This is a genomic window from Aeromonas sp. 96A, from assembly GCF_051919165.1.
Classification (GTDB): Bacteria; Pseudomonadota; Gammaproteobacteria; order Enterobacterales; family Aeromonadaceae; genus Aeromonas; species Aeromonas veronii.
In genome coordinates this window covers 514,762-572,432 of the sequence record NZ_JBQBFE010000001.1, presented here as the reverse complement: position 1 = coordinate 572,432, position 57,671 = coordinate 514,762, and the positions used below count along the sequence as shown (strand labels likewise).

General features: G+C 55.5%; 50 protein-coding genes (1 of these 50 running past the window's edge). 21 read left to right on the top strand and 29 right to left on the bottom strand.

All coding sequences use genetic code 11. The features are described 5' to 3' along the window. Window positions 1–42: 42 nt before the first annotated feature. The 13 genes from ACTG2W_RS02695 to potA all read right to left on the bottom strand — a co-directional run bounded on the left by ACTG2W_RS02695 (window position 43) and on the right by potA (window position 12,115). Window positions 43–1,047: a substrate-binding domain-containing protein gene (locus ACTG2W_RS02695; RefSeq protein ID WP_265760248.1), complete on the bottom strand. Its 1,005-nt coding sequence runs from the start codon at window positions 1,045–1,047 to the stop codon at window positions 43–45. Continuing rightward, window positions 1,047–1,979, bottom strand: coding sequence for a ribokinase (gene rbsK, locus ACTG2W_RS02690; RefSeq protein ID WP_421308088.1), 933 nt, complete (start codon window positions 1,977–1,979; stop codon window positions 1,047–1,049). Before rbsK ends, ACTG2W_RS02695 begins: the two co-directional genes overlap by 1 nt. Before the next feature lie 107 nt (window positions 1,980–2,086). Beyond that, on the bottom strand, window positions 2,087–2,962 hold the full coding sequence (gene rbsB, locus ACTG2W_RS02685; RefSeq protein WP_005360585.1) for a ribose ABC transporter substrate-binding protein RbsB: 876 nt from the start codon (window positions 2,960–2,962) through the stop codon (window positions 2,087–2,089). Window positions 2,963–2,992: 30 nt separating this feature from the next. Continuing rightward, window positions 2,993–3,961, bottom strand: a complete 969-nt coding sequence (gene rbsC, locus ACTG2W_RS02680) for a ribose ABC transporter permease (protein WP_005336670.1) — start codon at window positions 3,959–3,961, stop codon at window positions 2,993–2,995. After that, window positions 3,958–5,487 (bottom strand): ribose ABC transporter ATP-binding protein RbsA, encoded by a 1,530-nt coding sequence (gene rbsA / locus ACTG2W_RS02675; protein ID WP_245147728.1) that lies wholly within the window; start codon window positions 5,485–5,487, stop codon window positions 3,958–3,960. Before rbsA ends, rbsC begins: the two co-directional genes overlap by 4 nt. Before the next feature lie 36 nt (window positions 5,488–5,523). Next, window positions 5,524–5,943, bottom strand: a complete 420-nt coding sequence (gene rbsD, locus ACTG2W_RS02670) for a D-ribose pyranase (protein ID WP_058052594.1) — start codon at window positions 5,941–5,943, stop codon at window positions 5,524–5,526. A gap of 233 nt (window positions 5,944–6,176) precedes the next feature. Next, entirely contained in the window at window positions 6,177–6,794 is a 618-nt protein-coding gene (locus tag ACTG2W_RS02665; RefSeq protein WP_106843372.1) for a glutathione S-transferase family protein, read from the bottom strand. A 280-nt stretch (window positions 6,795–7,074) separates the two neighbouring features. Then, entirely contained in the window at window positions 7,075–7,536 is a 462-nt protein-coding gene (locus tag ACTG2W_RS02660) for a hypothetical protein (protein WP_106843373.1), read from the bottom strand. An 8-nt stretch (window positions 7,537–7,544) separates the two neighbouring features. Further along, window positions 7,545–7,820: an OapC/ArvC family zinc-ribbon domain-containing protein gene (locus tag ACTG2W_RS02655; protein WP_139747255.1), complete on the bottom strand. Its 276-nt coding sequence runs from the start codon at window positions 7,818–7,820 to the stop codon at window positions 7,545–7,547. Between the two features lie 401 nt (window positions 7,821–8,221). Then, window positions 8,222–9,289 (bottom strand): extracellular solute-binding protein, encoded by a 1,068-nt coding sequence (locus tag ACTG2W_RS02650; protein WP_106843374.1) that lies wholly within the window; start codon window positions 9,287–9,289, stop codon window positions 8,222–8,224. Between the two features lie 81 nt (window positions 9,290–9,370). After that, window positions 9,371–10,141, bottom strand: a complete 771-nt coding sequence (potC, locus tag ACTG2W_RS02645) for a spermidine/putrescine ABC transporter permease PotC (protein ID WP_058058161.1) — start codon at window positions 10,139–10,141, stop codon at window positions 9,371–9,373. After that, window positions 10,138–11,025, bottom strand: coding sequence for a spermidine/putrescine ABC transporter permease PotB (gene potB, locus ACTG2W_RS02640; protein ID WP_005351941.1), 888 nt, complete (start codon window positions 11,023–11,025; stop codon window positions 10,138–10,140). The genes potC and potB overlap by 4 nt, the downstream gene beginning before the upstream one ends. Next, window positions 11,012–12,115 (bottom strand): spermidine/putrescine ABC transporter ATP-binding protein PotA, encoded by a 1,104-nt coding sequence (potA, locus tag ACTG2W_RS02635; protein WP_005351940.1) that lies wholly within the window; start codon window positions 12,113–12,115, stop codon window positions 11,012–11,014. The genes potB and potA overlap by 14 nt, the downstream gene beginning before the upstream one ends. Before the next feature lie 201 nt (window positions 12,116–12,316). Between potA and ACTG2W_RS02630 the strand changes: the two genes are divergently transcribed. Together ACTG2W_RS02630 and ACTG2W_RS02625 are read left to right on the top strand one after the other, a co-directional pair. Continuing rightward, window positions 12,317–13,054: a hypothetical protein gene (locus ACTG2W_RS02630; protein ID WP_005351939.1), complete on the top strand. Its 738-nt coding sequence runs from the start codon at window positions 12,317–12,319 to the stop codon at window positions 13,052–13,054. 16 nt (window positions 13,055–13,070) lie between these two features. Next, window positions 13,071–13,757 carry a DUF2987 domain-containing protein gene (locus tag ACTG2W_RS02625; RefSeq protein WP_106843375.1) on the top strand — a complete coding sequence of 229 codons (687 nt, stop codon included), beginning with the start codon at window positions 13,071–13,073 and terminating at the stop codon, window positions 13,755–13,757. Window positions 13,758–13,859: 102 nt separating this feature from the next. Here the strand turns inward: ACTG2W_RS02625 and ttcA are convergent, their stop codons facing one another. The 11 genes from ttcA to ccoN all read right to left on the bottom strand — a co-directional run bounded on the left by ttcA (window position 13,860) and on the right by ccoN (window position 24,103). Then, window positions 13,860–14,768, bottom strand: coding sequence for a tRNA 2-thiocytidine(32) synthetase TtcA (ttcA, locus tag ACTG2W_RS02620; RefSeq protein WP_005336634.1), 909 nt, complete (start codon window positions 14,766–14,768; stop codon window positions 13,860–13,862). A 74-nt stretch (window positions 14,769–14,842) separates the two neighbouring features. Continuing rightward, complete coding sequence (gene uspE, locus ACTG2W_RS02615; RefSeq protein ID WP_005345417.1) at window positions 14,843–15,790, bottom strand: universal stress protein UspE; 948 nt, start codon at window positions 15,788–15,790, stop codon at window positions 14,843–14,845. A 151-nt stretch (window positions 15,791–15,941) separates the two neighbouring features. Continuing rightward, the gene (locus ACTG2W_RS02610) at window positions 15,942–16,697 is read right to left on the bottom strand and encodes an FNR family transcription factor (protein WP_005351934.1); all 756 of its coding nucleotides are present in this window, start codon (window positions 16,695–16,697) and stop codon (window positions 15,942–15,944) included. A gap of 68 nt (window positions 16,698–16,765) precedes the next feature. Further along, window positions 16,766–17,452, bottom strand: coding sequence for a sulfite exporter TauE/SafE family protein (locus tag ACTG2W_RS02605; RefSeq protein WP_106843376.1), 687 nt, complete (start codon window positions 17,450–17,452; stop codon window positions 16,766–16,768). Continuing rightward, window positions 17,436–17,624, bottom strand: a complete 189-nt coding sequence (gene ccoS, locus ACTG2W_RS02600; RefSeq protein WP_106843377.1) for a cbb3-type cytochrome oxidase assembly protein CcoS — start codon at window positions 17,622–17,624, stop codon at window positions 17,436–17,438. Before ccoS ends, ACTG2W_RS02605 begins: the two co-directional genes overlap by 17 nt. 138 nt (window positions 17,625–17,762) lie before the next feature. Beyond that, window positions 17,763–20,147: a heavy metal translocating P-type ATPase gene (locus ACTG2W_RS02595; protein WP_106843378.1), complete on the bottom strand. Its 2,385-nt coding sequence runs from the start codon at window positions 20,145–20,147 to the stop codon at window positions 17,763–17,765. 86 nt (window positions 20,148–20,233) lie between these two features. Next, window positions 20,234–20,734 (bottom strand): FixH family protein, encoded by a 501-nt coding sequence (locus tag ACTG2W_RS02590; RefSeq protein WP_043820362.1) that lies wholly within the window; start codon window positions 20,732–20,734, stop codon window positions 20,234–20,236. A gap of 140 nt (window positions 20,735–20,874) precedes the next feature. Further along, the gene (ccoP, locus tag ACTG2W_RS02585; RefSeq protein ID WP_021230094.1) at window positions 20,875–21,858 is read right to left on the bottom strand and encodes a cytochrome-c oxidase, cbb3-type subunit III; all 984 of its coding nucleotides are present in this window, start codon (window positions 21,856–21,858) and stop codon (window positions 20,875–20,877) included. Next, window positions 21,858–22,037: a CcoQ/FixQ family Cbb3-type cytochrome c oxidase assembly chaperone gene (locus ACTG2W_RS02580; protein ID WP_005336620.1), complete on the bottom strand. Its 180-nt coding sequence runs from the start codon at window positions 22,035–22,037 to the stop codon at window positions 21,858–21,860. Before ACTG2W_RS02580 ends, ccoP begins: the two co-directional genes overlap by 1 nt. A gap of 10 nt (window positions 22,038–22,047) precedes the next feature. Further along, complete coding sequence (gene ccoO / locus ACTG2W_RS02575) at window positions 22,048–22,662, bottom strand: cytochrome-c oxidase, cbb3-type subunit II (RefSeq protein ID WP_021230095.1); 615 nt, start codon at window positions 22,660–22,662, stop codon at window positions 22,048–22,050. A gap of 16 nt (window positions 22,663–22,678) precedes the next feature. Continuing rightward, entirely contained in the window at window positions 22,679–24,103 is a 1,425-nt protein-coding gene (gene ccoN / locus ACTG2W_RS02570; RefSeq protein WP_005336616.1) for a cytochrome-c oxidase, cbb3-type subunit I, read from the bottom strand. A 281-nt stretch (window positions 24,104–24,384) separates the two neighbouring features. On the opposite strand from ccoN, the gene ACTG2W_RS02565 reads away from it, so the two are divergent. From ACTG2W_RS02565 to rmf, 15 genes are all read left to right on the top strand, one after another. Continuing rightward, a complete protein-coding gene (locus ACTG2W_RS02565; protein WP_103252245.1) occupies window positions 24,385–24,846 on the top strand; it encodes a hypothetical protein in 462 nt (153 codons plus the stop codon). A gap of 93 nt (window positions 24,847–24,939) precedes the next feature. Next, complete coding sequence (locus ACTG2W_RS02560; RefSeq protein WP_005360536.1) at window positions 24,940–25,398, top strand: GAF domain-containing protein; 459 nt, start codon at window positions 24,940–24,942, stop codon at window positions 25,396–25,398. Window positions 25,399–25,500: 102 nt separating this feature from the next. Continuing rightward, complete coding sequence (gene proQ / locus ACTG2W_RS02555; protein WP_005351923.1) at window positions 25,501–26,139, top strand: RNA chaperone ProQ; 639 nt, start codon at window positions 25,501–25,503, stop codon at window positions 26,137–26,139. Window positions 26,140–26,147: 8 nt separating this feature from the next. Then, entirely contained in the window at window positions 26,148–28,163 is a 2,016-nt protein-coding gene (gene prc, locus ACTG2W_RS02550) for a carboxy terminal-processing peptidase (protein ID WP_005351922.1), read from the top strand. Window positions 28,164–28,307: 144 nt separating this feature from the next. Next, window positions 28,308–30,932, top strand: a complete 2,625-nt coding sequence (pepN, locus tag ACTG2W_RS02545) for an aminopeptidase N (RefSeq protein WP_106843379.1) — start codon at window positions 28,308–28,310, stop codon at window positions 30,930–30,932. 70 nt (window positions 30,933–31,002) lie between these two features. Further along, window positions 31,003–31,224 (top strand): DUF2835 family protein, encoded by a 222-nt coding sequence (locus ACTG2W_RS02540; protein ID WP_005351919.1) that lies wholly within the window; start codon window positions 31,003–31,005, stop codon window positions 31,222–31,224. A gap of 278 nt (window positions 31,225–31,502) precedes the next feature. Then, on the top strand, window positions 31,503–36,341 hold the full coding sequence (locus ACTG2W_RS02535; protein WP_106843380.1) for an NAD-glutamate dehydrogenase: 4,839 nt from the start codon (window positions 31,503–31,505) through the stop codon (window positions 36,339–36,341). 77 nt (window positions 36,342–36,418) lie between these two features. Next, window positions 36,419–37,429 carry a quinone-dependent dihydroorotate dehydrogenase gene (gene pyrD / locus ACTG2W_RS02530; protein ID WP_005336601.1) on the top strand — a complete coding sequence of 337 codons (1,011 nt, stop codon included), beginning with the start codon at window positions 36,419–36,421 and terminating at the stop codon, window positions 37,427–37,429. A 90-nt stretch (window positions 37,430–37,519) separates the two neighbouring features. Further along, window positions 37,520–38,056 (top strand): cell division protein ZapC, encoded by a 537-nt coding sequence (locus tag ACTG2W_RS02525; protein ID WP_005336600.1) that lies wholly within the window; start codon window positions 37,520–37,522, stop codon window positions 38,054–38,056. Window positions 38,057–38,436: 380 nt separating this feature from the next. Beyond that, a complete protein-coding gene (locus ACTG2W_RS02520; RefSeq protein WP_058058151.1) occupies window positions 38,437–38,700 on the top strand; it encodes a type B 50S ribosomal protein L31 in 264 nt (87 codons plus the stop codon). Next, entirely contained in the window at window positions 38,701–38,826 is a 126-nt protein-coding gene (ykgO, locus tag ACTG2W_RS02515; RefSeq protein ID WP_005336596.1) for a type B 50S ribosomal protein L36, read from the top strand. 139 nt (window positions 38,827–38,965) lie between these two features. Beyond that, the gene (rlmKL, locus tag ACTG2W_RS02510) at window positions 38,966–41,143 is read left to right on the top strand and encodes a bifunctional 23S rRNA (guanine(2069)-N(7))-methyltransferase RlmK/23S rRNA (guanine(2445)-N(2))-methyltransferase RlmL (protein WP_058057024.1); all 2,178 of its coding nucleotides are present in this window, start codon (window positions 38,966–38,968) and stop codon (window positions 41,141–41,143) included. After that, complete coding sequence (locus ACTG2W_RS02505; protein ID WP_106843381.1) at window positions 41,143–41,373, top strand: glutaredoxin family protein; 231 nt, start codon at window positions 41,143–41,145, stop codon at window positions 41,371–41,373. The genes rlmKL and ACTG2W_RS02505 overlap by 1 nt, the downstream gene beginning before the upstream one ends. A gap of 72 nt (window positions 41,374–41,445) precedes the next feature. Beyond that, entirely contained in the window at window positions 41,446–43,359 is a 1,914-nt protein-coding gene (gene uup, locus ACTG2W_RS02500) for an ATP-binding cassette ATPase Uup (protein WP_058057025.1), read from the top strand. Between the two features lie 158 nt (window positions 43,360–43,517). Further along, window positions 43,518–43,697: a ribosome modulation factor gene (gene rmf / locus ACTG2W_RS02495; protein ID WP_005315693.1), complete on the top strand. Its 180-nt coding sequence runs from the start codon at window positions 43,518–43,520 to the stop codon at window positions 43,695–43,697. An 84-nt stretch (window positions 43,698–43,781) separates the two neighbouring features. On the opposite strand, the gene fabA is transcribed toward rmf, so the two are convergent. The 5 genes from fabA to abiEi form a co-directional block, all read right to left on the bottom strand. Beyond that, window positions 43,782–44,342 (bottom strand): 3-hydroxyacyl-[acyl-carrier-protein] dehydratase FabA, encoded by a 561-nt coding sequence (gene fabA / locus ACTG2W_RS02490; RefSeq protein WP_005336586.1) that lies wholly within the window; start codon window positions 44,340–44,342, stop codon window positions 43,782–43,784. Between the two features lie 77 nt (window positions 44,343–44,419). Continuing rightward, the gene (locus ACTG2W_RS02485) at window positions 44,420–46,396 is read right to left on the bottom strand and encodes a Lon protease family protein (RefSeq protein ID WP_106843382.1); all 1,977 of its coding nucleotides are present in this window, start codon (window positions 46,394–46,396) and stop codon (window positions 44,420–44,422) included. 399 nt (window positions 46,397–46,795) lie between these two features. Next, window positions 46,796–47,890, bottom strand: coding sequence for a hypothetical protein (locus ACTG2W_RS02480; RefSeq protein ID WP_106843383.1), 1,095 nt, complete (start codon window positions 47,888–47,890; stop codon window positions 46,796–46,798). A gap of 138 nt (window positions 47,891–48,028) precedes the next feature. Then, window positions 48,029–48,358: a hypothetical protein gene (locus ACTG2W_RS02475; protein ID WP_236280391.1), complete on the bottom strand. Its 330-nt coding sequence runs from the start codon at window positions 48,356–48,358 to the stop codon at window positions 48,029–48,031. 93 nt (window positions 48,359–48,451) lie between these two features. Continuing rightward, on the bottom strand, window positions 48,452–49,012 hold the full coding sequence (abiEi, locus tag ACTG2W_RS02470; RefSeq protein ID WP_421308078.1) for a type IV toxin-antitoxin system AbiEi family antitoxin: 561 nt from the start codon (window positions 49,010–49,012) through the stop codon (window positions 48,452–48,454). Between the two features lie 325 nt (window positions 49,013–49,337). Between abiEi and ACTG2W_RS02465 the strand changes: the two genes are divergently transcribed. The 4 genes from ACTG2W_RS02465 to ACTG2W_RS02450 form a co-directional block, all read left to right on the top strand. Beyond that, window positions 49,338–51,401 carry an ATP-dependent nuclease gene (locus ACTG2W_RS02465; protein WP_106843406.1) on the top strand — a complete coding sequence of 688 codons (2,064 nt, stop codon included), beginning with the start codon at window positions 49,338–49,340 and terminating at the stop codon, window positions 51,399–51,401. Continuing rightward, window positions 51,364–53,151: a UvrD-helicase domain-containing protein gene (locus ACTG2W_RS02460; protein WP_235657006.1), complete on the top strand. Its 1,788-nt coding sequence runs from the start codon at window positions 51,364–51,366 to the stop codon at window positions 53,149–53,151. Before ACTG2W_RS02465 ends, ACTG2W_RS02460 begins: the two co-directional genes overlap by 38 nt. A gap of 87 nt (window positions 53,152–53,238) precedes the next feature. Continuing rightward, window positions 53,239–56,538, top strand: a complete 3,300-nt coding sequence (locus ACTG2W_RS02455) for a DEAD/DEAH box helicase (RefSeq protein WP_106843386.1) — start codon at window positions 53,239–53,241, stop codon at window positions 56,536–56,538. A 203-nt stretch (window positions 56,539–56,741) separates the two neighbouring features. After that, window positions 56,742–57,671, top strand: partial view of a hypothetical protein gene (locus ACTG2W_RS02450; RefSeq protein WP_440016031.1) — the 5' portion only. Its footprint extends 159 nt past the window's final position; the window shows 930 of its 1,089 coding nt (coding positions 1–930); it begins with the start codon at window positions 56,742–56,744; its stop codon lies beyond the right edge, outside the window.

The following is a 57,671-nucleotide window of genomic DNA, read 5'->3' as shown; positions in this document are numbered from 1 at the left end:
GCGACCTCGGGGTCGCCTTGTTTCATTTATTGCCCCTGAACGTCAGGTGCGAGGGGCGCAGGATTGCCTGATCACCAGGTCCGGGTCGACGGTGATCAGGTGGTTCTCCACCACTTCGCCGTTGATCCGCGCCAGCAGGCGGGTGACGGCGAGGCGTCCCAGCTCCTCTTTGGGCTGGTTGACGGTGGTGAGCGGCGGCGACATAAATTCTGCCAGTGCCACATTGTCATAGCCAACGATGGAGATATCCCGCGGGATCACCAGCCCCGCCTGATGGGCGGCACTGATGGCTCCCATCGCCATCATGTCGTTGCAGACAAAGAGGGCGGTGGGACGCTCGGGCAATGCCAGCAGACGGGTCATCGCCTGATGGCCGCTGGCGCAGTCAAAATCCCCCTCCTGAATCCAGTCAGGATTGATCGTGAGACCCGCCTCCTGCAACGCCTGTTCAAAGCCAGCTTGGCGCTGGTTGGCGGGGGCGCGGCTGTGGGGGCCTGTGATGCAACCGATGGCGGTATGGCCCAGCTCAATCAGATGGCAGGTTGCGAGATAACCACCGTGGAAGGAGTTGTCGGCGATAAGATCCACATCTTCGCTGACCAGCCCCCAATCCATCACCACCACCGGCAGGCTCTTGAGCCAGTCGAGCTGGTTGAACACCTCTTGCTGTCCTTCGCTACACATGATCAGCAGGCCATCGACCCGCTTGCGCAGCATCATCTTGAGGTAGGAGAGAGCCGTCTCGGCTTGCCCTTCGGTGTTGCCCAGCATCAGGTTGTAGCCCTGCTCGAAGCAGTAGCGCTCCACCCCGCGCACCACTTCGGCAAAGAAGGGGTTGCTGGAGGTAGTGACCAGCATGCCGATACTGTTGGTCTCCTTCACCTTGAGGCTGCGGGCCACCAGACTCGGGGCATAGTTGAGATCGCGCATGGCCGCAAAGACCCGTGTGCGGGTCTCCTCGGCCACAAAGCGGGTCTCGTTGATGACATGGGAGACGGTGGTGGTCGACACCCCCGCCAACGCCGCCACCTCCTTGATATTGGCCATCAGTGCCCCTGCGCAGTCTGCTCAAGCAGGAAGGTGTCGACCTCCTGCTTGCTCGGGATGGAGCTCTGGGCACCGAAGCGGGTGACGGAGAGCGCTGCCGCCCCGTGGGCAAAACGCACCGCGCTGTGGAAATCGGCACCCGCCAGTTCCGCCGCCAGCAGGGCGCCATTGAAGGTATCGCCCGCGGCAGTGGTGTCCACCGCCTTGACGCGAAAGCCCGGGATCAGCTGTTGCTGCTGTGCGTTGCTGCAATAGACCCCCTGCGACCCCAGGGTGATCATCACATCCGCAATACCCATCTGGTGGAAACGGGCAGCCGCCTCGCGGGCGCTCGCTTCATCGGTGACTTTCACGCCGGTCAACAGCTCCGCTTCGGTCTGGTTGGGGGTGATAAGGTCGACCAGTGCCAGCAGTTCGCTTGTGAGCGGACGGGCGGGGGCGGGATTGAGCACCACCCGAGTGCCGTGGGCGCGGGCCAGGCGGGCAGCTTCATGGACGCTCTCCAGCGGCACTTCCAGCTGCAACAGCAGGGTGTGGGCGTCGGCGATCATGGCTTCGTGGTTTTTCACCACAGCCGGAGTGATGGCACCGTTGGCTTCGGCGGAGATACCGATACTGTTCTCCCCCTCATCGCTCACATAGATGATGGCGATACCGGTCGGGAGCTTGGGATCGAGCTCGACGGCGCTGACGTCGATGCCATCTTTGGCAAAGCCGCTCTTCATCTGGTGGCCGATGGCGTCATCACCGATGCGGGCGATAAAGGAGACGGGGGCGCCAAGGCGGGCAGCTGCGACTGCCTGATTAGCCCCCTTGCCACCGGGCACTACCTGATAGCTGTGGCCGGTCAGGGTTTCACCCGGGCGAGGAAAGTGGGGAACGCGCAGCACATGGTCTGCATTGACACTGCCCAGAACGACGAGACGATTCATGTTGACTACTCCTGATGCATCTTGGCTTGAACACTGTGATGGAGTGAGCTCAAGCCGGGAGGCACCTGAACGAGAGGGAAAGGGGAGGCGAACCTCCCCTCGAGCACTTACTTGCTGACCACTTGCAGCGGTACCGGAATGGATTTCTCGACCGGCTGACCTTTCAGCACCTTGTCGGCAGTCTCGACGCCGATGGCACCGATCAGGGCTGGTTGCTGGGCCACGGTGGCGGCCAGTTTACCCTTGGCAACGGCGGCTTTGCCATCGTCAGTGCCGTCGAAGCCGACGATCATCACCTCTTTACCGGCAGCCTGCACCGCGCGGATGGCACCCAGCGCCATCTCGTCGTTCTGGGCAAAGACTGCTTGAACGGTCGGGTGGGCCGCCAGCAGGTTTTCCATGACGTTCAGACCCTTGGTGCGGTCAAAGTCGGCAGGCTGGGAAGCCAGCACTTGCAGCTTGTTGGCCGCCACGGCCAGGGCAAAGCCTTCGCCACGGTCGCGGGCGGCGGAGGTACCGGCAATCCCTTCCAGCTGGATCACCTTGGCACCGGTACCCAGTTTTTCGGTGATAAAGTCACCGGCCAGCTTGCCGCCTGCCACGTTGTCGGAGGCAATGTGGGCCTTGACCTCACCCTGCGCGGCGCCGCGGTCCAGAGTCAGTACCGGAATGCTGGCGCGGTTGGCCAGACGAATGGCGTTGCCGACCGCTTCTGAGTCGGTGGGGTTGATCAGGATGGCGCCGACCTTGCGTACGGTGAGATCTTCCATGTTGGAGAGCTCTTTGGCCGGGTCATTCTGGGAGTCCAGTACCACCAGCTCGTAGCCAAGCTCCTTGGCTTTGGCTTCGGCACCCTCTTTCATGGTGACGAAGAAGGGGTTGTTGAGGGTGGAGACCACCATGGCCAGGGTTTGATCGGCGGCCTGGGCGGTGCCCAGCACGGACATGATGGCGGCAGCGAGTAGGGTATTGAGCTTTTTCATCATTTCATTCCTTGTGTGTGGCTTGTCTTATCAACGATTGCTTTTGTTATCGATCATCACGGCAAGCAAGATCACGCTGGCCTTGGCGATCATCTGGTAATAGGAGGATACGTCGAGCAGGTTGAGGGCGTTATTCAGGAAGCCGATGATCAAGGCACCTATCAGGGTACCCATGATGCGGCCCTTGCCGCCCATCAGGCTGGTACCACCCAGCACCACGGCAGCGATGGCATCCAGCTCGTAACCCATGCCCGCTGTCGGCTGGGCAGAGGAGAGACGAGAGGTAACGATAAGCCCTGCCAGTGCCGAGAGCGCGCCGCACAGACCATACACCGCCAGCTTCACCCGATCCACATTGATACCGGAGAGGCGGGTGGCAGACTCGTTACCGCCCAGCGCGTAGATGTAGCGACCGAGGCGAGTGTGGTTGAGCATGAACCAGGCGAGCAGGAAGACGATAGCCATCAGCCAGATGGGCACCGGCAGACCGAACAGGTAACCGGTACCGAGCCAGGCGAAGTGATCGGCGCCGTCACTGAAACCGGTGGAGATGGGACGCCCCTCGGTATAGACCATGGTGATACCACGCAGGGCGGTCATGGTGACCAGAGTGGCGATAAATGCCTGCACCTTGCCCTTGGCAATGATGAGACCGCTGACGCCACCCAGCAGGGCACCGGCACCCAGAGTGAGGGGCACCACCAGCCAGATGGGCAGCTCCATGGCGACCATGGTGGCGGCCAGCGCGCCGCACAGGGCCAGTACCGAGCCGACCGACAGATCGATACCGGCGGTAAGGATAACCAGCGTCATACCGACCGCCATGATGGCGTTGACCGAGGTCTGGCGCAGGATGTTGAGCAGGTTGTCGGCGGTGAAGAAGTTGGGGCTCAGAAAGGAGACCACACCAATCAGGACCAGCAGCGCGACCAGGGATTTATTCTCGATCCACCACGCCTTGCTCATAACGCCACGGCGGGAAAGGGTTTGGGTTGTCATTGGGATGCCTCTTGCTCTGCTTGCCACTGTTTACCGACTGCCGCCGCCATCAGCTTCTCCTGATTGGCATCGCGGGTGTTGAACTCTGCGCTGATGCGCCCTTCGTGCATCACCATGATGCGATCACTCATGCCGAGCACTTCCGGCATTTCGGAGGAGACCAGAATGATGCTCATCCCCTCCTTCTTGAACTGGTTGATCAGCTGATAAATTTCCTTTTTCGCCCCCACGTCGACGCCGCGGGTCGGCTCGTCGAGGATCAGCACCTTGGGCCTTGTCAGCAGCCCTTTGGCGATGGCCACCTTCTGCTGGTTGCCGCCTGAGAGCAGCTTTATCAGCTGATCTTGACTCGGGGTCTTGATGTTGAACAGGCGCACATAGTCGCTCACCGCCTGCCGCTCGGCCTTGCCATCGATCTTGCCGTTGCTGATGAACTCATCGAGGGCGCACAGACTCATGTTTTCGCGCACCGACAGCTCCAGCACCAGCCCATCCCCCTTGCGATCCTCGGAGATATAGGCGATGCCTGCGGCCAACCCATCCGCCGGGCTTTTGGGCACCAGAGCATGGCCGTCAACTTGCACTTCACCGGCGCTGATGGGGCTGGCGCCATAGATAAGCTTCATCAGCTCGGTACGGCCGGATCCCATCAGGCCGCTAAAGCCAAGAATTTCCCCCTGACGCAGGGAGAAACTCACCCCGCGCACGCCGGGGCCGGCCAGATCTTTAACTTGCAGGCTGACGGGGCCAAGCTCGCGCTCAAGGCGCGGGTACTGCTCTTCCAGCCGACGGCCCACCATCATCTCGATGATCCTGTCTTCATCGAGATCGCTCACCGCCTTCTCGCCGATCCACTTGCCGTCCCGCAGCACGGTGACCCGATCGCAGATCTCGAAGATCTCCTTGAGGCGGTGGGAGATATAGACGATGCCGCAACCCTGCTCACGCAGCTCGCGGATAACCTTGAACAGCTGCTCGGTCTCGGTATCGGTCAGCGCATCGGTCGGCTCGTCCATGATGATGACGCTGGCATCGAACGACAGCGCCTTGGCGATCTCCACCATCTGCTGTTCGCCGATGGAGAGATCCCCGAGTCGGGTATCCGGCCCGTGTTTGACGCCAAGTCGCGCCAACAGGCCGCTTGCCCGTTCACGCAGCTGTTTGTGGTCGATGCTGCCAAAACGGGTACGGGGCTCGCGACCGAGGAAGATGTTGGCGGCAATCGACAACTCCGGCAGCAGGTTCAGCTCCTGGTGGATGATGCTGATCCCCTGATCCTGAGAGTCGCGCGGCCCCTTGAAGTGAACCGGTTGACCGCGGTAGCTGACGCTGCCCGCATCGGCCTGATAGATGCCGGTCAGCACCTTCATCAGGGTGGATTTGCCGGCGCCATTTTCACCGAGCAGGGCCATCACCTGGCCCGGATAGACCCACAGACCCGCTTCGTCGAGGGCGCGCACACCGGGGAAGGTCTTGACGATCCCGGTCAGCTCCAGAATGGGTGAGAGGGGGGAGGTTGTGCTCATTTGCAGCTTCCTTGAAGAGGCCTTCTTTGAAGAATGTCAGAACGCCACACCGGCGCAGAGGATCAGGTTGGCGTAGGGAGTCACCTCGCCGCTGCGCACGATCGCCTTGCTCTGGCGGGAGCGGGTTTTGAACTCCTCATGCAGGCAGTATTCGATGGCGATGGGCTTGCCCTGGGCGGCTGCGTGGGCCTCAAGCTGATCGACCAGCGCCTGATGGGCGGCGGGGCTGATCTGCTTGATCTCGCTCGCCATGATCACCTTCTCCACCACCAGATCGGTGAGCAGGGCGGTCAGCACGGTTTCAAGGCTGGGCGTCCCCGCCATCAACGCCAGATCGATCCGCTCCGGCCCTGCCGGAATGGGTAAGCCTGCATCGCAGACGGTGATCTCGTCGGTGTGGCCCATCTGTGCCACCAGAGCACTCAGGGGAGCATTGAGCAGTACGCCTCGTTTCATACAGCACCTCATCAGGCCTTGGCCCGTCAATCTGTGAACCGCTAGGCAACCGGTTACGCAACCGGTTGCGTCATGGCGCAAAGATAGGCTTTTTACTAAGGAAGGGCCACGGCAAAACCACGGAAATGTGAAAACGATCTCAAAGGCGGGAGAAGAAGTGCAGGGGAGGAGGCAGGAAGGGTGTCAGTAGAGCCCTGACACCCTTGTTATTCATCGAGCTATTGATTTTATGGTTAGTTGGCCAGTGCCTTGGCGACCGCCGGACGGCTCAGCATGCGCTGATAATGATCGGCAACCTTGGGGAATTCACTGATCTCGACCCCATCGCTTTTCAGCCAGCCCGCGACCACGAACAGATAGATATCCGCCACGCTGAACTGCTCGCCCAGCACCCAGGGGCCTGCCAGATAGTGCAGCTCAATCTGGGCAAAGCCATCGCGCATATTGCTGGCGACTTTCTGCTGCATGGCGGCAATGGCCTGCTCGTCATCGGCCCAGCGGCTGCCACGGCGACCGTGGGCGTGGGAGACATGCACAGTGGAGGCGAGGAAGCTGTTGACCTCCTGCATGCGGGCCAGCTGGAACGGATTGTCCAGCGGCGCCAGCTTGGCATCGGGGAAGCGCTGCGCCACATAGAGCAGCAGGGCCGGGGTCTCGGTCAGGGTGCCCTGCTCGGTGACAAGAGCAGGCACCCGCCCTTTGGGGTTGATGGCAAGATACGCAGGGTCACGCTGCTCCCCTGCGGCGAGGTTGACGAGACGGGGTTGGAACGGGGCATTCGCTTCCAGCAGGGCAATCTGCACGGCCATGGCACAAGTGCCGGGAGCGAAATAGAGGGTCAGATCGGACATGAATACTCCTGATTGGCTCAGGCCACCCGCGATATTGGCGAAAGATTGCTTCGCGGAGCACTACGGGCAGTCATGAAAAAAGAGAGGGGGCAACGTTTGCCCCCCGACCAATCTACACCCCTAAGGGATGATGAAAAAGTGCAGAATTTAATCGGCTTTGAACGCCTTGTAGTTTGCTCACACCTTAAACACCTTTCCTAATAGCACGAAACAGCTGGTGTTTACGCAGTAAAAATGCCACAAGTGCCGAATCACACTTAAATTGTCTGTTATGTGTATTTTACCACGTGGGATAAACTAGCTTTTCATTTTTATTTTTATGCTCATCCGACCAACGCAAGCACAACGTCTGTTTTCGTGCCGTATCAGAATGTATGTAAGCGATGAGCTCAACCGATGCGTGTTTTTCCAAGCATTCATATGGAAATTTATCATTTAATTCGGAGTCACTGACAAATTCGTTACCATTTGGGAAGCTGACCTCTACATTCCTTGCCACGGCACTACCTTTGTTCCAGATTTTTAAACGATAGTTGTTGTTACCAAGTTTAACAATTGAAGCGCCCAAATCAGCTTTTTTATCATCTAGGACTTCTTCGGTTTCCTTAGCAAGCAACAGTTTGTTAAGCTCTCTCTGAGTCTCAATTAGTTCATCTTGTCGTTTGTTAAATTTAACAGTTTTCCAAGTGGCATAACCTGATAGGCACAAAGCGAGAAGAGCAACGATATCACCAAAATCCATACTAAACCTTACCTAACCTTGATATTTTTATTGCCTTTAAAGGCATTTTTGAGCATTTTCTTCATTTCAGCTTGGATCTGTTTCTGAGCTTCTTTTGCTATTTCATGTTGAGTTTCAGTCATTAATTCAGCGTTTTCTTGAATCAGCTCAAACCTGGCCATTTGACGCTCGCATTGAGTACAAGTAACTCGCCCTTCTTCATCATGCTCCACAAATGAAAAGTCTGTACATCCGCAAGTCGGACAATGCAATCTAATTTCTCTGTCGAACTTATTTAGTTTCATATTTCCTCTGAAGCGCATAATAGTTATAAGATGGGCGACATTGTTAATATCAGGCCGTAGGTTCGATTAGTGAAGCGTAATCGGACGTTCGCGGTTTCGATAATACTGTACAGTTATTGCTTATAAACTCGTCTATTTCGCCCGTATTCCCACAATGGGGCAACTCTGAATCTGATCAAGATGGCCATATTTACCACAATCATCACCATACCCCCCTTCAAATCGGCTTTGAAGCTGGCTGTTTGAGAGGCCGGTTGCTGTTCATATATGATCGAGGTTCCCCGTGCCTCTCGGTGTTAAAGACTATTGCGCCGAGAAACCGTGCTGGTGGATAAAAAGCGAAGGGGGCAAATATTGCCCCCTTTATCCATTAACCCCGTCAGGATCGATTAACCGCCGACTTAACTGGCTTTGGCCACCATGGCTTTCAGCTGCAGGAAGTACTGCTCGTAGAGGCGGGAGGCATCCCCCACATCGGACTGGAACTCCCCCTTGCTTTTGATCTCATCGCTCGGGAAAACCATGGGGTTGTTGCGAAACGTCGGGGTGAGCAGGGGAATGGCATCCTTGACCGGGGTGGGGTAGCCAATTGCCTCGGCCACCTTGGCGGCCACATCGGGGCGCATCAGGAAGTTGATCAGGGCGTGGGCCTCTTTCACATGTTTGGCCTTGGCCGGGATGGCGAGGTTGTCCATCCAGAGCACGGCGCCTTCTTCGGGGTAGGTCATCTGGATGGAGGGGTATTCGCGCTGGGCGCCGTAGGCCGAGCCGTTCCACAGCATGCCGATATTGACCTCACCGGCGATAAAGGGGTCGGCCGGGTTGTCGGAGTTGAACGCCTTGACGTTGGGCATCAGCTTTTTCAGGTATTCGAACGCTTCGGCAATTTGCGCCTTGTCTTGAGTGTTGGGGCTATAGCCCAGCTGCACCAGCGCGATATGGAACACCTCGCGGGCATCGTCCATCAGCAGCAGGCTCTCTTTCCACTCCGGCGCCCAGAGCTGCTTCCAGCTGGTCACCGGCTGCTCGATGATATCGGTGTTGGTGCCGATCCCGGTTGCGCCCCAGATATAGGGGATGGAGTAGCGGTTGTCCGGGTCGTACTCGTGGTTGAGCAGGGTAGGGTCGAGGTGCTTGAAGTTGGGCAGCTGGGCGCGATCCAGCGGCTGCAGCATCCCCTCTTTGGCCATTTTCGAGATGAAGTAGGTGCTGGGCACCACCACGTCATAGCCGTCGCCATGGGTTTTCAGTTTGGCGTAGAGGGTCTCGTTGGATTCGTAGGTGGAGTAGATCACCTTGATGCCGGTCTCTTGCTGGAACTGCTCCAGCAGGCCGTCCGGCACATATTCCGACCAGTTGTAGAAGTAGACCACCTTGTCATCGGCCGCGTGAGCGCTCTGGCTCAGCAGCGGGGTGGTGAGGGTGAGGGCGGCTGCCAGCAGGGCGCCGGCCTTGTGTTGGATTGTCATCAACAACTCCTTGGGGTTATGGGGCCTTGCGGCCCACCGTGACAGAGTTCGCCAAAGATGGCGGGGACGAAACGGGCTGGGTTAACCCTGCCGTTTACGCAGTAACAGTTGCGCCAGCAGCACCATCCCGAGGGAGGCGACCAGCATCAGGGTGGCCAGGGCATTGACCTCGGGGGAGACCCCCACCTTGACCATGGAGTAGATCTTGAGCGGCAGGATCTCGTAGGCCGGGCCGGTAACAAAGGAGCTCACCACCACATCGTCCAGCGACAGGGTAAAGGAGAGCAGCCAGCCTGCCATCACCGCCGGCAGGGCCAGCGGCAGTATGATGCGGCGCAGGATGATCCACTCGCCAGCCCCCAGATCCCGTGCTGCCTCCAGCATCCGCACATCAAAACCGCACAGCCGCGAGTAGACGGTGATCACCACGAACGGCAGGCAGAAGGTGATGTGGGCGATCAGCAGCGACCAGAAGCCCAGCGCAATGCCGGTCACCACAAACAGGGTCAGCAGGGAGATGGCCATCACGATATCGGGGGACATCATCACCACAAACAGCATGCCGCTCACGTACTGCTTGCCGCGAAAGCGGTAGCGAAACAGCGCCACGGCGGTGAGGGTGCCGATCAGGGTGGCCGCGGTGGCGGTGAGGGCGGCGATGGTCAGGGAGTGTTGGGCCGCCTGCATCAGGCTGGCGCTGGCAAACAGCTTCTCATACCAGCCCAGGGTAAAGCCGCGCCAGTCGATGCCATATTTCGACAGATTGAAGGAGTTGGCGATCAGCACCCCGATGGGCACATAGAGATAGCCAAACACCAGCAGCAAGAACAGAGATTTCAGTGCGCGCATCATGCCAGCTCCCCCTTTTTGCTGAGCAGCTTGCCCGCCCGCCAGTAGCAGTAGACCAACAGCGCCATCAGTACCGTTAGCATCACGCTGATGGCGGCGCCGAAGGGCCAGTCACGGCTGTTGAGGAACTGGGTCTTGATCAGGTTGCCGATCAGCAGGTGTTTGGCGCCCCCCAGCAGATCGGAGACATAGAACATCCCCATGGCGGGCAGGAACACCAGCAGACAACCGGCGATGATGCCGGGCAGGGTGAGGGGCAAAATGATCCGCACCAGCCGCTGCCAGCCGTTGGCGCCGAGATCTCGCGCCGCCTCCAGCAAACGGCCATCCAGCTTCTCGATGCTGGAGTAGAGCGGCAGCACCATAAAGGGGAGCAGCACATAGACCAGCCCGATGATGACGGCCACCTCGGTATACATCATCTGCAGCGGCCGCTCGATAAGCCCCAGATCCAGCAGCCAACCATTGATCAGTCCCCGGGTGCCGAGCAGCACTTTCAGCGCATAGGTGCGGATCAGGGAGTTGGTCCAGAACGGCACCACCACCAGAAACAGCAGCAGCGGGCGGATACGCGCTGGCAGATGGGCCAGCAGCCAGGCAAAGGGGTAACCCACCAGCAAGCAGATGCTTGTAGCGAGCAGCGCCAGCCAGAGGGAGTGGAGCAGCACCTCGAAATAGAGGGGGTCCAGCAAGCGGCCATAGTTGCTCAGGGTAAAGAGCGGTGCGATAAGCTCGGACTCGTCACGGGTGAGGAAGCTGACGCCGATGATCATCAGGTTGGGCAGGAAGACAAACAGCGTCAGCCAGCCCAGGATCAGCGCGATGGCCCCGTTACGAAAGCCATTGTGGGCAAAGCTGTGCGGTACCCGCAGATTAGTGAGGCTCATAGGGCAGCACCACCTCCCAGCTGTCGACCCAGTGGATCGCCACCTCCTGACCCAGACGGTAGTCAAAGTCGGGGTCATCCTCGTCGAAGAACTCGGAGATAAGCAGCTGTTTGCCACTTTCGAGCTCGATCACCGAATCCAGCGTCGCCCCCTTGTAGTTGCGCTCGCGGATATTGCCCCGCAGCGCGCCGCTCTGATCGTCATCCTGATCGAGAATGCGCAGATCTTCCGGGCGCAGCAGCACCAGCACCTTGTCGTCTGGCTGGAATGGCAGTGTGGTATGAAGCAGGCATTCGCGCCCCTCTACCTCCGCCTGCCAGATACCGGGCTCGCGCTGGCTGATCAGCTTGCCATCCATCACGTTGATCTCGCCGATAAAGCGGGCCACGAACAGGTTGGCTGGCGATTCGTAGATATCGCGCGGGGTGCCGCGCTGGATGATCTTGCCGCCCTCCATCACCAGGATGCGATCAGACATGGTGAGCGCCTCTTCCTGATCATGGGTAACGAAGACAAAGGTGATGCCCAGGCGACGCTGCAACGCTTTGAGCTCGCTCTGCATCTGCTTGCGCAGCTTGTAGTCGAGCGCCGAGAGGGATTCGTCAAGCAGCAGCAGGCGGGGCTTGTTGACCACGGCGCGGGCGATGGCGACCCGTTGCTGCTGGCCGCCGGAGAGCTGATCCGGGCGGCGGTTGGCCAGCTCGGTAAGCTGCACCATGGCGAGGGTCTCCTCGACCCGCTGACGGATCTCGCTGGCCGGTACTTTCTGCATCTCGAGGCCAAAGGCGACGTTTTCAAACACCGTCATATGGGGGAAGAGCGCATAGCTCTGGAACACGGTGTTGATGTGCCTGTGTTCGGCGGGGATATGGGTGATCTCGTCACCGGCCAGATGGATGGTGCCACCGTCGACCGATTCTAGCCCGGCCAGCAGGCGCAGCAGGGTGGTCTTGCCACAGCCGGAGGGGCCCAGCAGGGTAAGAAATTCACCGTCATAGATTTCAAGGTCAAGGTCACTCAGGATCACCTTGCCATCGTATTTTTTGCTGATCTTGTTCAGCGCAACAATTACCTGTGGATTGTTCATCATCCGCCAGTCTCACCCCAGCCAGTGGCCATCGTGTTGAAAGAGGGCCGCATTCTATGCAGCCGACACATGAAATTAAAGGCTTTTTGGCCCGAATTAGCCGCAAGTGCGCAGGAAAAACGGCTACGAATAGCAGACCAAATCGCTATAATGTGCCACCTGATTTGGTCGTTTTCGATATTGGATAGTCAATTGAGTAATAAAATGCGTATTGGCGGCTCCCTTGAGCAGTCTCTGAACCAGGGCTACCGCCTTGATCTGAAAGGGGTCATCCAGGAGGGATGGCAACAGACCCGCCGTACCGGATTTGGCCTGCTGCTGGCGATTGTCGGGGTGACGGCGATCTGGATCCTGCTTAGCAATGTGCTGCTGTTGCCCTATCTGGGGGATGATAGCCAGATGAATGTGGCCATGGTGCTGAGCCTGCTGATGACGGTGGTGATGGCCCCCATGACCAGCTCCCTCGATATGCTGGGGTTGCAGCAGTCGGTCGGGGTGCGCGCCCGCGCTAACCAGGTGTTCGACTTCTTCCGCCACTTTGTACGCCTCGGCATGTTGAGCCTGCTTGGCAGTCTGCTCACCAGCCTGTTTGGCCCGCTATTCGATCTGCTGGGATTGCCCGCCGTACTCTCTTTCATTCCCTCGGCCCTGATCGGCATGGGGCTGCTCTTTACCGTACCTCTGGTGCTGGAGCGTGGCTTGACGCCGCCCCAGGCCATTCTGGTTTCTCTCAAGCTCTTTGCGCGCGGCTGGCCCAGCATTGTGCTGTTCCACGGCGTGATGACCGCGCTCTTCTTCCTGGCTCTGATCCCCATGGGGTTGGGGCTTATCTGGGTGGCACCGCTCTATTTCAACTGCAAGGGGATCCTCTATCGGGATCTCTGCGGGGTAGGTGTAGAGGTTAATGAGGTGACAGAAGGCCCCAACCATTTCAATGCATGATGCAAAAGGACGTTGAATGACCCGTCGATATGGAGTGACCAAGGCTGTGCGCCAGAGCCTGCTGGCCACGCTCTTGCTGCCAGGGCTGGCGCTGGCTGAGCCGATGCTGGATCTGCAATACAGCACCTTCTACAGCCAGATGAAGACCTTTGCCAAAGGGGAGTTTGGTCACGCCAGACTGGGGTTTTATCTGACCGATCCGCAAAATGGTCAGCGCTGCGGCCTCACCTTTGCCCGGGTTGCAACCGACAGCAAGGAAGTGGCGGGTGAGGTAACGGTCGATAGCGAACTGCGCCTGCCTTTTGATGAGGATCTCAACCTCGACAAGGGGATCGTGACCGTCGGCCTGAAAGAAGAGCACGCCACCTGCGATATGGCGGTGCAGGTGATGGCTGATGCGCCGAGCGGGCCCGAGCTGCCGCTGGCTGAGCTGGCGGCACGTCAGCAGCAGATGCAGTCGCTGCTCGACAAGATGGCGGGCATGGTCGGCAAGCACTTCCTGCCGAAGGTGGAAGGGGTGCGCATTACCCTGGTGCAGCAGAGCGGCACCGCTTATCTGATTGATGGCGCCCGTCAGGAGGCGCTGCCCTGGCAGGAAGGCCATCTGCTGCTGAGCAACGAGCAGCTGGCCGCGTTCGCCGCTGGGCAACTGCGCCTGCAGGGTGACGTGCTGCGGCTGACCCCCTGGCTGCACAAAGGGTGAGGCCGGTGGCGCTGTCGCCTCAGTGACAGGCCGATCAAAAAAGCAAAAAAGGAGCGATTATCGCTCCTTTTTATTGCGTGGCATTTGCCATGTGACGGCGGCTTAGCGCACTTCAATCACATCCAGCATGTCCATCTCGTCGATATCCAGCAGCGGCGCCTTTGGCATCTCGGGCGGATCAAACGCCTTGTCGCCACCATCGATGATGCCGGAGTCGCGGTTGATGCTCTTGAAGTCAAACAGCTTGTGGTCGAGCAGGTGGCTCGGGATCACGTCCTGAATGGCGGTGAACATGGTCTCGATACGACCGGGGAAGCGGCGATCCCAATCCTGCATCATCTGTTTGATGGCCTGACGCTGCAGGTTCTCTTGCGAGCCGCACAGGTTGCACGGAATGATGGGGAAGGCTTTGACGTCGGCGTAGCGGATCAGATCCTTCTCTTTGCAGTAGGCCAGCGGGCGGATCACCACGTTCTTGCCATCATCGCTCACCAGCTTGGGCGGCATGGACTTGAGCTTGCCACCGTAGAACATGTTGAGGAACAGGGTCTCGAGGATGTCGTCGCGGTGGTGGCCAAGGGCAATCTTGGTGCAACCCAGCTCCTGAGCGGTGCGGTAGAGAATACCGCGGCGCAGCCGTGAGCAGAGGGAGCAGGTGGTTTTGCCTTCCGGTACCTTCTCCTTGACGATGGAGTAGGTATCTTCCTCGACGATCTTGTACTCGATACCGAGGGAATCCAGATACTCGGGTAGCACATGCTCGGGGAAGCCGGGCTGCTTCTGATCCAGGTTGACGGCAACCAGATCGAAATGGATGGGGGCGCTGGCTTTGAGGCTCATCAGTATGTCGAGCATACCGAAGCTGTCCTTGCCGCCGGAGAGGCAGACCATGACCTTGTCGCCCTCTTCAATCATGTTGAAGTCGGCAATGGCCTGACCCACGTTGCGCCGCAGGCGCTTCTGCAGTTTGTTAAAACTGTATTTTTCTTTGGCGTTCAGCTCTTCTAGCATGCTCGTAAAACCCGGGACACAAATAAGCGCGTTATTATAGCCATGTCCCGGGGGAGGGCAAGGTGCCAGGCACCTTATGATTGATTGCGACGACTGTCGACCGGGCAGCTGTAGTCCGCCGGTTTGAGGATCAGGATGTCGCAGGAGAGGCGGTCAATCACATGTTCGGCGGTATTGCCGAGCAAAGCAGCAGAAAGCCCGGTGCGACCGACGCAGCCCATGATCATCAGGGTTGCCTTGAGCTCTTCTGCCATATCCGGCAACACCTCTTCCGGTAGTCCCTCTGCTACCCGAGTCCAGAGATGACCGATCCCGAACTTGTCGGCATGGCTGAGCAGCAGGCTTTCGTGGTGTTTGCGGATCGCCTCGTTGTAGGCGTTGGGGTCAAACTCAGGCAGTTCGATGGCCACGTTAACCGGGGTGCCCGGGTAGGTGTTGACCAGATAGAGGTTGGAGCCCAGCAGCTCGGCGATGTCGCTCCCCTCCTGGGTGATCCGTTCGTTGAGCAGTTTCTGGTCCGGATCGTCGCTTGAGCAGTTGATGGCTGCGATGATGTTGCCGCCCCGTTGCCAGTGACCCTCCTTGACCAGCAACACCGGACAGGGGCATTTGCGCAGCAGGTGCCAGTCGGTGGGGGTAAAGATGAAGGTTTGCAGGAAGCTGTGATGGTGAGTGGCTTTGACCACCAGATCGTGGCGCTGCTCCAGCACTTCCTGAATGACACACTCGAAGGGACGATTGTGCCAGACTACTTTCACTTCGCATTCTATCCCCTGTGCCCGATAGGGGGTCAGGATCTCGTCCAGCCACTCACGTCGCTGTGAAATGACGCCGTCGCGCATCTCTTGCCGCTCGTCCACCGAGAGCATGGCGGTCATTTCATACGAGAAGTCATAGATGGTGAGCAGCAGGGTCAGATGGGCGTTTTCGTCCAGCTCGGCGACTTTGACTGCCCGTTCGAGGGCGATTTGACGCTCCTCTTCTGGATTGATAACCACCAGAATATTCTGATATTTGACCATCTTCTCCTCCTTGGAAAAGTCCAATGACAGCAGAATCTTAGCCATTACAGCTTAGCGCAGGAGGAGGGTATGGGGAACGTACCGGATCACATTCCAGAGGAAAGGATCCGGCAGGGAAAACAGGAGAAAAGCGGGAGGGTAAGCGGAAAAATCAGCCGCAGGGCGGGCGAGTTGCACCGGCCATCATGCCTAGCGCGACCTGATCCAGCACGGTAATGTATTTGCCTTTGACGCTGATGAGACCGGACTTCTGGAAACGGCCGAGCAGACGACTGATGGTCTCGACGGTCAGTCCCAGATAGTTGCCAATGTCACCACGGGTCATGGAGAGACGGAACTCCTTGGCGGAGAAGCCGCGCTCGGAGAAGCGTACCGACAGATTGTGCAGGAAGGCGGCGAGGCGCTCTTCGGCATTTTTCTTGGAGAGCAGCAGGATCATCTCCTGATCGCCCATGATTTCGCTGCTCATCAGACGCATGATCTGCTGGCGCAGTTTGGGCATCTTGCCGGAGAGATCATCCAGCACTTCAAAGGGGATCTCGCACACCATGGCCGTTTCCAGCGCCTGGGCGAAGGAGGGGTGGGCCTGCTTGTTGATGGCATCAAACCCGACCAGATCGCCAGCGAGGTGGAACGCAGTGATCTGCTCATCCCCTTGCTCGGTGATGGTGTAAGACTTGATGGTCCCGGAACGGATGGCATAGAGCGATTTGAACTCATCGCCAGCCTTGAACAGCTCTTCACCCTTCTGGATCGGCTTCTTGCGCTCGATGATGCTGTCCAGCTGATCAAGCTCGTTGTCGTTCAGAGTGAAGGGAATACAGAGCTGACTGATGCTGCAATCCTGGCAATGAATTGCACAGCCACCGCTCTGGATACGTCTGCCAGGTTTCTTTTCCGGGATCATAGGCTCATACGAATAATTGATTTATATCAAACAAGTTTACCATCAACTCATCCGTTTTGGATAGGGTTTCAAAAGGAAGCAATGCCAATCCAGAAGGTATGCACCCCGAACAAAATGAGCAGCAGGGCACCGCCAAGGCGCAAACTGCGCAGGGTGAGCCAGTATCTCAGGCGATCGGCGAGCCCGCCCAACGCAAACAGGGTGGGCAGGGTGCCGAGACCAAAAAAGAGCATGATGAGCGCCCCGCCGCTAGCCGAACCCGCCGCTGCGCTCCAGGTCAGCATGGAGTAGACCAGCCCGCAGGGCAGCCAACCCCACACCATGCCAAAGGGCAGTGCCTGCACAGGTGAGGTGAAGGGGATAAATTTGCCCGCCAGCGGTTTGATACGGGGCCAAAGTCTGGCGCCGAGCCGCTCCAGCAGCAAGATCCCTTGCCACCAGCCCGCCAGATAGAGAGCAAGCGCAATCATCAATAGCGCTGCCACGAGGCGTAATCCGGCGATGGCGTGTTTGCCAGCGCCCAGCTCGCTGGTGGTGGCGAGCAGGCCACCCACCAAGGCTCCTGCGATGACATAGCTCAGGATCCGGCCGAGGTTGTAGTTGAGCAGATAGGCAAGCCGCCCCCAGAAGTGCTGTTTGTTGGCGGGGATCGCCATGGAGAGCGCGGCGGAGACACCCCCACACATGCCGATGCAGTGGGCGGAGCCTGCCAGTCCGACCAGCAGGGCGCCGGCCAGATCAAGGTTGTGGGTCATGGTCAGCAGACTTTACGGGTTTGTGGGCAGGTTGTTCTTCGTCAAACAGGATGTTGGAACCCTGTCGGTCGAGATCTTCAAACTGCTCGGAGCGAATGGCCCAGAAGAAGACGACCCCGGCGATGATCACAAACAGGATGGCGATGGGGATCAGGACAAAAATTATATTCATGAGAGGTACCTTGGCGTTCATCCTTGGCAAGCGTCCCCTATGGTAACCTTGTTCGGGCAGAGGGCCAGCCGCTATCAATTAGAAATGTGGCCTGCATCGGAGGCAGGCCACATTTTCAGCTATTTTCCGCCACCAGCCTCATCGGTTGAGGCGCATGGAGTTGGTTACCACGATGAGTGAACTGAGCGACATGCCCGCCGCCGCCAGATAGGGGGGCAGCCAGCCGCAGGCTGCCAGCGGCAGCACCAGCAGGTTGTAACCGATGGACCAGGCGAAGTTCTCGATGATGATCTTGCGGGTACGCATTGCCAGCACTCTTGCCTCGAGCAGTCGGCTCAGGTCATCGGCCAGCAGGATGGCATCGGCGCTGTTTTTCGCCAGATCGGTGCCACCAGCCATGGCAAACGAGGCGTGAGCCCCGGCCAGTACCGGGGCGTCGTTGATGCCATCGCCCACCATGATGCTGATATCCCCCTGGGCTTCCCGGGCCTTGAGGTAGGTCAGCTTGCCATCGGGTGAGACCCCCTTGACCAGCTCATCCACGCCCAGCTCGCGGGCAATCTCGTCTGCCTGAAAAGAGCTGTCGCCAGTCAGCACTGTGGTGTGCAGACCTGCTGCCTTGAATGCCGCGATCAGCGCCCTGGCATCGGGGCGCAGGGTATCTTCCAGATTGAAGCGGGCCAAGACCTGCTGCTCGTCGGCCAGATAGATAGCCAGACCGCGGCCGCGCTCTTGCGCTGGATCCAGCCCAAGCCAGCGGGCACTGCCGATGCGGTAGCGTACGCCATCCACCAGCGCTGTTATGCCGTGACCGATGACCGGGGTGATCTCGCTGGCGGATGGCAGCACACTGATACTGTCGGCGGGCAGCCGGAAGGCGCGGGCAATGGGGTGCTCGGATTGCGCCTCCATGGCCCGGGCGATGGCGAGGCAGTGCATCTCGTCCATCTCTGCCAAGGTGGTGGTGCCGGTCAGACTGATCTCCCCTGTGGTCAGGGTGCCAGTCTTGTCCATCACGATCCGGTTGGCCTTGGTCAGCACGTCCAGCACATGACCACGGCGCAGCAGAATGCCGTTGCGGGTCAGATTAGCGGTGGCCGAGGTTAGCGCCGTCGGGGTGGCCAGCGACAGGGCACAGGGGCAAGTGGCAACCAGCACGGCGAGGGTGACCCAGAACGCCTGATCCGGTTGATGGAAGTGCCAGAAGGTCCAGACTGCAGCGGCAATGATCAGCAGCACCAGAATAAAGTGGCGCGACAACTGGTCTGCCATCTGGGCGATGGCCGGTTTGTCGTCGAGGGCGTGATCCTGCAGCCGCATGATCTGGGCGATCCGCGACTCTTCGATACGGTGGCTGACCCGGATCTGCAGCGGCGCATCCGTGTTGATGGTGCCGGCATAGACCTGATCACCGCGCTGTTTGAGCAGGGGCAGCTGTTCACCGGTCAGCATGGATTCGTTGAGGCTGGCTTGTCCTTCGACAATGATGCCGTCCGCCGGCAAGGTGGCGCCAGCCAGCACCCGCACCCGATCGCCGACCTGCAAGGTCTTGGCTGCTACCTCATGTTCCCCTTCATCATCGATGCGGGTCGCCATGATGGGCACCAGTCGCGCCAGGTTGGAGCTCGACTCCGACGCCTTGCGCCGGGCCCGCAACTCGAGAAAGCGCCCCAGCAGCAGGAAGAAGACGAACATGGTGATGGAGTCGTAATAGACCTCACCGGTATTGAACACAGTGGCCCACATGGAGGCGATAAAAGCCCCGATCAGCGCCAGCGACACCGACACATCCATCGACAGGTGACCCTGTTTCAGGCTGCGCCAGGCACCCACGTAAAAGGGCTGGGCCGAGTAGATCATGATGGGGGTGGAGAGCAGCAGGCTTATCCACTTGAAGTAGACCATGAACTCATCTTCAACGCTGATGAAGAGATCCATGTAGAGGGCCACGGCGCACATCATCACCTGCATCGAGCCCAGCCCCGCCAGTGCCAGCCGGAACATATAGCTGCGCACCTCTTTGGCGTAGAGGGCTTCCTGTTGATGGGTCTGGAACGGGTAGGCACGATAACCGATCTGGGCGAACCCCTTGAGAATGTCACTCAGGGAGAGCTGGTCCGGATCCCACTTGATGCGGGCCCGGTGGGTGGTGGTGTTGACGTTGATGTAGCGCAGGCCGCCAAGGGTCATCAGGTGACGTTCGATCAGCCAGGCACAGGCGGCGCAGGTGAGCCCCTCCACCGTCAGCTGGATTTCGCGAAGGGTACCGCTGTCGGTGACAAACTCCTGTTGCACTTCTGCCAGATCGTAGTGGGTGAGGGCGGCCAGCTCCTCGGGCACCAGATCCCCCTTGGTACCGGGGGCGGTACGGTGATCGTAGTAACTGGCGAGGCCGCACTCCATGATGGTTTCTGCCACAGCCTGACAACCGGGGCAGCACATGGGGCGAACAATCCCCTTTATCTCGAGGGCATAGCCACTATTGGCGGGTACCGGCTCGCCACAGTGAAAACAGGGGGTCATGCGTTATGCCCCCCCGAATGCAGAATGCAAGCAGCAGGGGCACTGGCGAGCTCCGGCTCGCCACAGTGAGAAAAGCCGGTCATGGCTTAGCGTCCTTTCGGGTCGAGTTCGACAGGGGCCAGGGTGGGCAGCTGGACGGTCTCTTGCAATCGCCACTCGTGATCGAACGCATCGACCCGAATGTGCCACTTGCCGACCAGCGGCTTGTCGAAATGGAGGCGATAGGTGCCGCTCGCATCTGCGGTGATCATGTGTTCGCTGTCCTGACCGGCCAAGGTCGGGTGAAACAATGAGAGATAGAGAGCTTGCCCGGCAGGAATGTCACCGCTGATGGGTTTGAGGGTCAGCTCGTTGCCGTCAACCTCCAGCCCAAAGCGGATATTGAGCGCTTCGGAGCGGTCAAACTTGCTCAAGTCCTGATTGATCTCTTTCCCTTGTTTGTAATAGTCCTCGGCCACCAGATTGACCCCATCCTTGCTGGCGATGATGGCGGTGGCGATGCTGCCGACAACGGCGGCAGTGGGGAGGGCGATGATAAACCAGGGCCAGAATTGGCGATACCACGGTTTGGATAGAGGTTGGGTCATGATTGCTACTGCCATGAAACGAATGATTAACGTGGAAGATGGTTTTTACGCAACACAAGATAACAAAAAGCCTCGAGGAGTCGAGGCTTTTTGCTGTGTAATCACGTGTTTATCACATGTTACAACGTTACGGGCGAACCTTATTTGGCAGACTGTTGATGAGACAGGCTGTAAACGTAGGAGGCCAGCAGGTGAACCTTGTCCTCACCCAGAATGTCTTTCCAGGCTGGCATCACGCCGTGACGACCGTGGGTGATAGTTTGTACCACCACTTCGCGGGAGCCACCGTAGAGCCAGGTGTTGTTGGTCAGATCTGGCGCACCGACGGCAACACCGCCCTTGGCATCGGCCCCGTGGCAGGCAGCGCAGATGGCAAAGCGTGCTTCACCTTTCTTCGCTTCCACCAGGTCGACCTTGCGACCGGAGAGGCTAAGCACATAGGAGGCCACTTCCTGAACGCCATCTTTGCCGAGGATTTCACCCCAGGCAGCCATGATCCCCTGGCGACCGCCCATGATGGTGGTCTTGATTTGATCAGGCTGGCCGCCCCATTGCCATTCGCTGTCGGTCAGGTTCGGGAAGCCGCGGCCACCACGGGCATCGGAGCCGTGGCACTGGGAGCAGTTCTGCAGGAACAGACGCTGACCCACTTTCAGGGCTTCCGGATCCTTGGCGATCTCGGTGATGGCACGATAGGTTTTGCCATCCGCTTCGTAGGTGAGTTCACGGAACTTGGCGCCGTAGATCTCGTCAGCCTTGGCGACCTCGCGGTCATACTCCACCGCGCGACCTTCAGCCTTAGCCGATTCGGTTGCAGCCTTGGACTCGGCCAGCGAGCGCACGTCCTGGTTGGAACTTTGCCAGCCCAGCAGGCCTTTGAAGTTGCCAAGCCCCGGGAAGGCGACCAGATAGACCAGACCGGTGACGATGAAGAAGAGGAACATGTAAGTCCACCACTTCGGCAGCGGGTTGTTGATCTCCTCGATGCCATCGAAGGAGTGACCCATCGATTTGCCTTCTTCAACACCCATCTTGTCCTTGCGGCACCACATCAGTAGCAAGAAGCAGCCGAGGATGGTTCCCAGACTGATGACAGTCACAAAAATGCTAAACAGAGTGCTCATTATTGTTTCGCTCCTGCGTTCTTTTTATCAGCACCGGGTTGCTCATCATCGGCAAAAACCAGATTGGCAGCCTCGTCGAAAGAGGTCTTGCGGCGTTTGCTGTAGGCCCAGACGATGATGCCAATCATGATGGCCATCAACAGCAGGGTATACAGACCGCGAAATGTGCCGTAGTCCATTTTCGCCTCCTTATTTCAGGGCATGACCCAGTGATTGCAGATAGGCCACCAGCGCATCCAGCTCGGTTTTGCCCTTGACGGCTTCGCCAGCACCCTGAATATCGGCGTCGGTATAGGGCACACCGAAGTGATCGCGGAACAGCGCCAGTTTTTTGCCGGTCATCTCGCCAGTCAGCACATTGGTATCAAGCCAGGGGTAGGCGGGCATGTTGGATTCCGGTACCACATCACGCGGGTTGATCAGGTGAACCTTGTGCCACTCGTCGGAGTAGCGGCCACCGACACGGGCCAGATCCGGACCAGTACGCTTGGAGCCCCACAGGAAGGGGTGCTCCCAGACGCTCTCACCGGCGACCGAGTAGTGACCGTAACGCTCGGTTTCGGCACGGAACGGACGGATCATCTGGCTGTGGCAGTTGGTGCAGCCTTCGCGAATGAAGATGTCGCGTCCTTCCATCTGCAGAGCGGTGTAGGGCTTGAGGCCCTCCACCGGCTCGGTGGTTTGCTTTTGGAAGAACAGCGGAGTGATTTCAACCAGGCCCCCCAGACTGATGGCGAAGATGATGCCGACCACCAGCATGGGAACGCTTTTTTCAAATATTTCGTGACGGTTATTGTTGCTCATGGGTTGACCTCTTCAATCATGCTGGCTGGGCGACAGGTTCCAGAGAACCTTTGGGCGCAGTGATGGTGCGATAGGCGTTGTAAGCCATCAGCAACATGCCGGTGACGAAGAAGCAGCCTCCCAGGAAGCGCACGAAATAGAAGGGATAGGATGCCTGCAGCGCTTCAACGAAGCTGTAGGTCAGGGTGCCGTCTTCGTTGACTGCACGCCACATCAGGCCCTGCATCACGCCGGAAATCCACATGGCAACGATGTAGAGCACGGTGCCCACGGTCGCCAGCCAGAAGTGAACGTTGATCAGCTTGACGCTGTACATCCGGCCCTGACCGAACAGGTTCGGGATCAGGTGATAGACCGCACCGATGGAGACCATGGCAACCCAGCCCAGCGCACCGGAGTGCACGTGACCAACGGTCCAGTCGGTGTAGTGGGAGAGGGCGTTGACGGTTTTGATCGCCATCATCGGGCCTTCGAAGGTCGACATGCCGTAGAAAGAGAGGGAGACGATCAGGAAGCGCAGGATGGGGTCATAACGCAGTTTGTGCCAGGCACCGGAGAGAGTCATGATGCCGTTGATCATACCGCCCCAGGAGGGTACGAACAGGATCAGGGACATCACCATGCCCAGTGACTGAGCCCAGTCAGGCAGTGCGGTGTAGTGCAGGTGGTGCGGACCGGCCCAGATATAGAGGGAGATCAGCGCCCAGAAGTGGACGATGGAGAGGCGATAGGAGTAAACCGGACGACCGGCCTGCTTGGGCACGAAGTAGTACATCATCCCCAGGAAGCCGGCGGTCAGCAGGAAGCCTACCGCGTTGTGGCCATACCACCACTGCACCATGGCGTCCATGGCGCCGGAGTACATGGAGTAGGACTTCATGCCGGAGAGGGGCACTTCCATGTTGTTGACGATGTGCAGCACCGCAACGGTGATGATGAAGGCGCCGAAGAACCAGTTCGCCACATAGATGTGGGAGGTGGTGCGCTTCATCAGGGTGCCGAAGAAGACGATGGCATAGGCGACCCATACCACAGTGATGGCGATATCAATCGGCCACTCCAGCTCGGCATACTCTTTGGCGGAGGTGTAACCCAGCGGCAGAGAGATGGCGGCAGAGAGGATGATTGCTTGCCAACCCCAGAAGACGAAGGTTGCCAGTGGGCCACCAAACAGTCTGGTTTGACAGGTGCGCTGAACCACGTAGAAGGAGGTGGCCATCAGTGCACTGACGCCGAAGGCGAAGATCACTGCGTTGGTATGGAGGGGCCGCAGACGACTGTAAGTCAGCCACGGGGTCTCGAAGTTGAGGGCAGGCCAGATCAACTGGGCTGCGATCAGTACGCCAACCGACATGCCGACAATTCCCCAGACAATCGTCATGACGGTAAACTGGCGAACAACGGTGTAGTTGTACTCAGGATGGTTAGTTGTATGGCTCATCGTTATATTCCGCTTCCGATGCTGCTGTTGTTTGGTTTTGTATCCGGAGGACCGGACTGGCTTCATCAGCCACCGCCGACCAGTTGTTAACATCTGTTAACGAAAGGAAAAGCAAAAGATGGCTAAATGAAAACTGCATGGGAATGATACTGAAGTGACAGGTAAAATAACAGTATAAACAGTGATATATTTGGCTCCGTCCGCTCTCGATATGGCAGTTTTTTACCTTGTTCGAGATCACAAAAAACTATTTTAATTGCATCTTAATCGGGCTGTTTTTGATGAAAGAGAGACTTACCGCACGTAAAGTTTTGCACCTCGTACTGGTATTGGCGCTGTTATTGGCGCTGATGGCCTATCGCACCTGGTTTTCGGCCGATAACAGCGTCTCTGCTGACCAGAAAAAAGATCAAATTTGTGATCTTTCCCACACCCCTTGCAGCGCGCTGATTGGTGACAAGCCACTGACGGTCGCCATCAAGGAATTACCGCTGCGCGCCGAACATGACTTTGCCATCGCTATTAGCGGCGGCGATCCGGCCATCAAGCCGGTGAAAGCGACACTCGAAGGCAAAGATATGTTTATGGGCACCATTCCGGTGAGTTTTGAGCAAATAGACGGACAGTGGCAGGGGGTAACCCAGGTGGGGAGCTGTACATCACCCGTCATGATCTGGTTGTTAAATATCGAGTGGAGTAATGGTCAACGCCAGCAATTGGCGCTTTCCGTTGCCCGGGAATAACGGCGCAAGAGGTGGGGAGTGGAAAAAATATTTGAAATTTCCCGGCCAAGCGTTACCTTCCCCAAACCATCAGGGAGTGAAGTTCATTTAATCATGATTGAAAAACAACCGTTTTATCGCACCCTCAACCAGCAGGCCAAGGCGCTGCTGGAGGGGGAAACCGATCTGATTGCCAATCTGGCCAACCTCTCCGCACTGCTTAATCAGGAGCTGGCGGAGATCAACTGGGTCGGTTTTTATCTGTTGCAGGGTGAGACCCTGGTATTAGGGCCATTTCAGGGCAAACCGGCCTGCGTACGGATCCCGGTCGGCCGCGGGGTGTGTGGTACGGCAGTGGCAGAGGGGAGAACCCAGCTAATTGACGATGTCCACCAGTTCGATGGTCACATCGCTTGTGATGGCGCGAGCAACTCGGAAATCGTGATCCCGGTGCGCCGTGGTGGCGAGATCATCGGGGTACTCGATATCGACAGTCCGATTTTTAACCGTTTCGACCAGCAAGACCGGATTGGCCTCGAAGAAACGGTGCAAATTTTGGAAAGCATGCTCTAAGTCATTGCTAGATGGTTCGCAAAAGGCCCCAAGCTCTCTATAATGGGGCCTTTGTTGTGCTCGGGACGTGCCCGTGCGTTTATATGAAAGCCAAGGTTATACATGGAAAACACTGAGAAGCTGAAGAACAGTAAAGAGATCGTTGCCTACCTGGTCGAGAAATTCCCGGCCTGCTTCGTTGCTGAAGGAGAGGCCAAGCCGCTCAAGATTGGCATCTTCCAGGATTTGGCCGAGCGTCTTGCTGACGATGCCAGAGTCTCCAAGACCATGCTGCGTTCCGCACTGCGTCAATACACCTCCAGCTGGCGCTACCTGCACGGTCTCAAAGCTGGCCAGGCTCGCGTTGATCTGGATGGCAACCCGGGCGAGCTGCTGACCGAAGAGCACATCGAGCACGCCAAGCAAGCTCTGAAAGAGAGCAAAGAGCGCGTATTCGCCAGCCGTCGTACCAATACCAAAGAGAAGGATGAGAAGGCCAAGAAGCCCCGTCGTCCTGCTGTGCGCAAAACCGAGAAAGCTGATGTAGCTGCCAAACCGAAAGCTGCCGCCAAGGCACCGGTCGCTGACGCTCCGCTGGTTAAAGTGGATGCCGCTACGCTGAAAGTGGGCCAGGATGTGCGCGTCGTTATGGGTAAATTCCCGGTTCCGGCAACCATCAAGGAAGTAACCAAGGACGATGTACAGGTCCAACTGCAGACCGGCATGATGGTGCGGGTCAAATCAGAGCACTTGGTTCTCTAAGGAGACAAATGTTGAAGCATGGCGTAATTCGTTTTTCCCTCGTTGCCTGTAGCCTGGCGCTTGCCGGGCTTGCACAGGCCATCGAGCCGGTGCTCAAGGAGAGTGATTTGCCTGTGTTGGCTCAAGAGAGCCAACATGCTACGGCCAGCAAGCGAATTACCAATCTGTTTACCCGCTCGCACTACAAACAGTTCAAGCTGGACGATGCCTTTTCCTCCGTGATTTTCGATAAATATCTGGAGAATCTGGACTACAGCCGCAACCTGTTTTTGGCCTCTGATATCAGCCGTTTTGAAAAGTACCGTAACGGTTTTGACACCGACCTCGAAAGAGGCCGTCTGGCTCCCGCCTACGAGATGTTCAACCTGAGTCAGCAGCGGCGTTATGAGCGGTTCGAATACGCCCTCAAACTGCTTGATACTCCTTTCGATTTTACCCAGACCGACAACTATGTGTTTGATCGGGAAGGGGCGGCTTGGCCCAAAGATGAAGCAGAGCTCAACGAGCTGTGGCGTCAGCGGGTCAAGTTCGATGCCCTGAGCCTCAAGCTCAGTGGCAAGGAGTGGCCCGAGATCAAGGAGCTGCTTGGCAAGCGTTACAACAACGCTATCAAGCGGATGTCCCAGACCGAGAGCGAGGATGTCTTCCAGCTCTTCATGAACTCCTTCGCTCGCGCCATCGAACCGCACACCAGTTACCTCTCACCGCGCAGTGCCGATCGTTTCAACACCGAGATGAACCTCTCGCTGGAGGGGATTGGGGCCGTGTTGCAGGCGGAAGATGACTTTACCGTCATCCGTTCTCTGGTGCCTGGTGGTCCTGCTGCCAAATCCAACCACCTCAAACCCGATGACAAGATCACCGGGGTGGGGCAGGAAGATGGCAAGATTGTCGATGTGATCGGCTGGCGTCTTGATGACGTGGTCGAGCTCATCAAGGGGCCCAAGGGGAGCAAGGTCAAGCTGGAGATCCAGCGCGGCAAGGGCGCAACCGCCAAAACCGAGCAGATCGAGCTGACCCGCGACAAGGTGCGCCTTGAAGACCGGGCGGCCAAGTCCAAGGTGATTAACGCCGAAGGCAAGAAGATTGGCGTCATCGAGATCCCGAGTTTCTACGTCAATCTGCATGACGACGTGATCAAGGAGCTCTCCAGCCTGAACAAGAAGAAGATCGATGGCTTGATCATTGATCTGCGCGGTAACGGCGGCGGCGCCCTGACCGAAGCCTCCGCCCTGAGCGGTCTCTTCTTTGCCAGCGGTCCCGTGGTGCAAATTCGTGATCATATGGGCCGTATCACGGTCAATGGCGATGACGATGGCAACGTCTACTACGGCGGGCCCATGTCGGTGATGATCGACCGTTACAGTGCCTCGGCCTCCGAGATCTTCGCTGCGGCCATGCAGGATTATGGCCGCGCGTTGATTCTGGGTGAAAACTCGTTCGGCAAGGGGACGGTGCAGCAGCACCGCAGTCTCGCCAAGGTCTATGACTTCTACGAGCAGCCGCTGGGTCACGTGCAGTACACCATCGCCAAGTTCTACCGGATCGACGGTGGCAGCACCCAGAACAAGGGCGTTGCGCCGGATATCAGCTTCCCGACACCGGTTGCTCCGGAAGAGACGGGCGAAAGCCGTGAGTTCAATGCGTTGCCGTGGGACAAGATTGCCTCCGCCAACTACGAGAAACTCGGCAACTTCGCCAGTGTACTGCCCAAGTTGCAGGCGGCGCACGATGCCCGGATCGCCAAGGATCCCGAGTTTGCCTATGTGATGCAGGACATCGCCGACTACAAGGAGGAGAAAGACAAGAAGTCGGTCTCCCTCAACGAGGCGGAGCGTGTTGCAGAGCAGGCGAAACAGGATGAGAAAGCGCTCAAACGTACCAACGAGCGTCTGGCTCGTCTTGGCAAGCCGGCGGTGAAGAGTTTGGATGAACTGCCCGCTGATTTTGAAGCGCCCGATGAGTATCTCATCGAAGCGGCCAATATCACGGCGGATCTGGCCAAGGTCAGCAAACGCAGCTGACAAGGTGACCTCCAATGCACAAGGGCGACTGCGGTTGCCCTTTCTTTTTGTCTGGCGTATCTGACGTAATGCAAATTGTTTGACCCCGCCAGTTGGTTGTGACAGCCTCTTTCTCGCCTTTAACAAGCGTGGAAGCAGACAATAATGACCGATCACTCCCAGGCCATGACGGCCAAATATCGCCAGGATTATCAGGCGCCGCTCTACTGGATCGACACCATCGACCTCGATTTCCAACTGCAGGAGCCGCTGACCCAGGTCACCGCCATCACCCGCATTCGTCGCAACGGTGAGCACAATGCGCCGCTCGTCCTCGATGGTGAACAGCTGACTCTCAAGAGCGTTGCCATCGATGGCATTCCCTGCGACCACTACGAGCAAGGCGAGAGCAGTCTGACCCTGTTCAACCTGCCTGCCGAATGTGTACTGACCATTGTCACCCTGCTGGATCCGGCTGCCAACACCGCGCTGGAAGGGCTTTACAAGTCTGGCGATGCCTACTGCACCCAGTGTGAAGCGGAGGGCTTTCGCCGCATTACCTATTATCTGGACCGCCCCGACATTCTGGCGCGTTACAGCACCCGCATTACCGCCGACAAAGCCCAGTTCCCCTTCCTGCTCTCCAATGGCAACAAGGTCGACAGCGGTGATCTGGATGGCGGCCGTCACTTCGTGCAGTGGCAGGATCCTTTCCCCAAACCCAGCTACCTGTTTGCGCTGGTGGCCGGTGATTTCGATGTGGAGCGCAGCCACTACACCACCAAGAGCGGCCGCAAGGTCGCCCTCGAGATCTTCGTCGACAAGGGCAACCTCGATCGCGCCGGTTTTGCCATGGAGAGCCTCATCAACTCCATGCGTTGGGACGAACAGCGTTTCGGTCTCGAGTATGATCTCGACATCTACATGATCGTCGCGGTGGACTTCTTCAACATGGGAGCCATGGAGAACAAGGGGCTCAACATCTTCAACTCCAAGTTCGTGCTGGCCAATCCGGCCACCGCCACCGACAGCGACTACCACGGTATCGAACGGGTGATCGGCCACGAATATTTCCACAACTGGACCGGCAACCGCGTCACCTGTCGTGACTGGTTCCAGCTCAGCCTGAAAGAGGGGCTGACGGTATTCCGGGATCAGGAGTTCTCCTCCGATCTGGGCTCCCGTGGCGTCAACCGCATCAACAACGTGCGTACCGTGCGCGGCCCACAGTTTGCGGAAGATGCCGGCCCCATGGCACACCCGATCCGCCCGGATGTGGTGATCGAGATGAACAACTTCTACACCCTGACCGTTTATGAAAAAGGGTCGGAAGTGATCCGCATGATGCACACCCTGCTGGGGGAAGATGCCTTCCAGGCCGGTATGCGTCTCTACTTCGAGCGTCACGACGGCTCGGCCGCCACCTGCGATGATTTCGTGCAAGCGATGGAGGATGCTTCCGGTGTGGATCTCGGTCGTTTCCGTCGCTGGTACAGCCAGTCCGGCACCCCCGAGCTGACCGTTACCGACGAGTATGATGCCGCCAGCGGTATCTATCGCCTTCATGTGAGCCAGCACACCCCGCCGACTCAGGATCAACCGCAGAAGCTGCCGCTGCATATTCCCCTCGACATCGAGCTTTATGACGAGCAGGGTGCCGTCATTGCGCTGCAGTATCAGGGAAAGGCCATCGGCAACGTGCTCGACGTGCTGGAAGCGGAGCAGACCTTCGAATTCGATCGGGTGCCGGTCAAGCCGGTTCCCTCCCTGCTGCGGGACTTCTCCGCGCCGGTCAAGCTGCACTATGACTACAGCGACGAAGCGCTCGCCTTCCTGATGCGCTTTGCCCGCAACGAGTTTGCCCGCTGGGATGCGGCCCAGATGCTGATCAACAAAGCGGTCATCGACGGGGTGGCGCGGGTCCAGCACGGGCAGGGGGTTGAGCTCTCCCAAACCCTGCTGGCCGCCTTCGTTGCCATTCTTGACGACAGCGATCTCGATTTGGCCCTCAAGGCGGAGATCCTGGCGCTGCCCGGTGAGGCGACCCTGGCCGAGCTGTTCGAGGTGGCCGATATCGATGCCATCCATCAGGTGCGCGACGCGATCCATACCCGTCTTGCCGAGGCCTTTGGCGCGCGCTTGGCGGCAACCTATCAGAGTCTGCGTCTGAACGGTTATCAGGTGGTGCATGCCGACATGGCCAAGCGGGCCCTCAAAGGGGTAGTGCTCGGCTATCTGGCGGCACTGGATGCGGAGCATGCCGATGCGCTGGTGCGCGAGCAGTATGCAACTGCCGACAACATGACCGACACCCTGGCGGCGCTGCAGGTGGCCAACGGCTATCTGTTGCCATGCCGTGCCGCGCTGTTGGCCGATTTTGAAGGCAAGTGGGCCAAGGATGGACTGGTGCTGGACAACTGGCTGCGGCTGATTGGCTGCAAACCGGCTGCCGATGTGCTGAGTGAAGTGAAACAGGCGATGAGTCACCCCACTTTCAGCATTCGCAATCCGAACCGGCTGCGGGCGCTGATCGGCAGCTTCGCCATGAGCAATCAGGTTCAGTTCCATGCGGTGGATGGCAGCGGTTACCGCTTCCTGACCGATCTGCTGATCGAGCTCAACGAGGTCAATCCGCAGGTGGCCTCCCGCCTCATTACCCCGCTTATCCAGTTCAAGCGACTGGATGAAACACGCAAGGCCCTGATCCGCGCCGAGCTGACCCGTCTTGCCAACCTTGAGGGGCTGGCACGGGATCTGTTCGAGAAGGTCAGCAAGGCGCTGCAGCAGTAAGTGTCGACGGGGCAGGGGCGTTAACGCTCCTGCCTCCATTGTATGATTTGCCGTGTGATCAGGAGCAAGCGTGAAGCAGTTTACTTTTCGGCTCTCATTGAATAGCGATGAGGTGATGCTGATGTATCAGGGCCATGCCAGACGGCTGGTGGTGCGCAGCGAACAGGGATTGACCCTGGAACTTGGCATAGAAAAAATACGCCCCTTTGTCGCCATCAATGGTGTGCATGGCTATTTTCGGCTCAAAACCCAGGACGATTACCGCTTTATCAGCCTCGAACGCATAAATTAACAAAAATCGAACAGATTACCGACTGTTTATCTGCTTTGCGTCACTATCTATCCGGTAAACTGGCACAAAGGTAGTGGGAATTTCTGTATTTTTGGTTATTTGCAAAATTTCTCACAGTTTAAGCCGTGATCCGCACCTTGTTTTTAACATCTCGTTAGCACCTTTCCTCGCCTTCCCTTATCCAAGCCATTACACTTCGCAACAACTCTGCACCAGCGGGTAACCAGGGTGGTTGCCTCTGCGTCGGTGGTTAATGTCGTCCGATAAGGAATATAAAAATGGCATTGAAAGACGCCCCTACCTCAGTTCTGCTCGAAAACGTTCTCAGTCTGATCCATCAGAAGTTGCCCAAAAACAGTGCCTCTCTGGTCGAGCGCTTCGTTGCCAAGTTCTACGGCAACATGGCGAGCTCCGACCTGCACGATCGCAATGACAGCGATCTCTATGGCGCGGCCCTGAGCCTGTGGAATGCCCTCAATCAGCGCAGCGGTACCGATCCCTACATCCGGGTCTACAATCCCGAGCTGACACGTCACGGCTGGCAATCGCCCCATACCATCGTCGAGGTGATCCTGCAGGACTCGCCCTTCCTGGTGGACTCCATCCGGATGGCGCTTAAACGGCTCAATATCACCGCCCACATGATGCTGCACCAACCGCTGCACCTCATTCGTGGTGCGGATGGCAAGATTGACGCCATTCTGGAGCTCGACAACACCGACGGGCAGACCTCGGTTGAAACGGCATTCCTTATCGAGATCGATCACCTCACCAGCGAGGAGCAGATGGCCGCGCTGGCTGCCGAGCTCAACTCGGTGGCCGGTGAAGTGGCGCTTGCCGTGGGCGACTGGCAGCCCATGCTGGCCAAGCTCAATGAGATCATCGACGAACTGCCCAAGCGCAAGCACCCGGTCAGCAAGGAGGAGGTGGCCTCCTGCGTTGCCTTTCTCAAATGGGTGGCTGCCCACAACTTTACCCTGATGGGGTATCGCCGTTACGACGTCAAGGCGGTGGAGGGGGATCACGAGATCCTGCCGCAGGCGAGCTCCAGTCTGGGGCTGATGAAGAACTCCATCAAGGAGGTGGGTCAGCGCCTTGGCAACATGCCCGCCAGCGCCCGTCACGCCGCTCTGAGTTCTGACCTGCTGATCCTCACCAAATCCAACAGCAAGTCCCGGGTGCACCGTCCGGCTTATGTGGATTACATCGGCATCAAGCGCTTTGACGAGCATGGCAAGGTGATCGGGGAAGATCGCTTCATCGGCCTCTACGCCTCTTCCATCTACAATACCAGCGCGACCCAGATCCCGCTCATCAGCCATCGTCTCGAGCGCATCATGGCCGCCTCCGGTCATGAGAAGGGCTCCCACGCCTACAAGGCGCTGTTGAACGTATTGGAAACCTATCCCCGTGACGAGCTGATCCAGGCCCGCGAAGAGGAACTGCTGGCTACCGGCCTTGGCGTACTGGAGATGCAGGAGCGTGACATGTTGCGGCTGTTCGTGCGCCGCGACGTGTACGGCCGTTTCTTCTCCTGCATGGTCTATGTCACCAAGGAGCGCTACAACACGGCGCTGCGGATCAAGACCCAGCAAATATTGCAGAAGTATTTTGGCAGCAACGAAGAGGTGGAGTTCAACGTCTACTTCACCGAAGGCGTGCTGGCGCGGACCCACTACATAGTGCGGGTCAACAACAACAACGTGGATGTGGATGTGAACGAAGTACAGAACAACCTGATTGAAGCGGCCCGCAGCTGGGACGACAGACTCGATTCCGTGCTGCTTTCCCACTATGGTGAGGCCCGTGGCAACGAGCTGCGCCGCCGTTTCAGCACTGCCTTCCCTCGCGCTTACAAAGAAGATGTGCTGCCGGGCTCGGCCGTGGCCGATATCATGGCGCTCGATAACCTGAGCGAAGCCGAGCCGCTGGGCATGCTGTTCTACCGCGCGCAGGAGGAGGAGAACGACCGTCGGGTACGGCTCAAGCTGTTCCACCGCACCGAACCCATTCACCTCTCCGATGTGTTGCCGATGCTGGAGAACATGGGGCTGCGGGTGATCGGTGAGACCCCGTATCAGGTTCGCACTCCGGGGGGCGATCTGTTCTGGATCCTCGACTTCTCCATGCTGCTGCATGGCGAGCAGCCCTTTGATCTGGCCCAGAGCCAGCAGCGCTTCCAGCAGGCTTTTGCTGCCATCTGGAACAAGCAGCTGGAAGATGACGGCTTCAACCGGCTGGTGCTGGGGGCGGGTCTCACCGGCCGTCAGGTCTCGGTGCTGCGCGCTTACGCCAAATACATGCGCCAGACCGGCGTCTCCTTCAGCCAGTCCTATATCGAAGAGACCCTGACCCGCTACCCCGATATTGCTCAACTGCTGTTTACCCTGTTTGAGCAGCGCCTGGATCCTGCCGGAAAGCAGGACGCCAAGATACAGGCCAAGCTGCACGAGGAGCTTGCCGCCAAGCTGGATCAGGTGGCCAACCTGGACGACGATCGCATCATTCGCCGCTATGTGGAGATGATCGACGCTACCCTGCGCACCAACTACTACCAGCTGGACAAGGCGGGCAACATCAAGCCCTACATCTCCTTCAAACTGGCCCCCTCCAGTATCACCGACATGCCGCTGCCCCTGCCGAAATTCGAGATCTTCGTCTACTCACCGCGAGTGGAAGGGGTGCATCTGCGTTGGGGCAAGGTGGCCCGTGGTGGCCTGCGCTGGTCCGATCGAAAAGAGGACTTCCGCACCGAGGTATTGGGTTTGGTGAAAGCCCAGCAGGTGAAGAACACCGTCATCGTGCCGGTGGGGGCCAAGGGCGGTTTCTACTGCAAACAGATGCCAGTGGGGGCAACCCGCGCCGTCATCCAGGAGGAGGGCAAGGCCTGTTATCGCCTGTTTATCCGCGGTCTGCTCGATGTGACTGACAACATCATCGGCGGCGAGGTGATCCCGCCGACATCCGTGGTGCGCCACGATGAGGATGACTACTACCTGGTGGTCGCCGCCGACAAGGGGACCGCCACCTTCTCGGATATTGCCAACGAAATAAGCCTCGAATACGGCCACTGGCTCGGCGACGCGTTCGCTTCCGGCGGCTCGGTCGGTTACGACCACAAGAAGATGGGCATCACCGCCCGCGGGGCCTGGGAGTCGGTCAAGCGCCATTTTCGCGAGATTGGCGTCAACTGCCAGACCACCGATTTCACCTGCGTCGGGATTGGTGACATGGCCGGCGACGTGTTCGGCAACGGCATGCTGCTCTCTGAGCACACCCGGCTGGTGGGCGCGTTCAACCACATGCATATCTTCGTTGACCCCACTCCGGATGCGACCAAGAGCTTTGTTGAACGCCAGCGCCTGTTCGATCTGCCGGGTTCCAGCTGGGATGACTACAACCGCGAGCTGATATCACAAGGGGGCGGCATCTTCCTGCGCTCTGCCAAGTCCATCAAGCTGAGCCCGGAAATGCAGACCCTGCTTGGCACCGACAAGGCCAGCATGGCCCCGAACGAGCTGATCAAGGCACTGCTCTGCCTCAATGTCGACCTGCTGTGGAACGGCGGCATCGGCACCTATGTGAAGAGCGCTCGCGAGAGCGATGGGGAAGTGGGCGATCGCAGCAATGACGCATTGCGGGTCAATGGTCGCGATTTGCGGGCCCGCATCGTGGGCGAGGGGGGGAACCTCGGCTTTACCCAGCTCGGTCGGGTGGAGTACGCCAGTCAGGGCGGTCGCATCAACACCGATTTTACCGACAACGTCGGCGGTGTGGATTGCTCCGACAACGAGGTGAACATCAAGATCCTGCTGAACCAATTGGTGGCGGCAGGGGATCTGACCCTCAAGCAACGTAACCAGATGCTCTACGAGATGACCGACGACGTGGCGCAGATTGTCATCACCAACGCCTATCGCCAGTCCCAGTCCATCTCGGTCACCAGCTTCCGCGGTTCTGAACAACTTAAAGAGCAGCAGCGCTTTATTCAGGGGCTGGAGCGGGAAGGCAAGCTCGATCGTGCACTGGAGTTCCTGCCATCCGATGAGGAGCTCTCCGAGCGGATGGCGGCAGGGCAGGGGCTGACCCGCCCCGAACTGGCGGTGTTGGTAGCGTACGGCAAGATGGTACTGAAAGAGCAGCTCAACTGCCCGGAAGTGACCGACGAGCCCTTCCTCGCCAACATGCTGGTCACCAGCTTCCCGGCCAAAGTACAGCAGCAGTTTGGTGCCCAGCTGGCCGATCACCCGCTACGCGGCGAGATAATCGCTACGCGGGTGGCCAACATGCTGGTCAATGACATGGGGCTCAACTTCGCCAGTCGGATGAAGGACGAGACCGGTGCCTCGGTCGCCGAAGTGGCTTGCTGCTTCGCCATGGCCCGCGAAGTGTTTGGTATGAACCAGCTGTGGCGCGATATCGAAGGGTGCGACAACCTGGTGGATGCCCAGACTCAGCTCGAGCTGATGTTCTACAGCCGCCGCATTGTGCGCCGAGCCACCCGCTGGTTCCTGCGCGCCCGCAATCGCAGCTGGAGCATCAGCGAGAACATCGCCTTCTTCCGTCCGGCGTTCGAGACTTTAGGGAAGCACCTCTACGAGGTGATGGATGAGAGCGAAGTGGCCGAGCATCGTCAGGCTGTTGCCAAGTGGATGGAGAAACAGGTGCCGGAGGCCATTGCCCGTCAGGTCGCCCATATGAGCAGCCTCTTCTCCAGCCTGGATCTGGCGCAGATTGCCGCGGAGCACAAGACCGATATCCTGCGTGCCGCCAATGTCTACTATCGCCTCGGAGCCAAACTGGATCTGCACTGGTTCCTCGACCAGATCAACCATCAGCCAGTCGGCAACCACTGGCAGGCGATGGCGCGTGCCTCCTTCCGCGAAGATCTTGACTGGCAGCAACGCAGTCTCACTTCTGTGGTACTGGAAGGGTGCAAAGATCAGGGAGAATGCGCTACCATACTGGCCGACTGGATTTCGGAGCATGAGCAACTCTTGTCCCGTTGGACCCACATGTTGGCCGACTTCAAGACCACCAGTACCCACGAGTTCGCCAAGTTCTCGGTGGCCTTGCGAGAGTTGAACCTGCTCCAGTTGAATTGTCGGGCACTTTAATTGCCAGATTAAGGCATGACACCGACATTACACCCAAAGCCCCGGCCAGTTGCCGGGGCTTTCTTTAAGGAGCAAAGATGTTGTACCCCATCGCCAGGCATTTCCTGTTCAAACTCAATCCGGAACAGGCTCACGATCTCTCCATGAAATATTTGCCCCGCCTTCTCGGTACGCCACTCGATTGTTTCTTCCGCCAGAATTTGCCGAAACGCCCCGTCACTGTCATGGGGCTTTCTTTTGCCAATCCGGTGGGATTGGCGGCCGGTCTGGATAAAGATGGTGAGTGCATTGACGCGCTGGGCGCCATGGGATTTGGTTTTATCGAAGTCGGTACCGTCACCCCCAGACCCCAAAGCGGCAATGACAAGCCGCGCCTGTTCCGGGTTATTCCGGCAGAGGGGATCATCAACCGGATGGGATTCAACAACAAGGGGGTGGATCATCTGGTGGCCAAGGTAAAAGAGGCCAAATATCAGGGAGTCATCGGCATTAATATCGGCAAGAACAAAGACACTCCCATCGAACAGGGCAAGGATGATTACCTGATCTGCATGGACAAGGTTTATGATCATGCCGGTTATATTGCCGTCAATATCTCTTCCCCCAACACCCCGGGTTTGCGTTCGCTGCAATATGGCGAGGCGCTGGATGAATTGCTGGCCGCCCTCAAGGTGCGTCAGCAAGAGCTGGCCGCTCAATATAAAAAGTATGTGCCGCTGGCGGTTAAAATTGCCCCGGATTTAAGCCTTGAAGAAATAGATCAGGTGGCTGCTTCGCTGGTACGGAATGGTATTGATGGGGTTATCGCCACCAATACCACCCTCGAGCGCGAGATGATTTATGACATGCCCCACGCCGGTGAAGCGGGTGGCCTGAGTGGTCGTCCGCTGCAGCACAAGAGTACCGAGGTGATCCGTCATCTGGCCAAGGCGCTCAATGGTGCTCTGCCAATTATCGGTGTGGGTGGTATTGATAGTGCCATGGCCGCTCGTGAAAAATTGGCCGCCGGTGCCAGTCTGGTACAAATTTATAGCGGCTTTATTTATAAAGGGCCGGGGTTGGTCAAAGAGATTGTGACCAATATTTAAGAAATAGATGGCGGAGCCCTTTATTTGACGTTGCTGATTTCCTGCATATGGAATAAAGTCAACTGGTAATTATCAAGTAAGGGCTCCAACATGTTTATCCAACCGACCGATAGCTGGCAATGGCACTATGATGCCCAGAGTGACCGTCTGATGTTGGACCTGTCTGATAACATGTTATTTGCGACCGAGTATAAAGGGCGACAATTGGTGCCCAGCTCGTTTACGACCCAACCTTTTTGTGTCGATGATGCCGCCCTCTATTATCAGTTGATGGATAAAGCAGCCGAACTTGAGTGGAGTATTCCCCATCAGGTTCAGTTGGTGCTTAATGCCATCGCGGTAAGTCGCTTTTATAAACCCCTGATGCCGCAAAGCTGGTTTTTTAGTGAACAGCATCCGCAAGTGATCCCGCAAAACGGTGATCTGGTCCTGATGAATACACCTCATGGTAACGGCGAATTTATGGTCATTGAGGCAGGGGATCAGGCCAGCGTCTGTTTGAACCTCACAGCCGATCTGGTATTGACCACCAGTAAAACCTTGCCGCGTTTCGGGGTGATCAAGGTGATGAATAACCGGATGAAACCGCGTATTACCGTGACCGAGCAATATCGTCAGGTCAGTTGATATATATTCATCAATCTTTTTATCTCTGTGATTACACCGCTGCCTGTTTTAACTGTGGACACCTCAATCGCGCCTCGTTTCTGATCCTTCATTGATCCGCGAACATCTTGCCCATTCTCATTGATCTTCATGGTTGTAATTCAGCCTATCTTGAGGCTTGTTACATCCACTTGCACCTTGTGTTCTGACCCACGCAGTATCTTGGTCTTCCGTGCTATAAGCATGGTGTCTCATTCTTGTTTCGTTCTGCTTGCGTAGTGCTTCCACCTCGCTATCAACACATCACTCACTGCTGCGATTTTCTTCATACGACATTTGATGCTTGAAACGAGAGCTATTCTCACTTACATTTTGTTATAACATAACAAAATGGAGTTGCCATGAAGCCTCATATTCATCCGGATTATCGTTTGGTGCTGTTCCATGACACGGCGGCAGATGCCTTTTTCCTGATCGGTTCAACCATCAAGAGCGATCGCCGCTATACGTGGCAAGACGGGAAGGAGTATCCCTACGTATCGCTCGATGTTTCCAGCCAGTCGCACTCGTTCTATACCGGCAAGCAGAAGCAGGTATCGAGCGAGGGGAGTGTGGCCCGTTTCAACAAGCGCTTTGGCGCATTTTCAAGCAAGAAGGAGTCCTGAATGCAGGTCGTCTGTTCACTCAAATCCGCACGGGCGCGTCATCCCGATTGTCAGTTGGTGCGCCGTCGGGGCAAATTGTTCGTGATTTGCAAAAGCAATCCCCGTTTCAAGGCTCGTATGAAGTGATCCGCTAAATGATGTCTGGCCCCATGATCTCGCCATCGGGTAGTCATGGGGCCTTTTACCTTTTCACCACCTATCAATCTGTTTCCATCCTGCTGTTTGCGCCGACTTTTGCATGCTCCAGCCCGCCTGATGAGGTATAATGCGGCACTATTTTTATGGGTTCCCCGTGAGCGTGATGAAAGAATTTTTTGCAACCTGCCCCAAGGGGCTGGAAAACCTGTTGGCCGACGAGCTGACCACCCTGGGCGCAGAGCAGGTCCGTGAGACCGTGGCTGGCGTTCACTTCAAAGGCGAACTGGCAATTGGCTACAAGGCCTGCCTGTGGAGTCGTTTTGCCTCCCGTATTGTGCTGGTGCTGTCCGAATTCCAGATGAACGACGATCTGGATCTCTATCTGGGTGCCCACACCATCCCCTGGGAAGAGCACTTCTCCGGTACCTCTACCATCGCGGTGGACTTTACCGGTACCAACCCCGCCATTCGCAATACCCAATATGGCGCGCTGAAGATCAAGGATGCCATCGTCGACCGCTTCACCAAGCGCGGTCACGTGCGTCCGGACGTGGACAAAAAGTCGCCTGATATCCGTATCATGGCGCACCTGGGCAAAGGCAAGGCCAATATCACGCTGGACTTGTCAGGCCCGGCGCTGCACCAGCGTTTCTATCGTCAAGGCACAGGTGAAGCACCGCTCAAAGAGAACCTGGCCTGCGCCATGATTGCCCGTAGTGGCTGGGCCGGTGAGCCCATGATGGACCCTATGTGCGGTTCCGGTACCTTGCTGATTGAAGCGGCCTTTATCGCCGCCGACATGGCACCGGCGCTGCGCCGCGAGCGCTTCGGTTTCGATCGCTGGCTGCAGCACGATAGCGAGCTGTGGCAAAGCCTGATGATGGAAGCGCAAGTGCGCGCCAAACGCGGTATGCAGCGTTGTGAAGTGAAGCTGTTTGGTTGCGATGCGGACTCTCGCGTGCTGATGAAGGCGCGCGACAACGCCAAGGCGGCCGGTGTGGCCCACCTCATCACCTTCAAACAGGCCGATGTGACCCAGCTGGAAAACCCGCTGCCGATGCCGACTGTGGAAGGAGAGGCCCGTCAGGTCGGTATGCTGATCTCCAACCCGCCTTACGGCGAGCGTCTTGGCGAGTTCCCGGCCCTGCTGGAAGTGCATCAGGCGCTGGGCGATGCTCTGCGTCGCAGCTTCCAGGGTTGGAAAGTCTCCATTCTTTCTGCATCGCCCGAGCTGCTTAGCTGTCTGCGCCTGCGCGCCGACAAGCAATACCGCCTGTTCAACGGCGCCCTCGAGTGTCAGCTGCGTAATTATCAAATCGCGCTCGATGCCGTCGCCTCGCAAAAAGAGGTGGCGCAGGACTTTGCCAACCGTCTGCGCAAGAATCTGAAAGCGCTCGAGAAGTGGGCCAAGAAAGAGAATCTCGACTGCTATCGTCTCTACGACGCCGATCTGCCTGAGTACAACGCCGCCATCGACCGCTATCAGGACTATCTGGTGGTGCAGGAGTATGCCGCGCCCAAGGACATCCCCGCCCAGAAGACTCGTCAGCGTCTGCTCGACATGGTTCAGGCCGCCATCAAGGTGACCGGGATGGACGGCGAGAAGGTGATCCTGAAGGTGCGCGAGCGTCAGGAAGGCAAACAGCAATATCAGAAGCTCTCCGAAGAGCAGCACCGGATGGAAGTGCAGGAGTACGGTGCCCGTCTGTGGGTCAACCTCTACGACTATCTCGATACCGGCCTGTTCCTCGACCACCGTCAGACTCGCCGCATGCTGGGTCAGATGGCCAAGGGCAAGCGCTTCCTGAACCTGTTTGCCTACACCGGCAGTGCCACCGTGCACGCAGGTCTTGGCGGTGCCAGCGAAACCACCACAGTCGACATGTCCCACACCTACCTGAACTGGGCGCAGGACAACATGCGTCTCAACTCGCTGGTGGGCCGTCAGCACAAGTTTGTCCAGGCAGATTGCCTGAAGTGGTTGTCTGAAGCCGATGATCAGTACGACCTCATCTTCATCGATCCGCCCACCTTCTCCAACTCCAAGCGGATGGATGAGAGCTTCGACGTGCAGCGCGATCACCTGTTGCTGATGCAGCACCTGAAGCGCCTGCTGGCGGCGGACGGCACTCTGGTGTTCTCCAACAACAAGCGTCACTTCAAGATGGATCTGGCCGGTCTAGAGGCCACTGGTCTCAAGGCCCAGAACATCACCCAGAAGACGCGACCGAAGGATTTCGAACGTAACCAGCACATCCACAACTGCTGGATCATCACCCATGCGCCGGAGCAAGGCGAGGCGTGATGCTGACCCTGTTTCATACCGACGGTTGCCACCTGTGCGAGCAGGCCTGGGCGCTGGTGGAGGAGGCAGGCCTTGCCGCTACCACCCGCCAGTGCGACATCATGGATGATGAGCAGTGGCTTGCCGCCTATCGGGTGCGCATTCCGGTGCTGTGTGACGAGGCGGGCCGCGAGCTCGGCTGGCCCTTCACGCTGATGGAGCTCAAGGGCTGGGCCGCCCGTCAGGGGTGAGAGTGATTGACGATAAAACGGGGGCAGACCTAGTCTGCTGCCCGTTTTTTTCATATGAAATAAGGAACACACATGGCTCTTTTAACATTGCACGGCGCATGTCTGTCGTTCAGTGATTTCCCGCTGCTCGACAATGCCGAATTGACCATCGAGCGGGGCGAGCGCCTCTGTCTGGTTGGCCGCAACGGGGCGGGCAAGTCCACCCTGATGAAGGTGATCGCCAGCGAATTGCCGCTGGACGACGGGCGTCTGGTGCTGCAACAAGATTTGAAAGTGACCCGCCTTGAGCAGGATCCGCCTGCTTCCAGCGAGCTGACGGTGTTTGACTATGCCGCCGAAGGACTGGCCGGGGTAGGGGAGCTGCTCAAACAGTATCACCATATCTCCATGGAACTGGCGCATGATCCGTCAGATGCCAACATTCGCAAGATGAGCGAGTTGCAAGAGCAGCTCGACTATCAGAACGGCTGGCAGTTCGAGACCCGCATCAGTCAGGTGTTGACCCTGCTGGGGCTGGATCCCGATGTGACCCTCGATAGCCTCTCCGGTGGCTGGCTGCGCAAAGTGGCGCTGGCCCGTGCGCTGGCTTGCGATCCCGACTTGTTGCTGCTCGATGAGCCGACCAACCACCTGGACATCGAAGCCATCAACTGGCTGGAAGATTTCCTCAAGGATTTTCGTGGCGCCATCGTCTTTATCTCCCATGACCGGGAGTTCATCCACAAGCTGGCAACCCGGATCATCGATCTGGATCGAGGCGCCATCACCTCCTGGCCGGGCAACTACGACGAATACCTGCAGGGGAAAGAGGAGTGGCTGCGGGTCGAAGAGCTGAAAAATGCCGAATTCGACCGTAAGCTGGCCCAGGAAGAGGTGTGGGTGCGTCAGGGTATCAAGGCTCGTCGTACCCGTAACGAAGGCCGGGTGCGCGCCCTTGAAGCGATGCGGATGGAGCGCTCCCAGCGTCGCGAGTTGCAGGGCAAGGCCAAGCTGCAACTGGACGAGGTCAATCGCTCCGGCAAGCTGGTGTTCGAGACCGAAGGGCTTGGGCTGGACTTTGGCGATCGCACCCTGTTCAAAGGGCTCGATCTGCAAGTGCTGCGCGGTGACAAAATTGCGCTGGTCGGCCCCAATGGTTGCGGCAAATCGACCCTGATCAAGCTGTTGCTGGGTCAGCTTGAGCCAACCCGTGGCACCGTCAAGGGGGGCACCAATCTGGAGGTGGCCTACTTCGATCAGTACCGCGAGCAGCTCGACCCCGAGCAGACCGTGGTGGACAACGTGGGGGAGGGTAAGCAGGAGGTGATGGTGCGTGGCCGCTCCCGTCACATTCTTGGTTACCTGCAGGACTTCCTGTTCGAGCCCAAGCGGGCCCGTACGCCGGTCAAGGCGCTCTCCGGTGGCGAGAAGAACCGGCTGCTGCTGGCCAAGCTGTTCCTCAAGCCGAGCAACCTGCTGATCCTCGATGAACCGACCAACGATCTGGATGTGGAAACCCTGGAACTGCTGGAAGAGCTGCTTTCCGACTACCCCGGCACCCTGCTGCTGGTCAGTCACGATCGTCGCTTCATCGACAACACTGTGACCGGCTGCTGGCTGTTTGAAGGGGATGGCCGCATCAGCGATTACGTGGGTGGTTACGCCGACATGATGGCGACCCGAGAACAGCAGAACGCTCAACAACAGGCTAAGAGTGCAGCGGTCAAGGCCCCGGAGCCGGTCGTTGCCGCCGCGCCAGAAGCGCCGAAGAAGAGCAAGAAGCTCTCCTACAAGCTGCAGCTTGAACTGGAAGGGTTGCCCGCTCGTCTCGAACAACTGGAAGCCGAGCTGGATGCGCTGCAAAGCGAGATCAACCAGCCAGGGTTCTTCTCGCTGCCGGCAGATAAAACCCAGCCGAAACTGGATGCGCTCAATGCCGCTGAAGCCGCGCTGGAACAGGCATTTGCTCGCTGGGAAGAGCTGGAAGGACTCAAAAATCAGGAGTAAGTTCCTTGTAATTAAAACTTAATCCAGTTCAGTGCCTTGTGTCACATAGCCCGGTTAGGGTGGAAGTTTTTGTTTGACCCAGTGCGCTCGCAGGAGTAAAGATGAAAGCGACCGATGCAGAATTGGTCGCTTTTTTTGTTCCACGAAGAGGGTCGTAGATGATGAAGAGACAGAAGCGGGACCGTCTGGAAAGAGCTCGTGCTCGTGGTTATCAGGCTGGCGTGGTCGGCAAACAGAAAGAAGCGTGTCCGTATCAATGCCTGGATGCCCGAGGGCATTGGCTTGGTGGTTGGCGTGACGCCATGGAAGGGCGGGGCTCAGGCCTCTTCATGAAGTAGCAGTTACTTCATCACTCATTACAAAAGGAAAGGGGCCGTTGTGGCCCCTTTGCGTTAATGCTGTTTTACCACCAATCAGAGAGATCAGAATGCGGTGGTATCTTTGAACAGGCCCACTTTCAGGTCGGTGGCGCTGTAGATCGGACGGCCGTCAACTTCGACCACACCATCAGCAATCCCCATCACCAGCTTGCGGTTGATGACGCGCTTGAAGGTGATCTTGTAGGTCACTTTCTTGGCAGTCGGCAGGATCTGGCCGGTGAATTTCACTTCACCTACGCCCAGAGCACGACCCTTGCCAGGACCGCCTTTCCAGCCAAGGAAGAAGCCGACGAGCTGCCACATGGCGTCCAGACCGAGACAGCCAGGCATCACAGGATCACCCGGGAAGTGGCAATCGAAGAACCAGAGATCCGGAGTAATGTCGAGCTCAGCCAGGATCTCGCCCTTGCCGTGTTCGCCGCCGTTGTCATTGATCTTGACGATGCGGTCCATCATCAACATGTTGGGGGCAGGCAGCTGACTGTTACCCTCACCAAACAGTTCGCCACGGCTGCAAGCCAACAGCTCTTCACGGGTAAAAGAGTTCTTGCCCTGTTCGCACAGGGAAAGGCGGGCTTCCATGGTGGTATTGTCTACGGTCACGCGGTATTTCCTTCAAATGGGTCAAAGCCGGGTCAATTTAGCTTACAGTTGTTCGCTAAACAACTCCGATCACTTCATCAGCGGCCAAACAGGCGCCCCAGCAGGGATTGCAGCAGTCCGACTTTGGCAGTGGAGCCGTTCAACTCGTCCAACCGCTCCTGAATACGGCCAAACAGGGTATCGGGCATATCAGGCTCACCGGCGACACAGCCTGTGAGCAACTCGATGGCCTCTTCCACATGATCCACCGGGTGGATGTGGAACTGGCCTGCTTCAACCGCTGCAATCACCTCGTCAGAGAGGTTCAGCTGCTGGATGTTGGTGCCCGGCAAAATGATCCCTTGCTTGCCGGTGATGCCGTGGATTTTGCACACCCGGAAGAAGCCTTCAATCTTCTCGTTCACGCCACCAACGGCCTGCACATTGCCAAACTGATCGACCGCACCGGTCACGGCGAAGTGCTGATAGATAGGCTGGCGGGCGAGGGCAGAGAGCAGGGCACACAAGCCGGTCAGGGAGGCGCTGTCGCCATCAATTTCGTGGTAAGACTGCTCGAACACCAGATTGGCCGACAGGGGGGAGGGGTTCTCTGCACCAAATTTGTTGGAGAGATAGCCGTGGATAATCATCATCGCCTTGGCGTGGATATGACCGGCAAGCTCCGCTTTGCGTTCAATATCCGCCACATCGCCATCACCCAGGTGTACGGTAGCGGTGAGGCGCACCGGCTCGCCGAAGTCATAAGGGTGACCGGAGACCTGAATGACAGACAGGCCGTTGATCTGGCCAATCTCTTCGCCATCGGTTTGCAGCAGGATCTGGCCGTCGATAACCCCCTGATCGGACTGCTCAACCAGATAGTTGAGGCGGTAATCCTGCTCCTCCAGTGCGCCGCGGATATGCTCGTCGGTGACCACATCAGATTCCAGCTCCCGGGCCAGACTGTCAGCCATCCGCATGATGGCGGAGAGTTGCACTTCGGAGAGCGACAGCCACTCCTGATGGTCACAGAGGCGGCTGGCATGACGACAAAGGGCGGCGAGGGCAGCTGGCGTGAAGTCCAACAGGCTCCAGCGCTGGCGCAGCCAGGCCAGGTACTGCAGAAATTCCTGCAGATCCTCTTCAATATTCACCTCTGACACCAGATCCGCGCGCAGGAAGATGCGTTCGGACATATCCCGATCCAGCATCTGGAACTCGGCCACGTCGAGTCGGTCACCCACCAGGATCAGCTTGAGCTTGATGGGGGTCGCTTCGGGCGCGAAGAAGGGGGTCAGAGTTTTCCCTTCCTGATAGGCGTTCCAGTCCAGCTCACCTTTTTGCATGGCATTTTTCAGTTTGAACCAGAGATGAGGCTGATCCAGCAGCTCATCCAGTTGCAAAATGAGGTAACCGCCGTTGGCTTCGCGCAGCAAGCCGGGCTCCAAAAGGTGCTGGTTGGCATAGACAGAGCCTTGTTCGGTCTGGTAATTGATAGAGCCAAACAGGGTATCCCAGTTGAGATCACGGCCATAAATTACCGGCGCTTCCTGCGCTTCGTGGTGGATCAGCAGGTTGATCAGAATGGGGTGCTGGAACTCCAGACCCAATGCCACGTGAGCCGCCAGATCGGAGAGGAAATCATCGATTTTCGGATCATTGTTCTGCTTGCGCATGATGCGGGTCACGATACGTTCGGCATCGAGATGGTGGCTCAACAGCTTGAGCAGCTCGCCAACCATTTCGCAAAACTCAACGCCGGTGCCTGGTTGCAGGCGCAGCCAGATAGGCTTGTAGGGGTTGTTCAGATTCTCGGTGTAGCAGAGATCAAACAGGTCACCATCCTTGCCATGGGAGTCAGCAATCAGCGTCTGGCACACGCCTTCGTAATCTGCGCCGGGGAATCCGTTGAGCAGCATGACCGGACAGTCACCATCAAAACTGGCAAGACGTTTGATGCCGGAAATGGCTCTGGGTTGCAGCGCAGCAAAGGGGATAGGTTCAAGCTCGCTAAGCGTGGGGAACTGTTCAATCGCAAAAGCGGGTTTTAATTGTTCTGATGTTAATTCAGCCACTTAAGACATCCGGTCGAAGATAGGATCAATTGTTGCCATTATACACAGTTCAATAAGTGGTGACAGGAAACAAGAAACCCAATTTAACTTATGTTTAGCTTCATCTAGGTTCATGGGTTTTTATACACAAAACCTATGTATGTTGTTGATTTTTATAAAAAATAAATATCATAAATTACATTTTAAAAATTTTGCTTCATGAACTAGAGAGATAAGCCTAAATTATGAGACTCATATCACATTTCTGAACGGGGGAGTTCATGAAGTTGATTTGACTCTATCGCTCTATGATGAAGGTACTCGGAACTGCGGGATTACCTGATCGAGGTTTGCCAAACCTGTATGCTGGGTTCGGTAGGTTATCTTCAAGATATTCTCAGAAGACTAAAACAGGTCAGACTAATCTGAGGCCATTTCACAACTTTGACATCTATCTTGAGCACCGATATTCTGCATAGGTTTCTGGCACACAGGACACACAGTAGAGATGACAGTAGTAGCACCCCGCACCTTGGCATACGGTGTGGGTCGGCTCGGGATCTTGCCCGGTTGCACAGACGGTTTATAGTGACGACTGACGATACAGGCTCGGTTTCCACAATATCCAACTAGGGGCGTTTGCTTATTACAGTGCTTGCAATAGATAGGTTCACTGTATTTAAGTTCTAAATTTCGAGCCCTCATCTGCTCAGTAATCTGGGCTTCCCTGAGCCTAGTCAATACGACTTTGGTCTCTTCATTTAGCTCCGCTTGCCTTGTTCTATCCACTTCAGCCGGGACTGCCTGCTTGGCTCGTAAAGCTTCTTCATCAATTGCTTTCTTGTATGCTTTTTCAGCCAGTCTTTTTTGTTCCAGAGCTTCACGAGGATGGTAGAGCCAAACCAGGCAGGTTGGGTGTTCGCTCAATATGTTCAGCATCCAAGAAATGGTATCTATTTCTTTGGGGCGTGACATGTCGAACATGTAGCGGGAAAACGCGTTATATCGGACAGCCAATACACCGTATTTGGGGTGAGCCTTCACATAGCCTGCTAACCAATCTGGGGGCTGCGTCAACTTGTCACTCGCAGCGGGCAAATGGAGAGCGAAATAGTAATCAGGCCAGTCCAACAGCTGGTACAACGCAGTAGGGGAACCATGCGGCTCGTCCTGAGCTATGCGCCTAACCTTGATACCAGGATGTGGTTTGGCAACTGGATACGGTTGCCCTTCAAATAGGGTTGTTTTGGCCGGGGTGTTTAACGTCGCAATATCATCCAATTTGGTCATCAACATCAGACGCACACTGGTCTCGAAGGCGTAGAGGCATTCCTCCTTGCTCGCATCATGATGTCGAAAATAGTGTGTATTGATATTTCCCTTCGCTGCCACCAGTCGGCCATGACAACTTGGACATTGGCATCCACAACGAAGACCCCGCTCAACATCATCGATCGCCACAAGTGCACCGCTGTCGGTCTTGATAGCAAATGGTATCAGGGTAGGCATGGCCATAACTGTAGTCCTTACTCAAGAAGATGTACGTTGAGGCACGCCTCAAAGCCAAACTCATTGCCGAATCCATAGCAAAAAGTGATAACGTCATCTGCCTGGGATGGCCACCATAAATATTTGTATATCGGGCGTTCGTTGTTAACCCATGTCCGAAAGAAGACGTCTCATTTCCTCTTCAGGGTCATATTTTTTAGCTGGTTCTTGCTTTTTCAGGGTGTGGTTGATCTTACGGGAGAGACCATTATGTGTATTGTCAAAATCTTGCTGACAACGATCAAGGGCTCGTTCTATTGCAATATGAGCCATTACTAGGGCCTTGCCAGTTAGCAGTTTCTCCGCTTTATACAGCGCACCCTTATACATAACGTCCAGTGTGTCTTCTGACTTAGCCCGTTTGAAACGGCTAACTAGGTCATCATATTCAAATAACATTATGCTTTCTGGCGTGACAGATTCTTTTTTGTTCATGGTGGTTGCGGTTGCTTTCATATGTATATTACGAATTCTCTATTTGAATAGAACACTTGCCACACCTCATAAAAATAAAGCCTATGAAGTGGTTCAACAAGATTTGCTCGATATAAAGTCTACATCAGGTTGTGGGATAACAAGGTCAATGTTTCGGTTAACCCGCTTGATATCTCGATACGCTTGAGACGGTTTTGCGATAAGGCATCCTCGCACTGGATCCCACGTTGTATTGTTTAGAATGATTGTGCCGGATTGCTCTGTGTGGGTCCATTCAATTAGTCCATAGGCAGTCTGTTGTAAGTACGAGCGTCCTGTTGTCATCACGGTTAACACAGATAGTGGGATCTGAGAGATCCATCCATGCATACTGAGTGCGCTCTCCAAGCTGATGTACGACAGTTCACGAGGACGCAGTCGATTGATTAGATGCTCTAAACGATACATGGGCGTTGAGCGAGCATCAGGCCAAGCATACAGCCCTCCACCAACTTTTAGCAGGTTTCCTGCTTTACACTGGCGAGTAAGAGAGTTCTTGAACTGCTGGGGCTGTTCGCCCGGAGAGAGTAGGGCGAGTTCGTGCACGCTGTAAAGCCAGTAGTCGTGCTTCTGGTCAAAGTGTCTTAGCTGCTTGATAAGGTCGGAAGACTTCATACACATATCATAATCGAAAAAGGTTACTTTATGTGGATTGTGATGTCGATAGCAATTGGCTCTTATGTCATCATTATATACTTCGTGAAATTCATTACATTAGCTACATCTGCTCTTCGAGTTTTAAGCTGAGCCAGGAAAGGGTGGATAGCTGTGATGTCAGGTAGCTAGGGTCAGTAGCTCGGATGAGCAGCGGCACTGAGTAACTTGGGACTCACCAATACTGTGTCCCCAATGGCAGACCCTTTGGTGGCTTCTTGGCGCGAAAATAGGGTCAATGTTAATCCTCAATAAATTAGAGCTCCGCTATACGACGAGGGAAATCATGCAGGTAAAACGTGTTGAGATTGAAAATTTTCGACTGCTTCGAGATGTGAGCCTCGGTCTTGAGGAGCGTACAACCCTTATCGTAGGCCGGAACAATTGCGGTAAGACTTCCATAGCAGAGGTTTTTCGGCGGCTTCTATCTGAAAAGACTCCATCGTTTCGATTGGAAGACTTCTCGCTTGGCTGCCATGAGGGTTTTTGGGGGGCATTTGTTGCATTTCATTCCGGGTTATCTCGGTCAGACGTTACTGCTCTTCTCCCTGTAATCCGAGTAACGGTGGACATTGCATATGATACTGCTGCACTTGATCTGGGGCCTCTGAGTGAATGTATCATCGATTTAGACCCCGAATGTGATTTTGCACGAGTAGTTCTGAGTTATGGGCCAAAAGCTATCGCTCTTGATTCTCTCTTTGTCGATATAGCGGCTCCAGGAGATGAGCCAGAAGCCCTGCGCCTGGTATTCTTCCGGCAAATGAAAGCCCGACTTGAAAACACTTATGAGGCTAAGTTAGAGGCGGTTGATCCCTGCGATCCAAGCAATCGAAAGATGCTGGACTTGAAGACGCTCACGACCTTGATACGAGGCGGTTTTATCAATGCACAACGTGGTCTTGATGATGAAACTTTTCGCGAGCGGGATGTTTTAGGAAAGGTTGTAGAAGTCCTATTCCAATCAGCTTTGACCGATCCAATTGATCCCGATAAACGTTCAACCGCTGAGCAGCTTCAGGTTGCGGTGGAAAATATCCAAAACGAGTTGCATGAAGGTTTCAATAAAGGGTTGACTTCACTTTTCCCCACCTTCGAGCTGTTTGGTTACCCTGGACTGGATGACCCTGGCCTTACTACCGAGACAACTTTTGATGTCGCGCGACTGTTAAAAGATCATACCCAAGTAAGGTACGTCGGCGTAAACGGCCTTACTCTACCAGAAAGTTACAATGGTTTGGGTGTTCGCAATCTGGTCTACATCCTTCTCCAGTTATTGAAATTTTTCCGCGAATTCCAAGCTACACCGGCAGCTGCAAGCGTTCACCTGATCTTCATTGAAGAGCCAGAAGCTCACCTTCATCCCCAAATGCAAGAGGTCTTCATACGTCAGCTGCATTTGATAAAGAATACATTCGAGCAACAATTAAACGAAGGTCGGCCATGGCCGGTTCAGTTCGTGATCTCAACACATTCACCGCACATGGCCAATGAAGCTCGCTTTGAAACCATGCGGTATTTCTTGTCTGTGACTGACACAGGGGGTATTAGGGAGACTAAGGTCAAAGACCTGCGAAATGGTTTGGGCGGTGCCCCTAAAGCTGATCGCGACTTCCTTCACCAATATCTTACACTGACACGCTGCGATCTATTTTTCGCCGATAAGGCCATTTTGATTGAAGGAACATCTGAAAGACTTTTGCTTCCTTCGATGATTGCCAAAACGGACGCTTCTGCGGCTGGCGGCCCTCTGCTTGCTTCCCAATATCTGACAGTTATGGAAGTCGGTGGAGCTTATGCGCACCGTTTTTTCAACTTACTTAATTTCCTTGAGCTTCGTACGCTGATAATCACAGATATCGACTCGGTTAAGCCTAAGGAAGGAAAACGGGTGGCCTGCCCAGTGGCGGAGGGAATGTTCACCAGCAATGGCTGTATTAAGGATTGGTTCGAGGCTGGAGTGACCCCTGCCCAACTGCTGGCAAAAACACCGGCAGAGAAGACCCATGGGATTCGGCGTATTGCTTATCAGATTCCTGAAATTGAGGGTGGGCCTTCGGCGAGAAGCTTTGAGGACGCGTTCATCTTGGCTAATCTTGAACGCTTTACTTTAGGGGCGGGTGATGTGGCGGTGCTCGCTTACGAGTTCGCTGCAGACCAAAAAAAATCGACGTTTGCACTTGCTTATGCCATTGAGGTCAGTGATTGGGCAGTACCGAGATACATCACCGAGGGACTACGGTGGCTGGCTGTAGACGAACCTGTGTTACCTGTGGCTGGTGCAATAGCGGAGGTGGCTGAGGTTGTTGCCCTTGAAATCGTTGCTGATGAGGTTGATGAGAATGCCTAATCGAGTCGAGAGCCCGGCCGATGAAGCTGGTCGTCAGGCATTGGAACAGATGTATGCTTGCTTAGATGAAGATCAGAGTTTCCGGCTTGAGGCCGGAGCTGGGGCCGGTAAGACATATTCCCTAGAGAAGGCGCTTAGCCACCTGATTGATAGCAGGGGCGCTGAGTTGATTCGGCAGCGTCAACAGGTAGCCTGTATTACCTACACCAACGTAGCGAAGGACGAAATCATTTCTCGTTTCCAAGCGCATCCTGCCATTAGAGCAGAAACTGTGCATGGCTTCTGCTGGTCATTGCTTAGAGATTTCCAAGTTAATTTGCGGGGTTTTCTCATGGAGCAGCCGTATTGGCAGGAACGCCTAGAGCCTATAGGTGGCATTGGTGGAAGGCTGGTCCGCTATGAGATGGGGATACCGCGTGTATCGGACGAGGAGATCTCTATCCGGCATGAGGATGTGCTTACTCTAATGATTCAAGCCCTTGCTCATCCCAAATTCAGGAGGCTGTTTACATCTCGATATCCAGTCCTGCTTATCGACGAGTATCAGGACACTGATGCGCAGTTTTTCGGCGCTATCAGCAGTTGGTTTTTGGACCATGATGAAGGGCCTATGATTGGCCTGTTCGGTGACCACTGGCAGAAAATATACGGTGATGGCTGTGGCTTGGTCGTACACGATGCTCTTCAAGTGATCGACAAAAATGCAAATTTCCGTTCCGCCTCTCGAATAGTCGATGTGCTCAATAAGATGAGACCTGCATTGCCTCAGATGGTCAGTGACCCAGAACTCATTGGCGAAGCTCGTGTATTCCACACAAACCTTTGGCCTGGTGTACGACGCAATGGGAAAGGGGGAGGGCATTGGACGGGCGATACTAGTCCAGATGCTGCGCGTGCCTACTTTGGTTATTTGAAAATGCAGCTCCAAGCAGAAGGGTGGGATTTTTCTCCTAGGAAGACGAAGATCCTGATTTTGAATCACAGTGGAATTGCACGAGAACAGGGCTATGCATCGATTCCACCCATTTATGGGCAGTACAATGACGCATGGCTGAAAAAAGAAGATCCACACATAAAATTTTTACTCGATCATTTGGAGCCGGCATGCGCAGCGTATACCGAGCGTAAATACGGTGAGATGTTTACTTATTTGGCTAGTGGCAGGCCGACTATTCATCGACATCAGGACAAAATAGCTTGGTCTACTGCTATGGCACACCTGAATGACCTTAGGTTGACAGGCACTATTGGTGATGTCATCGATTACTTGGGGACAATCCAACAGATGCAGCTTCCAGAAGCTGTGATGCGAAATGAGCAAAAATTAAATGAAATTGGTAATGAGCCAGTGGAGGATGAACCTAGGAGAATCACACAGCTTAGAGAACTTAGGGCTGTGCGATACACCGAGATGATCGCTCTTGAGCAATTTGTCGATGGCCATACTCCTTTTGCGACCAAGCATGGAGTCAAAGGCGCTGAATTTGAGAATGTGATCGTAGTCTTGGGTCGTGGGTGGAATAAGTACAATTTCGGACAGATGCTTGAATGGATGCATACAGCACCACCGGCAGATCGACAGGAGATGTTTGAGAACAATCGGAATTTGTTCTATGTCGCATGCTCTCGCCCTAAGGTTCGACTCGCTCTCCTGTTTACTCAATTGTTAAGCGCAAATGCTCTCGGAAAACTAACCGAATGGTTCGGTGACGAGAATATTGTGCAGCTGCCGGCGACACCAGAAGAATGATCTAGGACAACTAGGATAGATTAGGACGAGGTTGAAGTGACTCAAAAACATAGTCAGGTGCAGCAGGTCTTTCCTTTCTGGAGGGCAGTGGAAGCATTAACCCCACAGAAACTGGATAAAGACAATCCTGACGATAATTTTAACCCATCTTATAAGATGGGATTTAACGGTGTATTGCCTTGGAGTGATGCAAAACATACTCGTAAAAAGTTGGCATATCAGAAGGTGTGGCGTTACACTGTGCAGTTCGGTGTATATGACCTCTCTCAGCTGTCTAAGTTGCTGGAAGATAAGATAGGCCGTCATGAGGATGTATTGGAAGGTAGGGTAGGGGGTAAAAGTCGTCTATTCGATATTAGCTTCAATGAGCTCGGGATACCACAATATGAATCCTTCATGTTGTCTCTACCTGTATGGGCCGCAGGGCAGATCTTGCAACACGAACGCGGCGTTTCTTCACTCGAACAAAGCATCCCTACTAACTTGGTGGGCTTACCTTCGCCAAGCGATAAAATTCCGTTTATAGATAGCGGTTTTAGTGATTTCGACCAGCTAACTCAGCACCTTATGCAATGGATCTCTAACGAGGCCGCACGCTTCAAGCACGAGCAGATAACAGCTGATGTGGTTTGGCTTAAACATTTGGCAGAAGTTATACTGGATAAAACGAAATTTCCGATTTCCGTTATGGATAACGGAAAAGTTTGTCTTGTTAAATGCACTCAGGTTAATGCATGTCAACACGGTGTGGATTGTAAACAAGACAACAAAGCCGATTCACAGAAATCAAAAAATAAGACAGAGAAAAGTAATAAAGAAATATCATCCGTGGCGTTGCCTGACGATATGTTAAACAGCTTCTTTATTCATGATTTAGGAGTAATTAGTTCAGCATGGCAGCGTAAAAATTACGGCTTAGGCTTTTCAGAATACATGTGTGCGATCGCGGATCCTGAGCGACGACGTATTAATATCCGTTCAAAACTGGGCCTAAAGAGTGCCTTTGAGGGGTTACTGCCAACACAAGCCCCCCTTGGAGCTTGGCCATCACAATATCCGTTGGCGTTTAGCCAGCAGCTTGCTGTCAACGAAATTTGGCGTTCTCACGCTAACCATTCTGGAATCTTTGCCGTCAATGGTCCACCAGGGACTGGTAAAACCACCTTACTTCGTGATGTGGTCGCCGCTGTGGTTACTCAGCGAGCGCTCAGTCTTGTTACTAACATGGACGACGTATTTACTGCTAAAAAGACAATAAAAATTGGGGACAAAAGGATTCCATACCATCCGCTTCACTCAGCAATAAAGGGAGCTTCAATTGTTGTCGCTTCTGCCAATAATGGGGCTGTAGAAAATATCTCCCTTGAGCTTCCGGGTGAAGATGCCGTGCCAAAGAGCGTCCTTGACCAGAGCGATTACTTTGCTGATTTGGCTTCAGAATTGATGGGCAAGCGGGGCTGGGGACTACTCGCAGCCAAGTTGGGGAATAAAGGGAATAGAAATGATTTCATGAACATTTTCTGGTGGCGCAGGCCTACAGAAAAAAAGAATGACGCCACCTTATTACCGGATATTTTCACTCCTAAGCGAGGGGAGGGGCTTTCCTACCACCTAAAGTTGTTAAAAGATGGGAAACGAGCTCCAAGCATAAAGTGGTCTGATGCTGTCTTACGATTTGAGAATGCGCGGAAATTGGAATCTAATATCCGTAGTTTGATGGTCAAGTTTTCAACCTTGAATGCGCAGATAGATACACTTCAGCGAAGCATCCAAGAATCAGAACCAACATGCCAATCCATAATTTCTAAACTAAACCAGGCTCGTACAGAGCGACAACGGCTAGATTCAGAAGTCTTCCGATTTGAAGAGGATTGCCGTGAGCGACTCAGTCGACTTGGTCTAGCAGAGCAAAGGCTTAAGCAACATGAGTCCAATAAGCCTGGATTTCTTGCTTGGATAGCCACTTTTGGTCGAACGCATCGAGCATGGTGGGAAAGATATCATTCGCTCTCACGTGAGCTAGATTTCGTATACGCAGAAGTACAATCCCAACAGCATGTCATTAAATCGCTGAAATCAAAAATTACTAAGGTGCAGGGCGAAATTAAAAAACTGGATTTGAAATTAAATGAAGTCAATGGTTTTATTATTAATTTGAAAGATGAGCTAAAATCAACGTCAATTCTATTTGAACAGGCCAAAAACACTATGGGTGACTGCTGGCCAGATCCTAATGCTTCAGATGATGTGAGGGAAAAGTCTACTCCATGGGCACATAAAGACTGGCTGAAGGCTCGGGAGGAAATGTTTTTGGCTGCACTTGATGTGCATCGTTCTTTTATTGAAAATAATCCAAGCCAAATGTTAGCTAACATGAATCTGGTTAGCGATTGGCTACAAGGAAAAGATCTACCAGAAGACCTGGCTGCTATAGCGCTTGATTCTCTGTGTCTGATAGTTCCTGTGATTTCGACGACCTTTGCGTCCATTCCACGGATGTTCAAAAACATAGGCCGCGAAGCGATAGGGTGGCTATTGATTGATGAAGCTGGTCAGGCGTTACCACAACAGGCCGCAAGTGCTATTTGGCGAGCGTCACGCACAGTTGTTGTTGGTGATCCAAAGCAATTGGAACCGGTGAGTGGGCTCCCGCCATCAGTGGAAGGAGCCCTAGCTAAAACTTATTGTGTACCTTCTATCTGGTGGCCTAGCGAGGTATCGGCACAAGTTTTAGCGGATCAAACTATGGGATTGGGTACTCATCTTCCAACGCCTGATAATGGCAAGGTTTGGGTTGGATGCCCCCTCCGAGTACATCGTCGTTGTGATGATCCGATGTTCTCAGTCAGTAACAAAATTGCGTACGATGGATTGATGGTTCATGGTAAGAAGGAAACTCATACACAATTACCCGAGAGCGGATGGATAGACGTAGTAGGGAAGAATTGCGAGGGTAATTGGATTGTTGAGGAGGGGGAGGCGGTCAAAAAACTATTGCTCGAACTTCGAACCGCCTATGGGGTTAAGCCAGAAAACATCTTTCTTATTTCTCCATTCTTGGATTGTGCGAAGCAACTACGACGTCTTGCTGCGCAACTTGGATTTGATACGCATAAAACAGGAACCGTACATACTACTCAGGGCAAAGAAGCTAGCGTGGTGGTATTTGTTCTGGGGGGAAACATACAGAAACCAGGGGCTAAGGCATGGGCAGCAAGTCGGCCTAATCTGCTAAATGTCGCTGTTAGTCGGGCCAAGCAACGCTTATATGTCATAGGCGATCGATCTGAATGGAAAAAACAACGATATTTTTCCACATTGGTGCAAGATTTACCAAAGATAGAAGGGGTTTCGCCTGAGGCTCTTCTGGCTGAGGACGTACTTTGATTAAGGGGGCTCTCGCTGAATATTTACTTTATCCATATTCAACGGATGCACTACATCAGACGGGGTAGGCGTTAAAGGCATGATGTAAATTTTGCTGGATGGCAGTAGTCAAGGTGACCGGTTTTGTTTGAGGCTTGCCAGGGTTGAGCTTTATGCAGTATCTTCACCAATCTTTAAAAAATTTATCACGGACGGGGGGAGTTATGGACATCCATGATAACGACACCAGCGCTGAAAAATCGTTCATAAAACAGACTGGTGAAGATTTTTTTGCAATTATAAATGATCCTGGTTTTAAAAAAACAATAAGTAGAACTACGTGGGCAATTATTAAAAAGTTTCCTATTGCAGGGGATTTGCTAGAGGTATTAAGTGAAACGGTTGCTGGACTAGCTGATCAGGAAAGAGTTTTCCGGCAGCAACGTTTGGTGGATTACATTCGTGGTGTTGCACAAATTAGACGAGACCATCTTGATATTCAGGATGAGGATTTGCTGATAGCTATACGTCGTGTGATCGATGACGATGAAGCAGGGAAGGCTGAATACTATGCACGTTTAACTGTCAACATGGTGGAAAATAATGTTAAACAGGCCGAGAAGCTTCATTTTCTTACTATGCTTAGTGAGCTTACTTGTTCACAGATTAACTATGCTCTGGAATTTTATATCCGCGATACGATACCTCTATGTGGCTATTCTGACATCGATTCAGCTGTCGGTGAACTGGTAAATAAGAATGATGGTCGAAGCTTACGAGCAAGAAGTATCTTGGTCAGTTGGGGAATCTTGCATGAAGTGCAGGATGGTGCATCTGGGGTGATTTATAAGCGAACAGAGGATCTAAACAAGCTGGTCAGTTTTTTGTTCCACGAAATGGACCGTCAGCCTAATGCAATAGGGAAGGACCAAAAGTTGGCATTTGATGTGATCATTGTAGATTGCATGAAATCAACGGAAAATCTCTACTGCACATACTTGCACAAACGGCTAGAAGAGGCGGGCCTAAGGGTGGACATTGTTGAGCGTGTTTCCGATCATCAATTACAGAAGATCGCTAAACGCTATGTCTGGAACAACAAATTGGTAGAAATGTCAGGAGGCCATAAAGAATACATACAGATAGTGACTCTT

Excerpts from the sequence above, each read along its gene's own strand:
- ACTG2W_RS02695 (WP_265760248.1), bottom strand. The coding sequence starts at position 1,047 with ATGGCCAATATCAAGGAGGTGGCGGCGTTGGCGGGGGTGTCGACCACC.
- rbsK (WP_421308088.1), bottom strand. The coding sequence starts at position 1,979 with ATGAATCGTCTCGTCGTTCTGGGCAGTGTCAATGCAGACCATGTGCTG.
- rbsB (WP_005360585.1), bottom strand. The coding sequence starts at position 2,962 with ATGAAAAAGCTCAATACCCTACTCGCTGCCGCCATCATGTCCGTGCTG.
- rbsC (WP_005336670.1), bottom strand. The coding sequence starts at position 3,961 with ATGACAACCCAAACCCTTTCCCGCCGTGGCGTTATGAGCAAGGCGTGG.
- rbsA (WP_245147728.1), bottom strand. The coding sequence starts at position 5,487 with ATGAGCACAACCTCCCCCCTCTCACCCATTCTGGAGCTGACCGGGATC.
- rbsD (WP_058052594.1), bottom strand. The coding sequence starts at position 5,943 with ATGAAACGAGGCGTACTGCTCAATGCTCCCCTGAGTGCTCTGGTGGCA.
- ACTG2W_RS02665 (WP_106843372.1), bottom strand. The coding sequence starts at position 6,794 with ATGTCCGATCTGACCCTCTATTTCGCTCCCGGCACTTGTGCCATGGCC.
- ACTG2W_RS02660 (WP_106843373.1), bottom strand. The coding sequence starts at position 7,536 with ATGGATTTTGGTGATATCGTTGCTCTTCTCGCTTTGTGCCTATCAGGT.
- ACTG2W_RS02655 (WP_139747255.1), bottom strand. The coding sequence starts at position 7,820 with ATGAAACTAAATAAGTTCGACAGAGAAATTAGATTGCATTGTCCGACT.
- ACTG2W_RS02650 (WP_106843374.1), bottom strand. The coding sequence starts at position 9,289 with ATGACAATCCAACACAAGGCCGGCGCCCTGCTGGCAGCCGCCCTCACC.
- potC (WP_058058161.1), bottom strand. The coding sequence starts at position 10,141 with ATGATGCGCGCACTGAAATCTCTGTTCTTGCTGCTGGTGTTTGGCTAT.
- potB (WP_005351941.1), bottom strand. The coding sequence starts at position 11,025 with ATGAGCCTCACTAATCTGCGGGTACCGCACAGCTTTGCCCACAATGGC.
- potA (WP_005351940.1), bottom strand. The coding sequence starts at position 12,115 with ATGATGAACAATCCACAGGTAATTGTTGCGCTGAACAAGATCAGCAAA.
- ACTG2W_RS02630 (WP_005351939.1), top strand. The coding sequence starts at position 12,317 with ATGCGTATTGGCGGCTCCCTTGAGCAGTCTCTGAACCAGGGCTACCGC.
- ACTG2W_RS02625 (WP_106843375.1), top strand. The coding sequence starts at position 13,071 with ATGACCCGTCGATATGGAGTGACCAAGGCTGTGCGCCAGAGCCTGCTG.
- ttcA (WP_005336634.1), bottom strand. The coding sequence starts at position 14,768 with ATGCTAGAAGAGCTGAACGCCAAAGAAAAATACAGTTTTAACAAACTG.
- uspE (WP_005345417.1), bottom strand. The coding sequence starts at position 15,790 with ATGGTCAAATATCAGAATATTCTGGTGGTTATCAATCCAGAAGAGGAG.
- ACTG2W_RS02610 (WP_005351934.1), bottom strand. The coding sequence starts at position 16,697 with ATGATCCCGGAAAAGAAACCTGGCAGACGTATCCAGAGCGGTGGCTGT.
- ACTG2W_RS02605 (WP_106843376.1), bottom strand. The coding sequence starts at position 17,452 with ATGACCCACAACCTTGATCTGGCCGGCGCCCTGCTGGTCGGACTGGCA.
- ccoS (WP_106843377.1), bottom strand. The coding sequence starts at position 17,624 with ATGAATATAATTTTTGTCCTGATCCCCATCGCCATCCTGTTTGTGATC.
- ACTG2W_RS02595 (WP_106843378.1), bottom strand. The coding sequence starts at position 20,147 with ATGACCCCCTGTTTTCACTGTGGCGAGCCGGTACCCGCCAATAGTGGC.
- ACTG2W_RS02590 (WP_043820362.1), bottom strand. The coding sequence starts at position 20,734 with ATGACCCAACCTCTATCCAAACCGTGGTATCGCCAATTCTGGCCCTGG.
- ccoP (WP_021230094.1), bottom strand. The coding sequence starts at position 21,858 with ATGAGCACTCTGTTTAGCATTTTTGTGACTGTCATCAGTCTGGGAACC.
- ACTG2W_RS02580 (WP_005336620.1), bottom strand. The coding sequence starts at position 22,037 with ATGGACTACGGCACATTTCGCGGTCTGTATACCCTGCTGTTGATGGCC.
- ccoO (WP_021230095.1), bottom strand. The coding sequence starts at position 22,662 with ATGAGCAACAATAACCGTCACGAAATATTTGAAAAAAGCGTTCCCATG.
- ccoN (WP_005336616.1), bottom strand. The coding sequence starts at position 24,103 with ATGAGCCATACAACTAACCATCCTGAGTACAACTACACCGTTGTTCGC.
- ACTG2W_RS02565 (WP_103252245.1), top strand. The coding sequence starts at position 24,385 with ATGAAAGAGAGACTTACCGCACGTAAAGTTTTGCACCTCGTACTGGTA.
- ACTG2W_RS02560 (WP_005360536.1), top strand. The coding sequence starts at position 24,940 with ATGATTGAAAAACAACCGTTTTATCGCACCCTCAACCAGCAGGCCAAG.
- proQ (WP_005351923.1), top strand. The coding sequence starts at position 25,501 with ATGGAAAACACTGAGAAGCTGAAGAACAGTAAAGAGATCGTTGCCTAC.
- prc (WP_005351922.1), top strand. The coding sequence starts at position 26,148 with ATGTTGAAGCATGGCGTAATTCGTTTTTCCCTCGTTGCCTGTAGCCTG.
- pepN (WP_106843379.1), top strand. The coding sequence starts at position 28,308 with ATGACCGATCACTCCCAGGCCATGACGGCCAAATATCGCCAGGATTAT.
- ACTG2W_RS02535 (WP_106843380.1), top strand. The coding sequence starts at position 31,503 with ATGGCATTGAAAGACGCCCCTACCTCAGTTCTGCTCGAAAACGTTCTC.
- pyrD (WP_005336601.1), top strand. The coding sequence starts at position 36,419 with ATGTTGTACCCCATCGCCAGGCATTTCCTGTTCAAACTCAATCCGGAA.
- ACTG2W_RS02525 (WP_005336600.1), top strand. The coding sequence starts at position 37,520 with ATGTTTATCCAACCGACCGATAGCTGGCAATGGCACTATGATGCCCAG.
- ACTG2W_RS02520 (WP_058058151.1), top strand. The coding sequence starts at position 38,437 with ATGAAGCCTCATATTCATCCGGATTATCGTTTGGTGCTGTTCCATGAC.
- ykgO (WP_005336596.1), top strand. The coding sequence starts at position 38,701 with ATGCAGGTCGTCTGTTCACTCAAATCCGCACGGGCGCGTCATCCCGAT.
- rlmKL (WP_058057024.1), top strand. The coding sequence starts at position 38,966 with ATGCGGCACTATTTTTATGGGTTCCCCGTGAGCGTGATGAAAGAATTT.
- ACTG2W_RS02505 (WP_106843381.1), top strand. The coding sequence starts at position 41,143 with ATGCTGACCCTGTTTCATACCGACGGTTGCCACCTGTGCGAGCAGGCC.
- uup (WP_058057025.1), top strand. The coding sequence starts at position 41,446 with ATGGCTCTTTTAACATTGCACGGCGCATGTCTGTCGTTCAGTGATTTC.
- rmf (WP_005315693.1), top strand. The coding sequence starts at position 43,518 with ATGATGAAGAGACAGAAGCGGGACCGTCTGGAAAGAGCTCGTGCTCGT.
- ACTG2W_RS02480 (WP_106843383.1), bottom strand. The coding sequence starts at position 47,890 with ATGGCCATGCCTACCCTGATACCATTTGCTATCAAGACCGACAGCGGT.
- ACTG2W_RS02475 (WP_236280391.1), bottom strand. The coding sequence starts at position 48,358 with ATGAACAAAAAAGAATCTGTCACGCCAGAAAGCATAATGTTATTTGAA.
- abiEi (WP_421308078.1), bottom strand. The coding sequence starts at position 49,012 with ATGAAGTCTTCCGACCTTATCAAGCAGCTAAGACACTTTGACCAGAAG.
- ACTG2W_RS02465 (WP_106843406.1), top strand. The coding sequence starts at position 49,338 with ATGCAGGTAAAACGTGTTGAGATTGAAAATTTTCGACTGCTTCGAGAT.